This window comes from Enterobacter sp. 50793107 (assembly GCF_001463365.1).
In the GTDB taxonomy this organism is placed as follows: Bacteria; Pseudomonadota; Gammaproteobacteria; order Enterobacterales; family Enterobacteriaceae; genus Enterobacter; species Enterobacter cloacae.
On the sequence record NZ_LNII01000140.1, the window covers coordinates 1 to 55628 of the forward strand.

The 55628-nt window shown below is 57.6% G+C and carries 59 protein-coding genes, 2 tRNA genes, 2 pseudogenes and 1 riboswitch; of the genes and pseudogenes, 33 read left to right on the forward strand and 30 right to left on the reverse strand.

Annotation, left to right across the window (positions count from 1 at the left end):
- Positions 1-200 (forward strand): annotated as a pseudogene (locus APU11_RS28680) (IS4 family transposase); the annotation flags it as partial.
- Positions 201-253: 53 nt separating this feature from the next.
- On the opposite strand, the gene rutR reads toward APU11_RS28680, so the two are convergent.
- Positions 254-892, reverse strand: a complete 639-nt coding sequence (gene rutR, locus APU11_RS18060; RefSeq protein WP_013097192.1) for an HTH-type transcriptional regulator RutR — start codon at positions 890-892, stop codon at positions 254-256.
- A 242-nt stretch (positions 893-1134) separates the two neighbouring features.
- Between rutR and rutA the strand changes: the two genes are divergently transcribed.
- The 7 genes from rutA to rutG are packed head-to-tail and all read left to right on the forward strand — an operon-like array spanning position 1135 to position 6575.
- A complete protein-coding gene (gene rutA, locus APU11_RS18065) occupies positions 1135-2226 on the forward strand; it encodes a pyrimidine utilization protein A (protein ID WP_013097193.1) in 1092 nt (363 codons plus the stop codon).
- Positions 2226-2915: a pyrimidine utilization protein B gene (gene rutB, locus APU11_RS18070; RefSeq protein WP_013097194.1), complete on the forward strand. Its 690-nt coding sequence runs from the start codon at positions 2226-2228 to the stop codon at positions 2913-2915. The genes rutA and rutB overlap by 1 nt, the downstream gene beginning before the upstream one ends.
- 11 nt (positions 2916-2926) lie before the next feature.
- Positions 2927-3313, forward strand: a complete 387-nt coding sequence (rutC, locus tag APU11_RS18075) for a pyrimidine utilization protein C (RefSeq protein ID WP_013097195.1) — start codon at positions 2927-2929, stop codon at positions 3311-3313.
- Positions 3314-3320: 7 nt separating this feature from the next.
- Positions 3321-4121 (forward strand): pyrimidine utilization protein D, encoded by an 801-nt coding sequence (gene rutD / locus APU11_RS18080; protein WP_048972204.1) that lies wholly within the window; start codon positions 3321-3323, stop codon positions 4119-4121.
- A gap of 9 nt (positions 4122-4130) precedes the next feature.
- A complete protein-coding gene (locus APU11_RS18085) occupies positions 4131-4721 on the forward strand; it encodes a malonic semialdehyde reductase (protein WP_058651246.1) in 591 nt (196 codons plus the stop codon).
- A gap of 9 nt (positions 4722-4730) precedes the next feature.
- A complete protein-coding gene (rutF, locus tag APU11_RS18090; protein WP_045902804.1) occupies positions 4731-5225 on the forward strand; it encodes an NADH-dependent FMN reductase RutF in 495 nt (164 codons plus the stop codon).
- Positions 5226-5246: 21 nt separating this feature from the next.
- Positions 5247-6575, forward strand: coding sequence for a pyrimidine utilization transport protein G (gene rutG / locus APU11_RS18095; RefSeq protein ID WP_058651245.1), 1329 nt, complete (start codon positions 5247-5249; stop codon positions 6573-6575).
- Positions 6576-6610: 35 nt separating this feature from the next.
- Here the strand turns inward: rutG and APU11_RS18100 are convergent, their stop codons facing one another.
- Positions 6611-7504 (reverse strand): DMT family transporter, encoded by an 894-nt coding sequence (locus APU11_RS18100; RefSeq protein WP_029882766.1) that lies wholly within the window; start codon positions 7502-7504, stop codon positions 6611-6613.
- Between the two features lie 120 nt (positions 7505-7624).
- Entirely contained in the window at positions 7625-7795 is a 171-nt protein-coding gene (locus APU11_RS18105) for a general stress protein (RefSeq protein WP_013097201.1), read from the reverse strand.
- 391 nt (positions 7796-8186) lie between these two features.
- On the opposite strand from APU11_RS18105, the gene wrbA reads away from it, so the two are divergent.
- Together wrbA and APU11_RS18115 are read left to right on the forward strand one after the other, a co-directional pair.
- Positions 8187-8783 carry an NAD(P)H:quinone oxidoreductase gene (gene wrbA / locus APU11_RS18110; protein ID WP_013097202.1) on the forward strand — a complete coding sequence of 199 codons (597 nt, stop codon included), beginning with the start codon at positions 8187-8189 and terminating at the stop codon, positions 8781-8783.
- An 18-nt stretch (positions 8784-8801) separates the two neighbouring features.
- Positions 8802-9029 (forward strand): YccJ family protein, encoded by a 228-nt coding sequence (locus tag APU11_RS18115; protein ID WP_008499832.1) that lies wholly within the window; start codon positions 8802-8804, stop codon positions 9027-9029.
- A 32-nt stretch (positions 9030-9061) separates the two neighbouring features.
- Here the strand turns inward: APU11_RS18115 and agp are convergent, their stop codons facing one another.
- The gene (gene agp / locus APU11_RS18120; protein WP_060578685.1) at positions 9062-10303 is read right to left on the reverse strand and encodes a bifunctional glucose-1-phosphatase/inositol phosphatase; all 1242 of its coding nucleotides are present in this window, start codon (positions 10301-10303) and stop codon (positions 9062-9064) included.
- Positions 10304-10455: 152 nt separating this feature from the next.
- Here agp and APU11_RS18125 point away from each other — a divergent pair, with 152 nt between their 5' ends.
- Entirely contained in the window at positions 10456-10899 is a 444-nt protein-coding gene (locus APU11_RS18125; RefSeq protein WP_013097204.1) for a helix-turn-helix domain-containing protein, read from the forward strand.
- Positions 10900-11024: 125 nt separating this feature from the next.
- The gene (locus APU11_RS18130; RefSeq protein ID WP_058651243.1) at positions 11025-11819 is read left to right on the forward strand and encodes an SDR family oxidoreductase; all 795 of its coding nucleotides are present in this window, start codon (positions 11025-11027) and stop codon (positions 11817-11819) included.
- Position 11820: 1 nt separating this feature from the next.
- On the opposite strand, the gene APU11_RS18135 is transcribed toward APU11_RS18130, so the two are convergent.
- Positions 11821-12180 (reverse strand): helix-turn-helix domain-containing protein, encoded by a 360-nt coding sequence (locus APU11_RS18135; protein ID WP_058651242.1) that lies wholly within the window; start codon positions 12178-12180, stop codon positions 11821-11823.
- 100 nt (positions 12181-12280) lie between these two features.
- Between APU11_RS18135 and APU11_RS18140 the strand changes: the two genes are divergently transcribed.
- Positions 12281-13030 carry an SDR family oxidoreductase gene (locus APU11_RS18140; RefSeq protein WP_013097207.1) on the forward strand — a complete coding sequence of 250 codons (750 nt, stop codon included), beginning with the start codon at positions 12281-12283 and terminating at the stop codon, positions 13028-13030.
- Between the two features lies 1 nt (position 13031).
- Here APU11_RS18140 and APU11_RS18145 read toward each other — a convergent pair whose 3' ends face one another.
- Entirely contained in the window at positions 13032-13535 is a 504-nt protein-coding gene (locus APU11_RS18145; RefSeq protein ID WP_058651241.1) for a DedA family protein, read from the reverse strand.
- Between the two features lie 156 nt (positions 13536-13691).
- A riboswitch (M-box (ykoK) riboswitch) is annotated at positions 13692-13861 on the forward strand.
- Between the two features lie 59 nt (positions 13862-13920).
- On the opposite strand from APU11_RS18145, the gene APU11_RS18150 reads away from it, so the two are divergent.
- A complete protein-coding gene (locus APU11_RS18150) occupies positions 13921-14922 on the forward strand; it encodes a magnesium transporter (RefSeq protein ID WP_045295767.1) in 1002 nt (333 codons plus the stop codon).
- A 42-nt stretch (positions 14923-14964) separates the two neighbouring features.
- On the opposite strand, the gene APU11_RS18155 is transcribed toward APU11_RS18150, so the two are convergent.
- Positions 14965-16041: a LacI family DNA-binding transcriptional regulator gene (locus tag APU11_RS18155; RefSeq protein ID WP_038419069.1), complete on the reverse strand. Its 1077-nt coding sequence runs from the start codon at positions 16039-16041 to the stop codon at positions 14965-14967.
- A 269-nt stretch (positions 16042-16310) separates the two neighbouring features.
- Between APU11_RS18155 and APU11_RS18160 the strand changes: the two genes are divergently transcribed.
- Positions 16311-17576, forward strand: a complete 1266-nt coding sequence (locus APU11_RS18160; RefSeq protein ID WP_023620984.1) for a maltoporin — start codon at positions 16311-16313, stop codon at positions 17574-17576.
- 102 nt (positions 17577-17678) lie between these two features.
- On the opposite strand, the gene APU11_RS18165 is transcribed toward APU11_RS18160, so the two are convergent.
- The 6 genes from APU11_RS18165 to APU11_RS18190 all read right to left on the reverse strand — a co-directional run bounded on the left by APU11_RS18165 (position 17679) and on the right by APU11_RS18190 (position 24783).
- Positions 17679-17921 (reverse strand): PTS transporter subunit EIIB, encoded by a 243-nt coding sequence (locus APU11_RS18165; RefSeq protein ID WP_013097212.1) that lies wholly within the window; start codon positions 17919-17921, stop codon positions 17679-17681.
- A gap of 130 nt (positions 17922-18051) precedes the next feature.
- The gene (locus APU11_RS18170) at positions 18052-20109 is read right to left on the reverse strand and encodes a beta-galactosidase (RefSeq protein ID WP_058651240.1); all 2058 of its coding nucleotides are present in this window, start codon (positions 20107-20109) and stop codon (positions 18052-18054) included.
- A 29-nt stretch (positions 20110-20138) separates the two neighbouring features.
- Positions 20139-21341, reverse strand: coding sequence for an arabinogalactan endo-beta-1,4-galactanase (locus APU11_RS18175; protein ID WP_058651239.1), 1203 nt, complete (start codon positions 21339-21341; stop codon positions 20139-20141).
- Between the two features lie 2 nt (positions 21342-21343).
- On the reverse strand, positions 21344-22195 hold the full coding sequence (locus tag APU11_RS18180) for a sugar ABC transporter permease (protein ID WP_013097215.1): 852 nt from the start codon (positions 22193-22195) through the stop codon (positions 21344-21346).
- 11 nt (positions 22196-22206) lie between these two features.
- Positions 22207-23511: a sugar ABC transporter permease gene (locus tag APU11_RS18185; RefSeq protein WP_029883250.1), complete on the reverse strand. Its 1305-nt coding sequence runs from the start codon at positions 23509-23511 to the stop codon at positions 22207-22209.
- Between the two features lie 57 nt (positions 23512-23568).
- Positions 23569-24783, reverse strand: coding sequence for an extracellular solute-binding protein (locus APU11_RS18190; RefSeq protein ID WP_013097217.1), 1215 nt, complete (start codon positions 24781-24783; stop codon positions 23569-23571).
- A 321-nt stretch (positions 24784-25104) separates the two neighbouring features.
- Between APU11_RS18190 and APU11_RS18195 the strand changes: the two genes are divergently transcribed.
- Positions 25105-26220 carry an ABC transporter ATP-binding protein gene (locus APU11_RS18195; protein WP_045902790.1) on the forward strand — a complete coding sequence of 372 codons (1116 nt, stop codon included), beginning with the start codon at positions 25105-25107 and terminating at the stop codon, positions 26218-26220.
- Here the strand turns inward: APU11_RS18195 and hpxK are convergent.
- The 7 genes from hpxK to hpxU form a co-directional block, all read right to left on the reverse strand.
- The gene (gene hpxK / locus APU11_RS18200; RefSeq protein WP_058651238.1) at positions 26217-27455 is read right to left on the reverse strand and encodes an allantoate amidohydrolase; all 1239 of its coding nucleotides are present in this window, start codon (positions 27453-27455) and stop codon (positions 26217-26219) included. The two genes, APU11_RS18195 and hpxK, sit on opposite strands and share 4 nt — an antisense overlap.
- The gene (locus APU11_RS18205) at positions 27452-28693 is read right to left on the reverse strand and encodes an alanine--glyoxylate aminotransferase family protein (protein ID WP_040021582.1); all 1242 of its coding nucleotides are present in this window, start codon (positions 28691-28693) and stop codon (positions 27452-27454) included. The genes hpxK and APU11_RS18205 overlap by 4 nt, the downstream gene beginning before the upstream one ends.
- Before the next feature lie 13 nt (positions 28694-28706).
- Positions 28707-29444, reverse strand: coding sequence for an amino acid ABC transporter ATP-binding protein (locus APU11_RS18210; protein ID WP_013097221.1), 738 nt, complete (start codon positions 29442-29444; stop codon positions 28707-28709).
- Positions 29425-30081 (reverse strand): amino acid ABC transporter permease, encoded by a 657-nt coding sequence (locus tag APU11_RS18215; protein ID WP_020689664.1) that lies wholly within the window; start codon positions 30079-30081, stop codon positions 29425-29427. Before APU11_RS18215 ends, APU11_RS18210 begins: the two co-directional genes overlap by 20 nt.
- Positions 30081-30746: an amino acid ABC transporter permease gene (locus APU11_RS18220; protein ID WP_045902787.1), complete on the reverse strand. Its 666-nt coding sequence runs from the start codon at positions 30744-30746 to the stop codon at positions 30081-30083. Before APU11_RS18220 ends, APU11_RS18215 begins: the two co-directional genes overlap by 1 nt.
- Positions 30747-30750: 4 nt before the next feature.
- Positions 30751-31533, reverse strand: coding sequence for a transporter substrate-binding domain-containing protein (locus tag APU11_RS18225; RefSeq protein ID WP_040021585.1), 783 nt, complete (start codon positions 31531-31533; stop codon positions 30751-30753).
- 192 nt (positions 31534-31725) lie between these two features.
- On the reverse strand, positions 31726-32565 hold the full coding sequence (hpxU, locus tag APU11_RS18230) for a MurR/RpiR family transcriptional regulator HpxU (protein WP_060578686.1): 840 nt from the start codon (positions 32563-32565) through the stop codon (positions 31726-31728).
- Positions 32566-32710: 145 nt separating this feature from the next.
- Here hpxU and hpxW point away from each other — a divergent pair, with 145 nt between their 5' ends.
- The 4 genes from hpxW to hpxZ are packed head-to-tail and all read left to right on the forward strand — an operon-like array spanning position 32711 to position 36270.
- Positions 32711-34294 (forward strand): oxamate amidohydrolase, encoded by a 1584-nt coding sequence (hpxW, locus tag APU11_RS18235; protein WP_045902786.1) that lies wholly within the window; start codon positions 32711-32713, stop codon positions 34292-34294.
- 10 nt (positions 34295-34304) lie between these two features.
- Positions 34305-34493 carry an oxalurate catabolism protein HpxX gene (gene hpxX / locus APU11_RS18240; RefSeq protein WP_045902785.1) on the forward strand — a complete coding sequence of 63 codons (189 nt, stop codon included), beginning with the start codon at positions 34305-34307 and terminating at the stop codon, positions 34491-34493.
- Positions 34490-35887 (forward strand): AtzE family amidohydrolase, encoded by a 1398-nt coding sequence (locus tag APU11_RS18245; RefSeq protein WP_058651236.1) that lies wholly within the window; start codon positions 34490-34492, stop codon positions 35885-35887. Before hpxX ends, APU11_RS18245 begins: the two co-directional genes overlap by 4 nt.
- Positions 35884-36270, forward strand: coding sequence for an oxalurate catabolism protein HpxZ (gene hpxZ, locus APU11_RS18250; protein ID WP_047351978.1), 387 nt, complete (start codon positions 35884-35886; stop codon positions 36268-36270). The genes APU11_RS18245 and hpxZ overlap by 4 nt, the downstream gene beginning before the upstream one ends.
- A 115-nt stretch (positions 36271-36385) precedes the next feature.
- On the opposite strand, the gene puuE is transcribed toward hpxZ, so the two are convergent.
- The 3 genes and pseudogenes from puuE to APU11_RS18265 all read right to left on the reverse strand — a co-directional run bounded on the left by puuE (position 36386) and on the right by APU11_RS18265 (position 38794).
- Positions 36386-37285 (reverse strand): allantoinase PuuE, encoded by a 900-nt coding sequence (gene puuE, locus APU11_RS18255; protein ID WP_224787885.1) that lies wholly within the window; start codon positions 37283-37285, stop codon positions 36386-36388.
- Positions 37203-38078 (reverse strand): annotated as a pseudogene (gene hpxA, locus APU11_RS18260) (allantoin racemase). Before hpxA ends, puuE begins: the two are co-directional and overlap by 83 nt.
- The gene (locus tag APU11_RS18265) at positions 38078-38794 is read right to left on the reverse strand and encodes a GntR family transcriptional regulator (RefSeq protein ID WP_013097231.1); all 717 of its coding nucleotides are present in this window, start codon (positions 38792-38794) and stop codon (positions 38078-38080) included. Before APU11_RS18265 ends, hpxA begins: the two are co-directional and overlap by 1 nt.
- Positions 38795-38938: 144 nt before the next feature.
- Here APU11_RS18265 and APU11_RS18270 point away from each other — a divergent pair, with 144 nt between their 5' ends.
- Entirely contained in the window at positions 38939-40447 is a 1509-nt protein-coding gene (locus APU11_RS18270; protein WP_058651233.1) for an NCS1 family nucleobase:cation symporter-1, read from the forward strand.
- Positions 40447-41763, forward strand: coding sequence for a guanine deaminase (guaD, locus tag APU11_RS18275; protein WP_058651232.1), 1317 nt, complete (start codon positions 40447-40449; stop codon positions 41761-41763). Before APU11_RS18270 ends, guaD begins: the two co-directional genes overlap by 1 nt.
- Here the strand turns inward: guaD and uraH are convergent.
- Together uraH and uraD are read right to left on the reverse strand one after the other, a co-directional pair.
- The gene (gene uraH, locus APU11_RS18280; RefSeq protein ID WP_013097234.1) at positions 41743-42066 is read right to left on the reverse strand and encodes a hydroxyisourate hydrolase; all 324 of its coding nucleotides are present in this window, start codon (positions 42064-42066) and stop codon (positions 41743-41745) included. The two genes, guaD and uraH, sit on opposite strands and share 21 nt — an antisense overlap.
- Positions 42063-42563 carry a 2-oxo-4-hydroxy-4-carboxy-5-ureidoimidazoline decarboxylase gene (gene uraD / locus APU11_RS18285; RefSeq protein ID WP_058651231.1) on the reverse strand — a complete coding sequence of 167 codons (501 nt, stop codon included), beginning with the start codon at positions 42561-42563 and terminating at the stop codon, positions 42063-42065. Before uraD ends, uraH begins: the two co-directional genes overlap by 4 nt.
- 240 nt (positions 42564-42803) lie before the next feature.
- Here uraD and hpxO point away from each other — a divergent pair, with 240 nt between their 5' ends.
- From hpxO to APU11_RS18300, 3 genes are read left to right on the forward strand one after another with little or no spacing between them, the layout of a single operon-like run.
- Complete coding sequence (hpxO, locus tag APU11_RS18290) at positions 42804-43958, forward strand: FAD-dependent urate hydroxylase HpxO (RefSeq protein ID WP_058651230.1); 1155 nt, start codon at positions 42804-42806, stop codon at positions 43956-43958.
- A gap of 17 nt (positions 43959-43975) precedes the next feature.
- Positions 43976-45010 (forward strand): molybdenum cofactor-independent xanthine hydroxylase subunit HpxD, encoded by a 1035-nt coding sequence (gene hpxD, locus APU11_RS18295; RefSeq protein WP_013097237.1) that lies wholly within the window; start codon positions 43976-43978, stop codon positions 45008-45010.
- A 12-nt stretch (positions 45011-45022) separates the two neighbouring features.
- Positions 45023-45973, forward strand: coding sequence for a PDR/VanB family oxidoreductase (locus APU11_RS18300; RefSeq protein WP_058651229.1), 951 nt, complete (start codon positions 45023-45025; stop codon positions 45971-45973).
- A gap of 44 nt (positions 45974-46017) precedes the next feature.
- On the opposite strand, the gene APU11_RS18305 is transcribed toward APU11_RS18300, so the two are convergent.
- A tRNA-Ser gene (locus tag APU11_RS18305) sits at positions 46018-46105 on the reverse strand.
- 236 nt (positions 46106-46341) lie between these two features.
- Here APU11_RS18305 and APU11_RS18310 point away from each other — a divergent pair.
- Genes APU11_RS18310 through APU11_RS18320 form a run of 3 tightly spaced genes read left to right on the forward strand, consistent with a single transcriptional unit; the run spans position 46342 to position 49147 of the window.
- On the forward strand, positions 46342-47346 hold the full coding sequence (locus APU11_RS18310) for an ABC transporter substrate-binding protein (RefSeq protein WP_038419047.1): 1005 nt from the start codon (positions 46342-46344) through the stop codon (positions 47344-47346).
- Positions 47346-48377 carry an iron ABC transporter permease gene (locus tag APU11_RS18315; RefSeq protein ID WP_058651228.1) on the forward strand — a complete coding sequence of 344 codons (1032 nt, stop codon included), beginning with the start codon at positions 47346-47348 and terminating at the stop codon, positions 48375-48377. Before APU11_RS18310 ends, APU11_RS18315 begins: the two co-directional genes overlap by 1 nt.
- Positions 48374-49147, forward strand: coding sequence for an ABC transporter ATP-binding protein (locus APU11_RS18320; RefSeq protein WP_045295747.1), 774 nt, complete (start codon positions 48374-48376; stop codon positions 49145-49147). The genes APU11_RS18315 and APU11_RS18320 overlap by 4 nt, the downstream gene beginning before the upstream one ends.
- A 49-nt stretch (positions 49148-49196) precedes the next feature.
- Here the strand turns inward: APU11_RS18320 and APU11_RS18325 are convergent.
- Together APU11_RS18325 and APU11_RS18330 are read right to left on the reverse strand one after the other, a co-directional pair.
- Positions 49197-49284 (reverse strand) — tRNA-Ser (locus APU11_RS18325).
- A gap of 143 nt (positions 49285-49427) precedes the next feature.
- Positions 49428-51056: an ABC transporter substrate-binding protein gene (locus tag APU11_RS18330; protein ID WP_045295746.1), complete on the reverse strand. Its 1629-nt coding sequence runs from the start codon at positions 51054-51056 to the stop codon at positions 49428-49430.
- 269 nt (positions 51057-51325) lie between these two features.
- Between APU11_RS18330 and yccA the strand changes: the two genes are divergently transcribed.
- Both yccA and tusE read left to right on the forward strand, forming a co-directional pair.
- A complete protein-coding gene (gene yccA / locus APU11_RS18340) occupies positions 51326-51985 on the forward strand; it encodes an FtsH protease modulator YccA (RefSeq protein WP_013097244.1) in 660 nt (219 codons plus the stop codon).
- A gap of 87 nt (positions 51986-52072) precedes the next feature.
- Positions 52073-52402: a sulfurtransferase TusE gene (tusE, locus tag APU11_RS18345; RefSeq protein ID WP_013097245.1), complete on the forward strand. Its 330-nt coding sequence runs from the start codon at positions 52073-52075 to the stop codon at positions 52400-52402.
- Here tusE and yccX read toward each other — a convergent pair.
- Entirely contained in the window at positions 52399-52680 is a 282-nt protein-coding gene (gene yccX / locus APU11_RS18350) for an acylphosphatase (protein WP_038419045.1), read from the reverse strand. The genes tusE and yccX overlap by 4 nt on opposite strands.
- Before the next feature lie 92 nt (positions 52681-52772).
- On the opposite strand from yccX, the gene rlmI reads away from it, so the two are divergent.
- Together rlmI and hspQ are read left to right on the forward strand one after the other, a co-directional pair.
- Positions 52773-53963: a 23S rRNA (cytosine(1962)-C(5))-methyltransferase RlmI gene (rlmI, locus tag APU11_RS18355; RefSeq protein WP_013097247.1), complete on the forward strand. Its 1191-nt coding sequence runs from the start codon at positions 52773-52775 to the stop codon at positions 53961-53963.
- 60 nt (positions 53964-54023) lie between these two features.
- Complete coding sequence (hspQ, locus tag APU11_RS18360; RefSeq protein WP_013097248.1) at positions 54024-54341, forward strand: heat shock protein HspQ; 318 nt, start codon at positions 54024-54026, stop codon at positions 54339-54341.
- A gap of 33 nt (positions 54342-54374) precedes the next feature.
- On the opposite strand, the gene APU11_RS18365 is transcribed toward hspQ, so the two are convergent.
- Entirely contained in the window at positions 54375-54791 is a 417-nt protein-coding gene (locus APU11_RS18365) for a CoA-binding protein (protein ID WP_020689684.1), read from the reverse strand.
- 171 nt (positions 54792-54962) lie between these two features.
- On the opposite strand from APU11_RS18365, the gene APU11_RS18370 reads away from it, so the two are divergent.
- Positions 54963-55625 carry a DUF2057 family protein gene (locus APU11_RS18370; protein WP_023619904.1) on the forward strand — a complete coding sequence of 221 codons (663 nt, stop codon included), beginning with the start codon at positions 54963-54965 and terminating at the stop codon, positions 55623-55625.
- Positions 55626-55628: the final 3 nt, after the last annotated feature.

The following is a 55628-nucleotide window of genomic DNA, read 5'->3' on the forward strand; positions in this document are numbered from 1 at the left end:
TGGCAGGTTACAGGGCAGAAAGGCAGTGTTTACACTGGCACTATCAGGCAAGCAGTATCAGGCACAGACGGGTTCTGTCATACCTGAGTCTGGCAGAAGAAGTCATCCGGCATGAGCCCGGGAAAGTGAGACGCCTGAATATAGTTAACGAGATGAAAAAGCTGGGAAAAGAGTACAGTAATATGGTCATGGTGGCATGACCATATTACTGGGGATCCCTCAGCCCACCGGGAGAGGGTTAGGGTGAGGGAAACTAGCGCACGCGGATCCCTTCAATAATCATCCGCTGCACGTTTTCGAGAGTGCTCTGGAAAAACGCTTCGTCCTGCAGCGTCTTTCCGGTTACCGCTTCCACCTGGGCCGCAAAGTCTGCATAGTGCTGGGTGGCGGCCCAAATCATAAAGATCAGATGCTGCGGATCGACAGGTGCCAGTTTGCCGCTGGCGACCCACCCGGCGATGATCGCGGATTTATCGTCCACCAGCTGTTTTAAATCCCCCGTCAGCTCTGCCTTCAGCAGCGGCGCCCCCTGCAGCATCTCCAGACAGAACAGCCGGGATGCCTGCGGATAATCACGGGACACCTCCAGCTTCAGGCGAATGTACTCTTTGATCGCCACCAGCGGGGCGAACTCCTGACGAAAGGCCTTTAGCGGCGCCAGCCAGATATCCAGGATCTGCTGCATTACTGCCACATACAGCGCCTCTTTCGACGGGTAATAGTAGAGCAGATTGGTTTTGGACACCCCGGCCTGCTCCGCCACCTGTTCCAGGCGCGTGCCGTGAATGCCGAACTGTGAAAAGGTCTCCAGCGCCGCACTGAGGATGGCGTGCTTTTTGGCGCTCACCGCCTGCGAACGTTTACCTGCAGTTTTCACTGCGCCTTGTGTCATCCCGCTCTCCTTATTCTGCGTTGCCAACAGCATAGCAAAACCCCCGCCTCGCCACGACATTCTGCACTCCCATCGCGCATGAATGCCTGTTTTGTGTGCAATGTTTTTGACCAGTTAGTCCACTTTTGTCACGCTCAATTCACCAACCATTGATTAACACATTAATAACAAAGCCATTTTGAAAACTGGCACTCCCTTTGCAAAACCCTGTTCACCTGCAACGTAGTGAAGAGAGGTTCGTGATGAAAATTGGCGTATTTGTACCCATCGGCAACAACGGCTGGCTTATCTCGACCACTGCTCCGCAATACATGCCGACCTTTGAGCTGAACAAAGCCATCGTGCAAAAAGCGGAGCACTACCATTTCGACTTTGCACTTTCGATGATCAAGCTGCGCGGCTTTGGCGGTAAAACCGAATTCTGGGATCACAATCTGGAGTCCTTCACCCTGATGGCGGGCCTGGCGGCGGTGACGTCACGGATTCAGATCTACGCCACCGCCGCCACGCTCACCCTGCCGCCAGCCATTGTCGCGCGGATGGCCTCCACCATCGACTCCATCTCCGGGGGGCGTTTTGGCGTCAATCTGGTCACCGGCTGGCAAAAGCCGGAGTACGACCAGATGGGGCTCTGGCCGGGAGATGAGTACTTCTCGCGCCGCTATGAGTACCTTACCGAATACGTGCAGGTGCTGCGCGATCTGTGGGGTACCGGCAAGAGCGATTTCAAAGGTGACTACTTCACCATGAATGACTGTCGCGTCAGCCCGCAGCCTTCTGCACCAATGAAGGTGATCTGCGCCGGGCAGAGCGACGCGGGAATGGCGTTCTCGGCAAAATACGCCGACTTCAATTTCTGTTTCGGTAAAGGTGTCAACACCCCCGCCGCCTTCGCCCCAACCGCCGCACGCATGAAAGAGGCCGCCGACAAAACCGGCCGTGATGTGGGCTCTTACGTGCTGTTTATGGTCATTGCCGACGAAACCGATGAGGCCGCGCGCGCCAAATGGGAGCGTTATAAGGACGGGGCTGACGACGAGGCCCTGAGCTGGCTCACCGAACAGAGCCAGAAAGATACCCGTTCCGGCGCGGACACCAACGTGCGCCAGATGGCCGACCCGACCTCTGCTGTCAATATCAACATGGGCACGCTCGTCGGCTCGTATGCCAGCGTTGCCAGAATGCTCGACGAAGTGGCCGCCGTTCCCGGCGCGGAAGGCGTTCTGCTGACCTTCGACGATTTCCTCACCGGTGTGGAGACCTTCGGCGAGCGCATTCAGCCGCTGATGCAGTGCCGCGCCCACATTCCTGCCATCACCAAGGAGGTGGCGTAATGACAACCCTTAATGCCCGTCCGGAAGCCATCACCTTTTCTGCACCGCAGAGCGCGCTGATTGTGGTGGATATGCAAAACGCCTACGCCAGCCCCGGCGGTTATCTGGATCTGGCGGGGTTTGACGTCTCCGCTACCCGGCCGGTGATTGAGAACATCAAAACCGCCGTCGCCGCCGCACGCGCCGCCGGGATGCTCATCATCTGGTTTCAGAACGGCTGGGACGATCAATACGTGGAAGCCGGTGGCCCCGGCTCGCCCAATTTTCACAAATCGAACGCCCTGAAAACCATGCGCAAACGGCCCGAACTGCAGGGCAAGTTGCTGGCTAAAGGTGGCTGGGATTATCAGCTGGTGGATGAACTGGTGCCGGAGGCAGGCGATATCGTGCTGCCCAAACCGCGCTACAGCGGCTTTTTCAACACGCCGCTCGACAGCCTGCTGCGCAGCCGGGGCATTCGTCATCTGGTCTTTACCGGCATTGCCACCAATGTCTGCGTGGAGTCGACCCTGCGCGACGGCTTCTTCCTCGAGTATTTCGGCGTGGTACTGGAAGACGCCACTCATCAGGCGGGGCCGGAATTTGCCCAGAAAGCGGCGCTGTTCAATATCGAAACCTTTTTTGGCTGGGTCAGTAACGTCGCCGATTTTTGCGACGCCCTGAACCCGCCGCTCGCCCGTATCGCCTGAGGAGACATACGATGCCGAAATCCGTGATTATTCCACCGGGCACCAGCACGCCGATTGCGCCGTTTGTCCCCGGCACGCTCGCCGATGGCGTGGTGTACGTCTCTGGCACCCTGCCGTTTGATAAAGACAACAACGTGGTGTTTATCAACGACCCAAAGGCGCAAACGCGCCACGTGCTGGAGACGATCAAGACCGTGATCGAAACCGCAGGTGGCACGATGGAGGATGTGACGTTCAACAGCATCTTTATCACCGACTGGAAAAACTACGCCGCGATTAACGAGATCTACGCGGAGTTCTTCCCCGGCGATAAGCCGGCCCGCTTCTGCATTCAGTGCGGGCTGGTAAAGCCGGACGCGCTGGTTGAAATCGCCACCGTTGCGCACATTGGAAAGTGAGGCTGCCATGAAGCTCTCCGTCTCACCGCCCCCGTTTGACGGCGCGCCCGTCGTGGTGCTGATTGCCGGACTCGGCGGGGGCGGCAGCTACTGGTTACCCCAGTTAGCCGCGCTGGAACAGGAGTATCAGGTGGTCTGTTACGACCAGCGTGGCACCGGCAATAACCCTGACACCCTGCCGGAAGAGTACACCCTGGCGCAGATGGCCGGTGAGCTGGCACAGGCGCTGACCGCGGTCGGCATCACCCGCTACTGTGTGGTCGGCCATGCGCTGGGGGCGCTGATCGGCCTGCAACTGGCGCTCGACACCCCCGATGCGCTCAAAGCGCTGGTGTGCGTCAACGGCTGGCTGACGCTGAATGCCCATACCCGACGCTGCTTTCAGATCCGCGAACGGCTGCTGCATGCCGGTGGCGCGCAGGCGTGGGTAGAGGCGCAGCCGCTGTTTCTCTATCCGGCAGACTGGATGGCCGCCCGCGCACCGCGTCTGGAGGCTGAAGAGGCACTGGCGCTGGCGCACTTTCAGGGCAAAAACAATCTGCTGCGCAGGCTGAACGCGCTGAAAAAGGCCGATTTTAGTCGCCATGCCGCCCGCATCGCCTGCCCGGTACACCTTATCTGTTCCGCCGATGACCTGCTGGTGCCCTCTGTCTGCTCGTCTGAGCTGCAGGCGGCGCTCCCGCACAGCCACAGCGTGGTGATGCGCCAGGGCGGCCATGCCTGCAACGTCACCGAGCCAGAAACGTTTAATACCCTGCTGCTGAACGGGCTTGCCAGCCTGCTGCACAGCCATGAACCCGCTTTATAAGGAGTTTCGATGAGCGAAGCCATTACCTCTGCCGCGCTGGATTCACTGTTCACCGGCGCACGCACCCACAACGGCTGGCTGGACATACCGGTCAGCGACGAGACGCTGCGCGAGATCTACGACCTGATGAAATGGGGGCCTACCTCCGCTAACTGTTCCCCGGCCCGTATTGTGTTTGTGCGCAGCGCAGAGGGTAAAGAGAAGCTGCGCCCCGCACTCTCCAGCGGCAACCTGGAGAAAACCCTCACCGCACCGGTCACCGCGATTGTGGCGTGGGACACGGAATTCTATGAGCGTCTGCCTGAACTGTTCCCGCACGGGGATGCGAAGAGCTGGTTTACCACCAGCCCCGCGCACGCTGAAGAGACCGCCTTTCGCAACAGCTCCATGCAGGCCGCTTATCTCATCTTTGCCTGTCGCGCCCTGGGGCTGGACACCGGCCCGATGTCCGGCTTTGACCAGCAAAAAGTCGACGAGGCCTTTTTCACCGGCACGCTGCTGAAAAGCAATCTGCTGATCAATATCGGCTATGGCGATGTGGGCAAACTCTACGGCCGTCTGCCGCGCCTGGCCTTTGAAGACGCCTGCGGGCTGGCGTAAGGAGCCATCATGACGACACCCGATAAACAAACCTTTCGCGATGCCATGGCCTGTGTGGGCGCGGCGGTCAATATCATCACCACCGACGGCCCTGCTGGCAGAGCGGGCTTCACCGCCAGCGCCGTGTGCAGCGTCACCGACTCGCCCCCGACGTTATTGGTGTGTCTTAACCGCGGCGCGTCCGTCTGGCCGACGTTTAGCGAAAACCGCACCCTGTGCGTCAACACCCTGAGCGCCGGACAGGAGCCACTCTCCAACCTGTTTGGCGGCAAAACGCCGATGGAAGATCGCTTCGCCGCTGCCCGCTGGCAGACGGGTGAGACGGGCTGCCCGCGTCTGGAGGAGGCGCTGGCCTCGTTTGATTGCCGTATCAGCCAGGTGGTCAGCGTCGGCACCCACGACATTCTGTTTTGCGACATCCTGTCCATTATCCGCCACCCCGCCCCGCAGGGGCTGGTGTGGTTTGACCGCGGCTACCACGCGCTTATGCGACCCGCCTGTTAACCCTTCTTAAGGAAGCAGCTCATGGCAATGTTCGGATTTCCCCACTGGCAGTTGAAATCGACCTCTACAGAACCTGGCGTGGTCGCGCCGGATGAACGGCTCCCGCTCGGGCAAACCCTGGTGATGGGCGTCCAGCACGCGGTCGCCATGTTTGGCGCAACGGTGCTGATGCCGATGCTGATGGGCCTTGATCCCAATCTCTCCATTCTGATGTCGGGTATTGGCACCCTGCTGTTCTTTTTTGTCACCGGCGGGCGCGTACCCAGCTATCTGGGATCCAGCGCCGCCTTTGTCGGCGTGGTCATCGCCACCACCGGGTTTAACGGTCAGGGGATCAACCCCAACCTCAGCGTCGCCCTCGGCGGCATTATCGCCTGTGGTCTGGTCTATACCCTGATTGGCGTCGTGGTGATGAAGATCGGAACCCGGTGGATCGAGCGAATGATGCCGCCAGTGGTTACCGGCGCGGTGGTGATGGCGATTGGCCTGAACCTGGCGCCAATTGCCGTGAAGAGTGTCTCCGGCTCGCCGTTTGAGAGCTGGATGGCGGTGATCACCGTGCTGTGCATCGGTCTGGTGGCGGTATTTACCCGCGGCATGGTCCAGCGTCTGCTGATTCTGGTCGGGCTGATTGTGGCCTGTCTGATCTACGCCATGCTGGCCAATGTCTTTGGTTTCGGCAAGCCTGTCGACTTTACCCTGCTCCATCAGGCTGCCTGGTTCGGTCTGCCGCAGATCACGTCGCCAACCTTTAACACGCAGGCGATGATGCTTATCGCCCCTGTCGCGGTGATCCTGGTGGCGGAGAACTTAGGGCATCTGAAGGCCGTGGCGGGCATGACCGGGCGCAGTATGGATCCGTATATGGGGCGCGCGTTTGTCGGGGATGGCCTGGCGACGATGCTTTCCGGGTCGGTGGGCGGCAGCGGTGTCACCACCTACGCCGAGAACATCGGCGTGATGGCGGTAACGAAAGTCTACTCCACGCTGGTGTTCGTGGCGGCGGCGGTCATGGCGATGCTGCTCGGCTTCTCACCAAAATTTGGTGCGCTGATCCACACCATTCCCTCGCCGGTCATCGGCGGCGCATCAATTGTGGTGTTCGGGTTGATTGCCGTGGCGGGAGCGCGCATCTGGGTACAGCATCGCGTCGATCTCAGCCAGAACAGTAACCTGATTATGGTGGCGGTCACGCTGGTGCTGGGTGCAGGTGATTTTGCCCTGACGCTGGGCGGATTTACGGTTGGCGGGATTGGTACGGCGACCTTTGGGGCGATCCTGCTTAATGCCCTGCTGAGCCGCCGGAAAGGGGATGAAGCGCAAGGGGAAGCCATCACCCCCTCCACCTGATATAAAGGCCCCTTACTTGCCGGGTGACGCTGCGCTTACCCGGCAATCGCCTTACGTCGTTTTTTGAGCTTTAGCTCACTCACCAGCACCCCAACAACGATAAACGCCGCGCCGACCAGCGCCAGCAGCGGTAAGCGTTCTCCGGCAATGCGTCCAAAAATCCCCGCCCATACCGGTTCACCGGTGTAGATCACCGTCGCCCGCGTCGGCGACACGCTGCGCTGTGCCCAGTTCATGGTCACCTGAATAATGGCGCTGAAAATACCCAGCCCCAGTGCCACCACCACCAGCCCGGCAGACATCGGCGGAACCGACTCCCCTGCCGGAACCATCGTCGCGAACGCCACCAGCGACGCCGTGGCAAGCTGTACCACCGTGACGCGCTTAACGTCGACCTTCCCGGCCCAGGCGCTAATGAGGATAATTTCCGCGGCAATCGCAATGGCTCCCACCAGGGTAATGATCTCGCCCGGCCCCAGTGCCAGCAGGTTATTTTCCGGCCCGGCCAGCAAAATCAGGCCGATAAACGCCAGCACAATACCAATGCAGGACATCACACCCGGCAGGCGTCCCAGACACAGCCATTGCAATAACGGCACCAGCGGCACATACATGGCGGTGATAAAGGCCGATTTACTGCTGGAGATTGACTGTAACCCCCACGTCTGCAGGCTATACCCCATGGCAATCGCCACGCCAATCGCCACCCCGGCCTTGAGCTCCTGAAGGGTCAGTCCGCGCAGAGTTTTCAACGAGATCAACCCCACGGCAATCGCTGCCGTCGCAAAGCGCAGGCCGACAAAGAAGAACGGATCGCTCAGGGTGACCGCATACTGGACGGCGAGAAATGTTCCGCCCCAGAACATGGTGATCAGAATGAGGATGGCTTCCTGAGGTTTGACGGAGAAGGTAAAACGAGAAACAGACATGAGGCACCAGAACGTAGAATGAAGAGACTAGTGTGCGATGCCTTTGATTGCAGTTCAATGTTACAGAAATAAAAAAACCGCCGGGAGATCCCGGCGGCAGAGGTCTTTCAACCCGGCGACTTACTTATTGCCGCCATGGCTGTTTTTACCCCCTTTTTTGCCAGCCTCAGATGCGCGCTGAGGGTCATTTTTAAAATTACCCCCGCTATGCTGGCCACCTTTACGGCCTGCTTCTGATGCTCTTTCACGATCTTCGGCGAAATTACCTGAACCACCACGATGGTTTGCCATCTCTAACCTCCAGTATGTGAAACATTAGACATCATATTGCATTCAGTAAAAGAGGATTCTTTCACCTCGCGGCTAAAGGACAGCGCCTTTATCTGTGCCGCGTGAAACTAAGCTTAGTGGACTGAGGGTATCCGGCAAGCTGTAGTTAATATTCTGCAACAAGATCTCAGTCTTTTGGGTGAGAAAACGCGGCGGTCATTCATAAGCCTTTCTTATCATTTCAAAAATCGTCGGCGGTAAAAATGTTTCATTTTGCTACAAGCCGCGATGGTCAGCATATTGTTATAAATCAAAGAAATGCCGTTCATTTTTGCAGTCTGGCTGTGATGTCATATCTTTAAATGAACGCAGCGATTCGCTGTCAGAAAAAACAAACGAGGAGTGATGCAAAATGGCTAAAGTTCTGGTGCTCTATTATTCCATGTATGGACACATTGAAACCATGGCTCACGCGGTAGCAGAAGGTGCAAACAAAGTGGACGGCGTGGAGGTTGTGGTAAAACGCGTACCGGAAACCATGCAGGCAGAAGCGTTCGCCAAAGCCGGAGGAAAAACCCAGAATGCGCCGGTCGCCACGCCTCAGGAGCTGGCGGATTACGACGCCATTATCTTCGGCACCCCCACCCGTTTTGGCAATATGTCAGGCCAGATGCGCACCTTCCTCGATCAGACGGGCGGGCTGTGGGCCTCTGGCGCGCTGTACGGCAAACTCGCCAGCGTGTTCAGCTCCACCGGGACCGGCGGAGGCCAGGAACAGACGATTACCTCAACCTGGACTACCCTTGCTCATCATGGGATGGTGATTGTACCGATTGGCTATGGCGCGCAGGAACTGTTTGATGTCTCTCAGGTACGTGGCGGCACACCTTACGGTGCAACCACCATTGCCGGTGGCGATGGATCCCGACAGCCGAGCAATGAAGAGCTCGCTATCGCCCGCTATCAGGGTGAATACGTCGCGGGTCTGGCCAAAAAACTGAACGGCTAACTCAACAGGAGGACAAGCATGCCAACTCAAGAATCCAAAGCTCACCACGTGGGCGAATGGGCAAGTTTACGCAATACCTCTCCGGAGATCGCCGAAGCCATTTTTGAAGTCGCGAAATACGATGAAAAACTGGCAGAGCAGATTTGGGAAGAAGGCAATGATGAAGTGCTGGTACGCGCCTTCGAAAAAACGGACAAAGACTCGCTCTTCTGGGGTGAGCAAACCATCGAACGTAAAAACGTCTGAGCGTTTCCCCCCGCCTGCGCGGGGGGATTATCTTATTTCGCCGCGTCGTTCATCACCGTATTAAATTTATCGATCGGGCAAAAACCGTTCGCATCCACCGGACACCCCTTCAGTTCCAGCGTCACGCGCTGCGCCGGAGACTGCAGCGACAGCACGCTGGCGTTACGCAGCTGCTCTGAGCTCTGATACACATACTCAATTTTCATCAGCTCGCGGTTGGCGTTTTTGTCGTGCCAGCGCTGGAAGACAATTTTGCCGCCGATTGGGGTGCGCTCCTGCTGGTCATGTAGCTGGTACGGCTTGAAGTCCAGCGCCGTCAGAAGAGAGGCAATGTTGGAGTCATGCCCCACCATCAGGGTGATTTTCGGCGCTTTTGCCTGATCGGTCACCAGGGCGTTATCGATATACTTCACCAGCGGTTTGGCGACGTTTTGCGCCACCTCGGTTGAGGTAAACAGCGAGTCCTGATATCCGTTTTTCAGCTTCGACAATACGCGCCACTGCTGGTCGGTTTTAATCTCTCCCCAGGCCACCTGGTCGGCCGGGAAGCCTTCGTAATACTGCAGCGTGAACGCATCCACCAGCGAGTTGCCCACTTTCAGCGGCCCGGAAACGCCCGGTTCTTTTTCGTAGTCGGCGCTGAAGGTATCTTTCGCGTCTGTCAGTGAACAGACTTTTTTCTCTTTGCACGACGGCGAATCGGCGTAGTTCGTCATCTGCTCCAGCAGCCGGTAGCTTTCAGCAAGCTGCATTTTCTGCCGCTCGGACTCCATCGCCTTGAGCGCTTTTTCGCGGAATTCCGGCGAGTTATCGGTAATTACCGGATTGAAGGTTGGGTCCATGGTGCCCATTTTGTCCTGATGGTGCACAGGCACGTCGCAGCCCGGGAACGCGCCGGTAATGAAGAATTGCGCGGTGGCGACGGTACGCTGCAGGCTGTTGGCGTAAGCATACACGCTATCTGCTGGCGGGCACTCTCCCGTCTTCACCATCCCCTGCTGCGCCAGCCACTCGCGCATGTAATGGCCCATATAGACTTCCAGCACGCCACCCTTGGTAGTGAGCTGACCGCCCGGCACTTCCCATTCAGGCCATTGCTTTGGCGTGGACTGCTCCAGCACGCTGCCGTTATTGGCGAGCGGTGCGCGCAGGTTGTGACGGCTCATAATTAAAACTTGCTCCAGCTGATACCCTTCCGGCGTCTCTTGCGCCTGCACCCCGGAGGCTGCTGAAAAGAGACCGGCTACGGCCACCGCGAGTAGTGCTTTTCTCATCCCTAATTCCTCACTCGTTTTAAAATGTCGCGTTCAGTGTGACAGATCCGTGACAATTTTCCGGGAAGCATTTCTCAAACTGATGAATAACACGCTTACCCGGTGAGCAGATTAGTTTTATAATAAAACTACATACGCCCGGAGATTTGCCTGTGAAACGCACCCGTCTTGAAGAGAGTACCTGCCCTGTCGCCCGTTCGCTGGATATCATCGGCGACTGGTGGTCGCTGCTGATTGTTCGCGACGCATTGCGTGGGATTAAACGCTTCGGCGAGTTCCAGAAAAGCCTCGGTATCGCGAAAAACATGCTGACCGCGCGGCTAAAACTGCTGGTCGATGAAGGCATCCTCCGGCTCCAGCCCGCCTCCGACGGCAGCGCCTGGCAGGAATACGTTCTGACCGACAAGGGACGCGCACTTCAGACGGTGCTGGTTGCCCTGTCCCAGTGGGGCAATGAATTTTTGTTCGCGGAAAACGAATGCGGCACCGTTCTCGTTGATAGCGAACAGCGCAAACCGCTGCGTAAACTGCTGCTTATCGCCGATGATGGCCGCGAACTTACGCCTGAAGAGATCGTGGCCAAACTCCCCTCCTGATCGTTCCCGACGGCAAAAGCACAAAATGACCACCAATATAGTTGCATTATAAAACCAAATAGCAGACAGTGATTTAAGTTTCATATTGAAACCAAATAACCCACTTTGCTTTGAGGTAACATACGATGACTACGCAAATCACTACCGCCCTGATTACGGGTGCCTCTTCCGGGATTGGTGCCGTCTATGCCGATCGCCTTGCCGCGCGCGGCGCTAACCTGGTCCTGGTCGCCCGCCGCGAGGATCGGCTGCAAACCCTCGCCGCCGACCTGCGCGCGCGCTATGGCGTGACCGTCGATATTCTGGTGGCCGATCTCACCGATGAAACCGGGATCCGCGCGGTAGAAGACGAACTGCGTAGCAATACCGCCATTGATGCGCTGGTTAACAACGCCGGCACCGCGCAGATGGCGCCGTTCCTCGCGGGCGATGTGGCCCAGCATCAAGCCATTAACACCCTCAATACCACGGCGCTGATGCGCCTGACCTATGCGATCCTGCCGCGCCTGGCGCAGAATAACCACGGTACGCTTATCAATATCGCCTCGGTGTTGTCCCTGCACGTGCGTGCAGGCAGCGCGCTGTACAGCGCCACCAAAGCCTGGGTGCTCAGCTTTACCCGTGGGTTACAGGAGGAGTTTGCCGACAGCAATCTGCGTATTCAGGCCGTGTTACCCGCCGCAACGGCAACAGAAATCTGGCAGCATTCCGGCGTGACGGTGAACGATCTGCCGGAAGGCTCGGTGATGACCACTGACGATATGGTGGATGCTTCGCTGGCGGGTCTGGATCAGGGCGAGCTGATTACCATTCCGCCAATGCATGATGCCAGCCTGTGGGATCGCTACGAAACGGCACGTCTGGAACTGTTTAACAGCGCCCGCACCGGCATCCCGGCGCCGCGCTATATAAAACAGTAGGCTAACGCTCAAGCTGGTCGCCGTACTCACTCATCCAGGCGGCCAGCGGCGAGAGCGCCCCTTGCAGGGTCAACCCCAGCCCCGTTATCTGGTACTCCACGCGCGGTGGGATCTCCGGGTAAACCGTGCGCGACACCAGACCGCGCTGTTCGAACAGTCTGAGCTGCTTCGTGAGTTCTTTTTGCGTGATGGGGGCGGTAGCGCGCAGCAGATCGCCAAAGCGTACCGGCGCATTGAGGATAATCAGGCGATAAAGAACAGGGATCGCCCACTTCCCGGAAATCAGGTTCACAAACTGCGTCATCGGGCAGACATAAACCTCAGAATTTTTTTCACAACGTATATTGAGCAATTCCGCCATAGCACACCTCTTGCCGCATTAGTATCCAATTGGTACCTGGTTTCCTTTCGATACTAACGTTTCTATAGTGCTTTCTCCAGAGACATTTCAGGAGAAGAACATGGGTCGTTTAGCAGGTAAATATACGCTGATTACCGGCGGAACCAGCGGCATTGGCCTTGCCACTGCGCAGGTGTTTCTCGCCGAAGGGGCGCATGTCGCCGTCACCGGTCGTAACCCGGAAACGCTCGCCGAAGCAGAGCGCATTCTGGGCGATAAGGCCTGGGTGATCCCGACCGATGCGGGAGATATTGCTTCGCAAAAAGCGCTGGCGGAGACGCTTGCCGCCCGCTGGCCACGCCTTGACGCGGTGTTTCTCAATGCCGGCGACGTGACGCACGCACCGCTGGAAGCGTGGCAGGAAGAGGCCTGGGATCGTCTGATGGGCATCAACCTGAAGGGACCGTTCTTTTTAATTCAGGCGCTGCTGCCGCTGTTGAATAATCCGTCCTCGGTGATCCTGTGCGGCTCCGTAAGCGCGCGCATCGGCCTGCCCACCAGCAGCGTGTATGCCGCGAGCAAGGCCGCCCTGCTGTCGCTGGCACGCACACTGTCGGCAGAGCTGTTACCGCGCGGCATTCGCGTTAACGGTCTGAGCCCCGGCCCGGTAGAAACCCCAGCCTTTACGAAAACGGGCTTAAGCGAAGAAACGCTTAACGCGATGATGGCGGAGATCATCAAGCTTGTGCCGCTGGGCAGAATGGGCTCGACGACGGAGCTGGCAAAAGCCGCGCTCTATCTGGCCTCCGACGAATCCAGCTATACGGTAGGAACGGAACTGCTGGTGGACGGCGGAATGGGAAGTTTGTAACTCAAAAGGCGCTGATGACGGTGACAATGCCGACATACAGCGCCGCCCAGACGGCGGCAGAAAACAGGCTGACCGCGTAAACCTTCACCCGGTTGAGCCTGAGCATGCCCGCCGCCAGCGGCACGATATAGCGCAGTACCGCCAGAAAACGGGCGGTGAAGAGCACCAGCACGCCGTTTTTCTGTAGCTGATGCTGCACCCGCAAAAATGTATCGGCATGTTTTGAGGTAATGCGCGTCACCAGCCGCGTATGCCCCATCAACTGACCGATATGATAGTTCAGCAGCGAACCGAGCGTGGCCCCCATTACCACCGCCAGCCACGTCAACGCCGGATGCAGGCTCGCCTGGCTGACGGTGATCCCAGTCAGCAACATCACCGAGGCGGGCGGCAGCACGGAGGAGATCAGCACCGTGGATTTACTCAAAGCCAGCACGAAGAGCAGCGCAAAGAGATGCGTCGGATAATGCGCAAAATGATTGAGCAGATTGTCAAACCACGCCACCTTGCTCTCCTCGTGAATATTTACCCTCCCATTAAAGTCGAGCAAGTTTAAATAAAGGCTCAACGCGTCATGAATAATGAATACATAAACATTCCCTAAACATTTTTTAAATTCCAGAGCGGGAAAATAAAATAAGCGTATTATCCCGCTGGTTTACAACGATCTCGTTATGGCGAGGCTCCTGTACAAATACACGTTATCGCTCTGGCAGGTTCGAGAGAACCCGCACAGGGTAAAACAGGCACTGTCGAATCAAGGCTTTGTCAGTATAACTTCCCTTACGGGATACGGTGTACAGTGCTGAACCCAGGACGTGGGGATCTCCTCTTCGACATGCCCTGTCTTGCTCGCCCCTGAGAGATTTTTTATTCAAAGGGAATTCACTATGTCTTACGCTATTCACAACCAGAACCCGGTATTCAATGACAGCGCTATCGCTCAATATATGAATACCGATTTTATTGTCCTCGATATTTCATTATGCGTGGCGCTGGCGCGCGAGCAGTTTTTCGAAAAATTAAAAGACGATGATATTCCGTCGCATATTTTCATTGAAGATCAGGGTCGCCTGGCAGGCATGATTGCGGTACGCAAATTGCTGCAAACCACCGATACCGTACAGCCGGTAAAATCGCTGATGCTGTCGCAATTTCTGCAGGTCAAACCGGAAGATGAGCGGGCCGATGTCGCCGGACTGCTGGCTCACAGCGGTGCGGATGTAGTGCCTGTTGTCACCCACGGCAAGCTGGTTGGCTGCCTCACCGAGCGCGAAATGGCTCACCTGCTGGAAGACGATGTCACCGAAGATGCCCAGCGCCAGGGGGCCACGCTGCCGCTGGAAAAGCCCTATCTGGAGACCAGCGCCTTCAGCCTGTGGAAAAAACGCTCCGTCTGGCTGCTGCTGCTGTTTGTCGCGGAAGCCTACACCAGCTCGGTGATCCAGCACTTTGAAGAGGCGCTGGAGTCCGCCATTGCGCTGGCATTTTTTATCCCGCTGCTGATTGGCACCGGCGGGAACAGCGGAACGCAGATCACCTCCACGCTGGTGCGCGCCATGGCGCTGGGTGAAGTGCATCTGCGCGATGTCGGTCGCGTACTTTGCAAAGAGATGACCACCTCACTGATGATTGCCGTCACGCTCGGTATTGCCGGGTGCATCCGCGCATGGATGATGGGGATTGGGCTGGAAATTACCCTTATCGTCAGCCTGACGCTGGTGTGCATTACGCTGTGGAGCGCCATAGTCTCGTCCGTTATTCCCATGGTACTCAAGCGCTACGGCATTGACCCGGCCGTCGTCTCCGCGCCGTTTATCGCGACGCTTATCGACGGTACCGGGCTGATTATCTACTTCAAAATCGCCCAGTATACGCTGGGGCTGGAGTAATCTTACGAGCACCTCTTTCCTGTGATTGAGGTGCTCACTCCGCTACACATCACCCAGTTGATGCGCAATCTCGCGCAGCTGCTGGGCCAGCGCCTGGAGGTTTTTTCCCTTCTCCCCTTTCGGCCCGGTGGACTGTCGCACCACCAGACGGGCAGGTAAAATCGAGGACATGCGCAGGGCACTCTCTTCGCCGCTGTCCAGAATGCGGCGCACCGCCTCTTTGCCCTGCAGATCTAAATCCAGTGAGACCGTCGTCAGCGCCGGGTAGAAGAACGAGCTTTCGTAGGTATCATCGTAGCCAATCACCGACTTCTCGCCCGGAATGGAAATCTGCTGCTGGTGGAAGGCGCTCAGTACGCCCAGCGCCATCTGGTCGTTGGCCACCAGTACGGCGGAAAACTGCGGCGTTTCGCGCAACATCTGCAGCGCACCGGCATACCCGCTCTGCGCATCCCAGTTGCCGCGGATCACCGAAGCGGGCTCCAGCCCGTAACCCTTCAGGGTTTCGATCCAGCTTTTTAGCCTCAACTGTGCCGACACAGAGGACTCCGGCCCCGCCAGCAGGGCGATGTCGCGATGGCCCAGCTCGTAAAGGTATTTAACGCTGGCGCGGGTCCCATCCGCCGGGTTAAACGAAACGTTAAACACAGAACTGTACGGGTCGACATCCAGGAAAAGACAGACGATATCGTCGTTGTCGGTGGCGATTTTCTGCGCCTCTTCGGCCTCCAGAGGCACGTTAATGATCACCTTGCTCACCAGCTGGGACTTCAGTTCGTTGATAGAGTCCTGAATACTTTGGTTGACGTTCTCATCTATCATCGAGATCAGTACCTGGTATCCCTCCACGTTCGCATAGCGTTTTACCGCTGCCGCCACCTGAGAAGGCGCGTGCAAAGCCAGTGAAATGGTCACCAGCCCGACGGTCTGGCTCTGCTTGCCTACCAGTTGCTGGGCCAGGCGATTCGGTACATACCGCAATAACTCTATGGATTTCTCAACCTTGTGGCGCGTGGCCTCGGATACATTGGCAGATTTATTCAGTACCCTGGACACGGTCTGATAGGAGACGCCTGCATGGCGTGCGACGTCCTCTAACGTTGCGCTTTTCGACTTCATGGTCCGGTTCCTTATGTTGTTATGCGATGATTGTAACAGGGGCGCTGTAAAAAAACGCTCACTGCCCTCTCCTCGCAGACATAACACCATCAAAAAGTATTACGTTCACAATGCCATAATTTGTGGCACAGCTCATCACTCGTAACAAAATTGTCTATTTTATTTGCAGTTAATCACACATTTAGGATCGTTCAATTGCCAGCCAGAAGGTTTAGGCATTTTATGACAGCGGATTTGTGAACGTATTACAAAACAATAAGAGGGTAACAATGAACACGACGATCCGCTCTGTATCCGTTGCGCTGGCTGCCGCGTTAGCGTCTCCATCGCTGTTTGCTGCGTCTTCAGTACCGATTGATTTTCATGGCTATCTTCGCTCCGGCGTGGGCGTCTCACGGGATGGTGGGATGGAGGAGTGGCAGAAGAATAAAATAGGCCGTCTGGGTAACGAAGCCGATACCTACGGCGAGCTGGAACTGGGCTCTGAGGTCTACAAAAAGAACGACGTGAGCTTTTATCTCGACAGCATGGTGAGCATGGTGTCTGACGGCTCTAACGATAACGAAACCACCTTTGGCGACGACGCTCAGTTTGGCCTGCGCCAGCTTAACCTGCAGATCAAGGGGTTGCTCCCGGGCGATCCGAATGCGGTTATCTGGGGTGGGAAGCGCTATTACCAGCGTCATGATCTGCACATCATTGACACCAAATACTGGAACATCTCGGGATCCGGTGCAGGTATTGAGAACTATACGCTCGGCCCTGGCGCGGTCTCTGTGGCCTGGATCCGCGGCGATGCCAACGACGTGGACTACCGCGTTGACGGTGATAACGACGTGAACATCAACTATATCGATCTCCGCTATGCGGGCTGGAAACCGTGGGCAGGCGCGTGGACGGAAGTGGGTATTGACTATGCCATGCCAAACCCGACCAACAAACAGAAAGAGTATGGCGGGCTGTACGAGGCCGACAACGGCGTGATGGTAACCGGAGAGATCAGCCAGGATATGCTGGGTGGCTATAACAAGCTGGTGCTGCAGTATGCCAACAAAGGTCTGGCGCAGAACATGGTTTCCCAGGGGGGCGGCTGGTACGACATGTGGAACTATGTGAACGATGCCAGCGGCTACCGCGTGATTAATACCGGCTTAATTCCCATTACCGATAAGCTCTCCTTTAACCACGTCCTGACCTGGGGCTCGGCGGATGACACCACGCAGTATACCGATAAATCGCGCCTGATTTCGCTGGTGGGCCGCGCGCAGTATCAGTTCACCGAATATGTGCGTCTGATTGGTGAAGTGGGCGGGTTCTACCAGAAAGATACCTATACCGACGGTTCAAACTACAAGCAGAGCGGTGAGAAGTACACGATCGCCTTAGGTCTGGCGGACGGACCTGATTTTATGTCACGTCCCGAGCTACGGGTGTTTGCCTCCTACCTGAATGATTCCGAACATGGGAAATCCTTCGAAGACGGCACCGCCAGTAATACCTGGAACTTCGGCGTGCAGGTTGAAGCCTGGTGGTAATATTTATTTCTAAAATGCGTTAATCGTTATTGTATCTCCAACAACTGGCAGTTTATTCGCCTGTTTCGGGATAGCCATTATTTTGGCTATCCCTTTTTTTATTTATTGATTAAAATGTTCATCTAATAACTGACGTAAGGCATCAGACTGCCTGCCAAATATGGCATGCACCTGCTGGCCAATAATAATTACCCCCAGCGCCCCTTCATTCTGTAACGCCTCAGAGTCAACTTTATTTAAATCTTTTACCGTCACGCGCAGGCGGGTAATACAGGCTTCGACGTGTTCGATATTATCGTCGCCGCCAAACGCGGGAATTAAACGCTGGGTAATTTGACTGTCCATAATACACCTCATTATATGCAGATAAAAAAATGCCTGCTCGTGGAGCAGGCGTTCTGTGCCTTTTTGCCCGGACGGTGCGGTCTGATGCCCTCACCCCAGCCCTCTCCCACAGGGAGAGGGAGAAAATCAATTACGCTTTACGCCTGAGCACACGACAGTCCCAGGGCAGCAGAGCGGTATCGCCCGCAGCAGCGGCGTCTGTCATGCAGTCGGTATACCCCTGTGGCAGCATGATGTACTGCTGCTGTGCCGTGTAGTTCTGCACAAACACCCAGGTGGTTTCGCCATCCGTGCGTGCCGTGGCAACCACGCCCGGCGGGAGTTCACCCTCGATGGCGCGCGGTAGTGCCAGCTCGTTGATAATCCCGGCGAAGAAATCGCGCTGGAACGGCAGATCGTTACGTGAAGCGACATGCCACGCCTTGCCTTTACCGACGCGGTTGACCGTTACCGCAGGGCGACCTGCGTAGAAATCATCGCGGTAGGTCGCCAGCACCTGTGCGGACTCAGCGTGGATCAGCTCGCATAAATGCCGCACCTGATACGGCCCCTGCAGACCTGCCACGTTGCCTGCCAGCCCCTGAATCAGGTTGCGCTCCCCCTCGCCCAGGCACTCGATTTCTTCCGCCCAGATGCCCAGAAGCTTGCGCAGCGGGCCAGGGAAACCGCCCAGATGACAGAGATCGGTCTCATCCACCACGCCGGTCCAGTAGGTCGTCACCAGATGCCCGCCATTAGCCACAAAGGCTTCTGCCCGCTCGGCAAACCCTTCGCGTACCATATAAAGCATGGGGGCCACCACCAGCGCGTAGTCGCTCAGATCGCCGTCAGCGTCAATGACATCCACCGCAATGCCTTTTTCCCAGAACGGACGATAGTGCTCGTTGACGGTTTTTTCGTACTCCATTCCCATATTGCGCGGACCTTCGGCATCATCCAGCGCCCAGCGGTTTTGCTGGTCGAAGACAATCGCCACCCGGGCCTCGGTACGGCAACCTGCGACCTCCGGCAGGCGTGCCAGCATCTCGCCCAGGCGCGTCACTTCACGCCCGACGCGGGTATCCAGATGACCCACGTGGTCGATAACCGCGCCGTGGAATTTCTCCACCGACCCGCGGCTTTTACGCCACTGGAAGTACTGCACCGAATCCGCTCCGTGCGCCACCGCCTGCATCGACGAGAGAATATGCATCCCCGGCTTTTTCAGCTTGCTGGTTGGCTGCCAGTTGGTGGTGCTCGGCGTCGACTCCATCAGCACGAAGGGCTTACCGCCCTTCAGGCTACGCATCATGTCGTGATACATGGCGGTGTAGCAGGCGAGCGCCGTTTCGTCTTTCTCCTTGTGCCACATCGGATAGCTGTCCCAGGAGATAAAGTCGATCGCCTTCGCAAGCTGCCAGTAGTCGTAGTCGTAGAAATACTCCATAAAATTGGTGGTTACCGGCAGTTCCGCATTCGCTACTTTTAGCGGGGCCACTTCATGGCGGCAGAAATCGGTCACCTGTGCGGTATTGAAGCGACGCCAGTCGAGGTTGAGGCCGTGAATCGATACTTCTCCCTGCGGCGCAGGGGACTCTATCTGCGACCAGTCGGTGTAGGTGTGGCTCCAGAAGGTGCTCCACCACGCGTGGTTCAGCGCGTCCAGGGTTTTATAGCGCGCCTTCAGCCAGTCGCGAAAACGTGCCTGACACAGGTGACAGTGACATTCGCCGCCGTATTCATTAGAGATATGCCAGCCCAGCACCGCCGGATGGTGTGAATAACGCTCCGCCAGCAGGCGGTTAATGGTGAATGTCTTCTCACGGTACACTGGCGATGACATGCAGTGGTTATGCCGGCCTCCGTGCAGCGCGGGCACGCGGTTGCGCCCGACGCGCAGCACCTCAGGGTATTTTTGCGACATCCACGCCGGACGCGCGCCGCTTGGCGTAGCAAGGAAAATATGAATACCTGCCGCATACAGTTTTTCAATAATATTATCCAGCCACGCAAAATCATATTCCCCTTCACGCGGCTCCAGCTTTGCCCAGCTAAATATGCCCACCGACATCACATTACATTTTGCCTGCTGCATCATGGCAATATCTTTTTCAATAATACCGGGATAATTCTCCCATTGCTCCGGGTTATAGTCGGCGCCATGCAATAACGCCGCGACCTTTGGGCTTAAAGGCGCAAATTTATTCATATTAAAAACGTCCTGAATGAAGATAAAAATTATTTAAATACCGTTATTGATGGCAGCACTTTTCCCTGGCAATCAAATAACGCCTGATTCTCGCGGGCATTCCCCTCTTTCCATTCGTCATGGATATATTTCATGCCGGCTTTGGTCGCCCACGTGGTGCCCGGTACGGCAATCCATGTCGGCTCCCAATAAAAGATGCCTTTGCCACGGTGGTCCGGAACATCAATAACGGACTGCATTAAATCGTGAATATAATCGTACTGGCCCTGAACGGTACCCGGATAGCCGCCGTCTTTTTCTTCTTTCGCCTGGAAGCTGTTCTCAGCGTTATCGCAGTTGTCCAGCGTATAGCCGTATGCCGCTTCCACCACAATCACGTCTTTGTTATAGCGCTTGCTGATGTCATCCATATTGGCCTTCAGCGCGCTAATCGGGCCGTTCCAGTAGGTGTACATTGACAGGCCGATGATATCGAATGGCACGTCGCGCTTCGCGATTTCGTCAAACCACCAGCGGAAGGTGTCATTTTTAGTCCCTTCGGCCAGGTGCAGCATGATTTTCACCTGCTCGCCGCCGGTCAGATTCTCTTTTAGCCCGCTAATGGCGGCGTTGAGCAGTCCGGCCAGACGGTCAAATTCCCCGCCGCCCTGCCCCCAGCTTTTGCCTTCCGGCCACAGCATGCCGCCGTTGATTTCGTTACCGATCTGCACCATGTCCGGCAGGACGCCCTCTTTCTTAAAGCGGGCGATGGTGTCGCGGGTGTAGTCATGGATCGCCGTTTTAAGCTGCGGGTAGTCCATCTTCTCCCAGGCTTTCGGCTTGAACTGTTTGCCCGGATCGGTCCAGAAATCGCTGTAGTGGAAATCGAGCAGCAGCTTCAGGCCCTGCGCCTTCACGCGCTTCGCCAGCGCAATCGTGTTTTCCAGGGTGTTACTGCCACCGCCATAGGACTTGCCGCTCGCATCCTGTGGATCAACCCACAGGCGCAGGCGTACATAGTTCACGCCGTTGGCCTTCAGGATCGCAATCGCATCCTGCTGCTGGCCGTTCTGGTTATAGAATTTCGCGCCGTGTTGTTCGGCTTCCAGTAGGGTCGAAATATCCGCCCCCTTAATAAAATCTGCAGGCATGGCGTTAAACGGACGCGTTTTCACCGCGTCGGCAGTAAAAGCACTCGCGGCAAGGCCACATGAGAGGCAAACGGCGAGCAAAGCGGGTTTGAGTCTTTTCATGGTTATCCTTTGGTACTCCCGGAGGTCAGGCCGGAGACGAAGTATTTTTGTAACGCCAGGTAGAGGATCGCCACCGGCACCGCAATCAGGACCGCGCCTGCCGCGTAGGTGGTGTAGCTGGCACCCATTTTTTGCGCCACCAGGTTATAAAGCCCGATGGGTAAGGTGTATTTGTCCGGGGTGCGCAAAATGGTGCTGGAGAGGATGAAATCCCCCAGCGGCCCGGTGAAGGAGAACAGCGCCACCACCGCCACAATCGGCTTCGAAAGCGGCATGATAATTTCGATGAAAATCCGGAAATTACTGGCCCCGTCCATGCGCGCGGATTCATCCAGATCTTTCGGGATGGCATCGAGGTAGCCTTTCATCAGGTAAGTGTTCATCGGGATCATGCCGCCCACGTAGATCAGCACCAGCGCCAGATGGCTATTGATAAGGCCCAGCAACTGCGACAGCACGAAGATGGCAATCAGCGCCGAGAACTGGGGGATCATCTGCAGCAGCAGGAACAGCATCAGACCGTTCTGGCGCCCCTTAAAGCGAAAGCGCGAAAACGCGTAGGCGGTAAAGCTGACGCTGATTAAGGTCAGTACCATGGTCAGGAAGCTGATTTTCATTGAGTTCCAGTACCAGGTCATGTAGTTCACCTGGCCGTTGAACAGGTCGGCATAGTGCTGCACCGAGAAGTTCTCTGGAATAATCGACGAGCTCAGCAGGCTATTACCCGCGTTAAACGACGCACCGACCGTCCACACCAGCGGGTAAATAATGATTATCGAGACCAGCACGATAACCAGCCAGGAGAGCGAGAGGCGAACCCACTTCTCACGTTTAATACTTTGTGATTGAGCCATTGTTCCGTTCCTTACGCCATGTCGTCATTTTTGAACGATTTCGTGGCGCGGAACTGCCACAGCGCCAGCCCGACGACAAAGATCGACAGCAGGATAGTGATGGTCGCCGCAATCGCATATTGCGAAGAGGACATCGTCAGTTTGTAGATCCACGACACCAGGATATCCGTCCCACCCGCATTCGACCCTACCACCGCCGGTCCACCGTTATTAAACAGGTAGATGATGTTGAAATTATTGAAGTTGAAGGTGTATTGAGTGATCAGAATCGGCGCAATCGAGTAAAGCACCAGCGGCAGCGTGATGGTACGCAACTTAGTCGCGCTGCTGGCGCCGTCCATGGTCGCCGCTTCGTACAGATCGTCCGGAATGGCCTGCAGCACGCCGGTGGTCATGGCGAAAACAAACGGGAAGCCGAGCCAGGTCTGCATCATAATCAGCGCCGTTTTGGTCCAGAACGGATCGGTCATCCACGCTTTTGGCGCGATGCCGAAGAAGGCCAGAATGGCGTTGTTGATCACCCCAAAGGAGTCGTTAAACATTCCGGCAAACACCAGGATGGTGACAAAGCCCGGCACCGCCCAGGGCAGAATGAAGATGGTGCGGATCAGCGGTTTAAAGCGCAGATCTTTCTGGTTTACCAGAATGGCCAGCAGCACGCCTACCGAACATTGCAGCGTGGTAGCGAGCAGGGTCCAGACCACCGTCCACTGCAGCACGTCGAAGAAGGTCGAACGCCAGATGGAGAGCGTGAAGATATTGATGAAGTTCTTAAACCCAACCCAGTCCACCAGCTTAGCCGGCGGCGTGTGGTAGAGGTTGTAGTTGGTAAAGGCAATGGCAAAGCCGAACAGGATCGGGAAAACCACTACAAACACCAGCAGGATAAAGCCGGGCGTGATCATCAGATACGGGAAGCCGTCGCTCAGCAGCATCTGGTACTGCTTGCGCACGCTGTTAAGCGCAAGTCCCGCATCGCGTTTTCTGCCATTCACCCACGCATCACGCATCGACAGGTACCAGACCATCACGCCAAACGCGGCGATCAGCACGCTGATGATCCCCTCAGCCAGCAGGAAGATAGAGTTGTCCCGCGGCACCTCCTCGCCCAGCGTCACCAGCCCCCACAGCCCTTCGCGCAGAAAATCGGCAAATACGCCGAGAAAACTGACCAGCAGTACCAGGAAGATGATCCCTTTCAGCCACTGACGATGGTAGAACTGGCCGAAGCCGGGGATGAACGCCAGCAGCAGGCCGGTCCAGGCATGGCGCCCGGCCCCGTGCGGTCTGGCAAAATTTTCCGGGATGATACTCACAGACAACTCCTTTCAAAAAAACGGGAGAGAGTCCTCCCGTTTTGCGACGGCAGAAAATTACTGGTTGCTGGCCTGCATGGCTTCGATTTGCATCTGGACCTGTTTTTCTGCGCTATCCAGCGCGGCTTTAGGATCCTGTTTGCCGGTCAGGCTCAACTCCAGCGCGGCGTTGGCTGGCCCCCAGACTTCACCCATTTCAGGGATGCCCGGCATGGCAGTTGCGCGCGCCGACTGTACCGCGACGGCACTCGCTTTTTCGTCGTTTTTGATAATCGGATCGTCGATCATCGCGGTAAGCGGCGGGATTTCACGCGTGGCGATGTAGCGCGTTTTCACATACTGCGGCTGGTTGATGAATTCGATAAATTTCTGCGCCAGGGCTTTGTCTTTGCTCCACGTGGAGACAACGTAGCCTTTCACGCCAAGGAAAGAACTCATAGGCTTGCCGTCGGGCAGCGTTGGCAGCGGCGCAACGCCGTAGTTGATCCCTGCTGCTTCATACGGCTGGAATGCCCACGGCCCATTGATCACGGCTGCCGCTTTCTTCTCGGTGAACAGGGAGTCAATGGCGTTCAGACCGTTGTCACCGACTATCCCGGCCGGGAAGATCCCGTCGGCGTAGAATTTTTTAAGGTACGTCACGGCCTCTACCGCGCCCGGCTTGTTCAGGCCAACGTCGCTGGCGTTATAGCCGCCCTTGTCGTTATGACCGAAGATGTAGCCGCCCATCGGGGAAATTGCCCCCCAGCTGTAGTAAATCTGGTCGAACTTGGCGAGCAGGCCGTACTGGTTTTTCGCGCGCTGCTGTTTCGAAAAGTCATACCAGTCCTGCAGCGAATTGAGGGGCTTGTCGATGAGGTCTTTGTTGTAGATCAGCACCAGCGTCTCGACCGCTTTCGGTACGCCGTAGAGGGCATTATCCATTTTGAAGGCATTGATTGAGGCCGGGGTGTACTGTTCGGTCTGCTTAGCCTCCAGATTCAGGGGGGTCAGCAACCCTTGCACTACGGCGCCGCCCAGCTGATCGTTAGGGATCACCAGCACGTCCGGGCCAATGCCCGCCGGGCCATCCAGACGCAGTTTTTCCAGCTGCTGGGCGTAAGGGGTTTCCTGGACGTTGACCTTAACGTCGTACTGTTTTTCAAAGTCAGCCACCGCCTCTTTTATACCGGATGACTTCTTGATGTCTTCCCAGACGTTAAGCTGCGTGGTGGCATGTACCTGCACCGAGAGCGTAGAGAGGATCAGAGCGGCAAGTAGGTTCTTTTTCATTACAAACCTCATGTGAAGGTATAACAATTTTATGGTTGTTATGACATTTAACGCCTTATTTGCCTCATCTAAAATTCAGCAAAATCAGATGCTGCACGTATGACGTCAAATATCTTTGGTTTGGTATACGCTACCCTTCACATCATGATAACTCTACAAAAAACTGTAAGTTGTGTGATCGTCATAACATTAATGGAAAATCTGTATAGGGCGCATGAATACTGGAAGTTATAGTCAATACAGACAAATTGCACCGTCCAGCTATGTTAAACCTGATTGTTATACGTAAAACATAGACGGCGGTTTACTCGGGGAACACTGATGTCAAACATACAATTAAGGAATGTCACCAAGCGCTTTGGCGACACCGTCACCTTGCACAACGTGAATCTTGAAATTGAAGACGGGGAATTCGCCGTCTTTGTTGGCCCTTCCGGCTGCGGTAAATCAACCATGCTGCGCATGATTGCCGGTCTGGAGGAGATTAGCGAAGGTGAAGTCTTAATCGGTAATGAGGTCATGAATGACGTCGCGCCTTCCCACCGCGGCGTGGCCATGGTGTTTCAGTCCTACGCGCTCTATCCGCACATGACGGTCGCCGAAAACATGGGCTACGGGCTGAAAGTGAATAAGGTCCCAAAAGAACAGATCCGTCACCAGGTGGAGATGGTGGCAAAAACGCTGCAACTCTCCCATCTGCTGGACCGCAAACCTAAACAGCTTTCGGGCGGGCAGCGCCAGCGCGTGGCAATAGGCCGCGCCATCGTGCGTAACCCGCGCGTCTTTATGTTTGATGAACCGCTCTCTAACCTGGACGCCGAATTGCGCGTCGAGATGCGTCTGCACCTTGCCCGCCTGCATCAGGAGCTGAAAACCACCATGGTGTATGTCACGCACGACCAGATCGAAGCGATGACCCTGGCCGACAAGATCGTGGTCATGAACTATGGCAAGGTTGAGCAGATGGGCGCCCCGATGGATCTCTATTACAAACCGGCAAATAAGTTTGTCGCCGGGTTTATCGGTTCTCCGAAGATGAACTTTCTGCCGGCGACCGTTGAAGCCTGGCAGCCAGGTAAGCTTACCGTCAGGCTATCGCAACAGAAGTCGCTCACGCTCGCGATAACCACCACACCACTGCAGCCGGGAAGTCAGGTCACGCTGGGCATCCGCCCGGAACATTTAACCACCGACCTTTACCGCGGCACGCGGCTGGAATTTAACTGTGAAGTGGTGGAGCGACTGGGAAACAATACTTACCTGTTTGGGCAATGCTATGGCCACGACAACGTGAAGATCTTGCTGCCGGGCGACGTGAAGTTCGCGCCCTGGCAGAAGATAGACGTGGCGTTTGACGACCATCACTGCATGGTTTTTGACGACCAGGATGTACGGGTGAGCGCTGATATCGAAGATGCGGTGCGTTCGGTGGCTTAACGCGCGCCACCGTCAGCCAGCGCTCTCACCGCCCGCCCAAACGCCTCAATCGCCAGCGCGACATCATCAGCCATCACCGACTCCGCCGGATGGTGGCTGATGCCCCCCTTGCAGCGCACAAACAACATCCCCACCGGCCAGCGTTCTGCCAGCGCAATGGTGTCGTGCCCGGCACCGCTCGGCAGCGATAGCGTACGGCCCTGAACCGATGTCACAGCCTCCCCTAACAGCGATTGCAGTCTGGCATCGCAGGGCGTGGCGGCTATCCGGTAAAACTCCTCGGCGCTGAAACGGAGCCCACGCCGGGCTGCGATCTCTTCCGCCTGAATGAGCAGTTCAGTGAGCAGTGCGTCCAGCGGGGCATCCTGCGGGCCGCGAATATCCAGCGAGAACGCCACCTCGCCGGGAATCACATTGACCGCGCCGGGCAGGCAGCGTAACGCCCCCACCGTGGCAACCAGATTGCCGCCGCGCTGTCGGGTGGTGTTTTCAACCTGCACCATCCATTCGGCAGCCGCGGCCAGGGCATCTTTACGGTGAGCCATCGGCACGGTTCCGGCATGCCCGGCTTCGCCGGTAAAGAGACAGTTCAGACGCCGCGCACCGTTAATGGCTTCCACCACCCCCAGCGCCATCCCCTCCTGCTCCAGACACGGCCCCTGTTCAATATGCAGCTCCAGACAGGCGCTGAAATCGTCCTGATGCCGCGCAGCAAGCGCTACCCGTGCGGGATCCAGCCCCGCCTGCACCATCGCCTGCGCCACGCTTATGCCACTGGCATCACAGGTATCAAGCCAATTCTCCGGCCAGGTGCCCGTCAGGCCGCGACTGCCTAACAGCGTGATGCCGAAGCGGGTACCTTCTTCGTCGCAGAAGCCAACAATCTCGATGGCCTGCGCCAGGCGCACGCCCTGCTGATGCAGGCTGTCCACCACTTCAATGGCGGTGAGCACGCCGAGCATGCCGTCGTAGCGCCCGGCATTGCGCACGGTATCCAGATGCGAGCCAAGCAGTATCGCCGGTGCGCCCTCCAGCTGCGCCTCATAGCGCCCGCAAATATTCCCGACGCTGTCCTGCCAGACGGTCATGCCCGCCTGGCTCATCCACTGCCCGACCAGCTGGTTGGCCTGCAGATGCTGCGTGGAAAGATAAACCCGCGTCAGGCCGTCCGGGGTTTCGCTGATGGCGGCCAGCGCATCGGCACGGGCCAACACCCGCTCTGCCGCCGGGCTCATTGTGACGTCTCGCGGCGATAATGATCCCAGGCGGCCTGCATCGCCGCCCCCTGGGGGGTGGTGAATTTCAGGTATTTCAGCACCGACTCCAGCGCGCTCAGGGTGGTCATTACGCAGTCTTTACGGGCGTTATAACCCATGGTGCCAATGCGCCATACCTTGCCGTGCAGCGGGCCAAACGAGGTGCCAATTTCGATACCGAAATCCTCCAGCATCAGCTTACGCACCTGATCGCCGTTAACGCCCTGCGGGATCACCACGCCCAGCACGTTGTTCATCTTGTGCTTAAGATCGCCAAAGGTCTCCAGCCCCATCGCCTGAATGCCTTTCAGCAGCGCATCGCCGTGCAGCTTGTGCCGGGCGATGCCGTTGTCCAGCCCTTCCTGGAGGATCAGCCGCGCGCATTCGCGGGCGCCAAACAGCGCGGTGGTGGCTTCAGTGTGATGGTTCAGCCGCTCCGGCCCCCAGTAATCCATCACCATGCCGAGATCGAAATAGTTGGAGTAGATCATCTCCTCGTCGCCGTCGCGATGGGCGTCGGTGCGGATCCCTTCCTCGACGCATTTGCGGCGGCGGATCGCCTCTTCCATGCGTGGGCTCAGGGTGATCGGTGACGTGCCGGACGGGCCGCCGAGACATTTCTGCATGCCAGCGGAGACGGCATCCAGCCCCCAGGCATCGGTTTCCAGCGCGTTCCCCCCCAGCGACGCGGTGGCGTCGGTGTAAAACAGCACGTCATAACGGCGGCAAATCGCGCCGAGCTCGGCCAGCGGCTGCAGCATGGTGGTGGAGGTGTCCCCCTGCACGGTCAGCAGCAGACGGGGACGAATACGTTTGATGGCATCCTCCACCTGATCCGGGGTAAACACCTCGCCCCACGGCACCTCGATGGTATGCACTTCCGCCCGGCAGCGGCGGGCGATTTCGCACAGCAGATGGCCGAAGCGGCCAAACACCGGCACCAGCACTTTATCGCCCGGGCGAATGGCCGACACCAGAATCGCCTCAATGCCCGCGCGGGAGGTGCCGTCCACCAGCATCGTCCAGCGGTTTTCGGTGCGGAACACCCCGCGATAGAGCGCCATTACTTCGTTCATATAGTGGGTCATCGCCGGGTCGTACTGACCAATCAGCTGGCTCGACATGGCGCGCAGCACGCGCGGATCGGCATTGATCGGCCCCGGGCCCATCAGCAGACGCTGCGGCGGATTAAGTTGCGGAAATTGAGCGATATCCATTGTTAAGTCCTTATCAGTTGAGGCCGCGCACGGAGGAGATGAACTGCTTCAGTTCGGTGGTCTGCGGGTTGGCGAAAAGCGTTTTGCTGTCGCCCTGCTCCCAGACTTTCCCCTGGTGCATAAACACCACGCGGTCGCCCACTTCGCGGGCAAAATTCATTTCATGGGTCACGAGAATCAGGGTCATCCCTTCTGCTGCCAGCTGCTCCAGCACCTTAAGCACTTCGCCCACCAGTTCCGGGTCGAGCGCGGAGGTGATCTCGTCACAAAGTAAGACTTTTGGCGACATCGCCAGCGCACGGGCAATTGCCACGCGCTGCTGCTGGCCGCCGGAGAGACTCGACGGGTAGTAATCCAGACGATCGCCGAGGCCCACTTTCTCCAGCATCTGCTGCGCCAGCGCCCGGCATTCGGCGGCGCTTTTCTTCAGCACCCGACGCGGGGCGAGCATCACGTTTTCCAGAGCCGTCATGTGCGGGAACAGGTTAAAGTTCTGGAACACCATCCCGACCGAGCGGCTGATTTCACGCGCCTGGGAATCCCGGTCGGTAATGGTCATGCCGCCAAGCTTGATGCTGCCGTCCTGATACCCTTCCAGACCGTTGATGCAGCGCAGCAGGGTGCTTTTGCCGGATCCGCTGCGCCCGATAATCGAAATCACCTGGCCCATGTCGATATCGAGATCGACCCCCTTCAGGACATGGTTATCGCCGTAGTACTTCTGCACCTGATTAATGGTGATGAGAGGCATTGAATTTAGTCTCCAGATAACGGCTGTAACGCGACAGCGGATAACACAGAATGAAGTAGCCCAGCGCCACCAGCGCAAAGACCTTAAACGGTTGATAAGTGACATTGGTGAGCATCGTCCCGGCTTTGGTCAGCTCGATAAAGCCGATGATTGACGCCAGCGCCGTGCCCTTAATCACCTGGACGGCAAAACCGACCGTCGGCGCAATCGCAATCCGCAACGCCTGCGGCGCGACCACCCGATAAAGCGTCTGGCCAAAGGTCAGCCCCAGACAGCGCGACGCTTCCCACTGCCCTTTGGGCAGCGCGCGAATGCTGCCAAACCAGATATCAAGCAAAAACGCGCTGGTGTAGAACGTGAGGGCCAGCGATGCGGCGGTCCATGGCGAGACATCGATGCCGAACAGCGCCACGCCGAAGAACGCCAGAAATAGCTGCATCAGCAGCGGTGTACCCTGAAACAGTTCGATATAGCCGCGGATCAGGCGCATGATCATTCGCCCGCCAGTGAGACGCAGCAGCAGCAGCGGCAGGGTCACCACCGCGCCGCCGACAAACGCCACCAGCGACAGCAGTATCGTCCAGCGCCCGGCCAGCAGCAGGTTGCGAATAATGTCCCAGTCGGTAAAGGTGGTCATCATGCCTGTACCCCCAGCCATTTGCGTCCTGCCGCCATCATCAGCTGACGCAGGGTAATCGACAGCGCTAAGTAAATCCCGGTTGTCACCAGATAAACCTCAAAGCTCAGAAACGTTCTGGACTGGATCAGGTTGGCGGCAAAGGTCAGCTCTTCATACGAGACCTGCGACACCACCGACGAGCCGAGCATCACGATAATGCACTGGCTCACCAGCGCCGGATAAATACGCTGTAGCGCAGGCGGTAACACCACGCGAATGAAGGTCTGGATGCGGGTCAGCCCCAGCACGCGTCCGGCCTCCCACTGCCCTTTGGGTGTCACCTGAATGCCCGCCCGGACAATCTCCGTGCTGTACGCGCCCAGATTGATCACCATCGCCAGCAGTGCCGCCTCACCCGCCGTCATCTTCAGCCCCATATTGGGCAGGCCAAAGACGATAAAAAACAGCTGCACCACAAACGGCGTGTTACGGATAATCTCCACGTAACCGCCCCAGATCCGGCTAAACCATGTCGCCCGCCCGCTGCGAATGGCCGCCCCGAAAATACCAATCGTCAGACCGCCCAGGGTCGCCATCACCGTCAACTGGATGGTGACCCACAGCCCGGCCAGCAGCGCCGGCCAGTGCGGCCAGAGCTCAGAGAAATGGAGTTGCTCTGTCATTGCCTTACACGCCAAGGCTTGCCGGCAGCGGCGCCTTGAGCCACTGCTCAGAGAAGCCGTTCAGGGTGCCGTCTTTAATACCCTGTTCAATCAGCGCATCCACTTTCGCCTTCAGCGCCGGTTCATTTTTCTTCAGCCCGATAAAGCACGGAGAATCTTTCAGCATAAAGCTCGGCACCGGGGCTTTCTCCGCGTTCTGGCGTGAGATGGCCGCCACCACGAGGTTGCCGGTGGCCACATACTGCACCTGTCCGGAAAGATACGCCGACAGCGTGGTGTTGTTGTCCTCATAGCGTTTTACATCTGCGTCTTTCGGCGCCAGGCTGGTCAGCACCATGTCCTCGACCGCGCCACGCGTCACGCCGATGGTTTTACCGCTCAGGGCGGCGGCATCTTTCAGCTCTGCGCCTTTCGGGCCAAACACCCCGAGGAAGAACGGCGCATAGGCGCGGCTGAAATCGATCACCTTTTCACGTTCCGCATTCTTACCGAGGCTTGAAATGACAAGGTCAACTTTGTCGGTTTGCAGATACGGCACGCGGTTGGCGCTGGTCACCGGGACCAGCTGCAGCTTGACCTTCATCTGTTTGGCCAGATAACGCGCCATATCGATGTCATAGCCCTGCGGCTGCAGATCGGTTCCGACCGAGCCAAACGGCGGGAAATCCTGCGGCACGGCAATGCGAATGGTGCCGCGTTTTTCGATATCCTGAAGCTGGTCCGCCTTTGCCGACAGGTTAGTGAACAGACAAACGGCCCCGGCCAGTGCAATCAACAATTTTTTCATGGTGCTTCCCCGTAACGTTAACATGAAACAAAAGATTCTTTGAATTGGATTTTGCAACTAATGTGCCAGATAAAGCGAAACGCGGGATTTTGTTGTAAAGCCTGATAAAACAAAGGCGGGGCGAAAAAGCTCTCTCTTTTTCGCCCCGCCTCACTGCACCATTTCAATGCAAAGCACCACACCGATGCCCCATTATCGTTGTTCGAGCTCGTCCAGGTGCTGATACAGGGTGGCGATCTCATGAATGCGCGGACGACCTTTATCGAGGATTTCATGCAGAAAGGCGTTTGCCAGCAAGTTGATCAGGCTATTGACCGAGGCGTAGCTGTCATAGGCTGAGACGCTGTCCAGCGGAGCACAGAGCTGCCAGCTCGCCAGCGGAAACAGGCTGTGCGCCTGCGGCTCGCACATCAGCAGCACCGGGATACCCCCGGCCTGAAGCTGCTGCAGCAGCGGGCGGATGATGCGCGGGCGGCGGCGAAACGCCATCATCACCACCAGATCGTCGGGGGTGAGATCCACCAGCTCTTCGCTCAGGCTCTGCCCGGGCTGCGGCAACACCAGCACCTGTCCGCGTGCCTGCAACAGCTGCTGACGCAGGTGCAGCGCCGCGGGATAGGCGTTACGCATCCCGATAATGACGATGCGCCTCGCCTTAACCATGCACGCCATCGCGTCGGCAAACTGCCGGGCATCCAGGGCATTCACCCACTGGGTCAGATTAGCCATCTCCTGCTTATAGTGACGCGCCAGCAGCGTATTGCCCTGCACCGCGTCGCGGTTGTCCGTCAGCGGCATACCGCTCTGGCGCAGGGTACGCAACTCATCGCGCATGTCTTTATACTTATCATAGCCCAGACGCTTAAACAGGCGGCTCACCGTGGCTTTCGACACTCCGCTCAGCTGTGCCAGCTCGGCGCTGTTGTAGCTGATCAGGTCGTCGAAGTGATCGAAAATAAAATCCACCACCCGCTGCTCCTGCGGCGACAGTGACGCGTATTGTGCTTTCAGTCGTTCATCAAGCTGTTCCATAACGCCTCTGTAACGTTTGTTTCATCTCTTGCTCTCTATTCATTAAGCATGCCAGCTTATCAGCCGGGATGACATGAAACTTTTCTTTCATACCTGGAACAGCTTTTGCAGCGCCTTGTGACTTTCAGGGTTATGAGGACTGTTCATGCAAAGTAATGTCTCCGTACACGGAATGGCGGTTGCCCCCCATCATCTTGCCAGCCAGAGCGCGCTGTCTGTGCTGCGCGATGGCGGTAGCGCGATTGAAGCGATGGTCGCGGCAGCGGCCACCATTGCCGTGGTCTATCCCCATATGAATGGCCTGGGCGGCGATGGCTTCTGGCTTATCGTGCCCCCCGGCGGCGAACCGATTGCCATCGATGCCAGCGGCGCGGCGGGATCGCTGGCGACGCTTGCCGCCTATGGCGATCTGACGCACATCCCCCACCGCGGCCCCCGTGCGGCGCTGACCGTGGCGGGTACCGTCAGTGGCTGGGCGGAGGCACTTAAGGTCTCACACGCGCTGACGGGCAACGCCCTGCCGCTGACGCGCCTGCTGGCAGATGCCATTGGCTATGCCCGCAATGGCACGCCGGTCACGGCCTCGCAGGCCACTGCCACCGCCAGTAAATTCGACGAACTGAAAGACCTGCCCGGCTTCGCAGAAACCTGGCTGGTAGACGGCAAACCACCGGAGGTCGGCAGCCGGTTTTATCAACCGGCGCTGGCCTCCACGCTGACGCAACTTGCCGAAGAGGGTCTGGAGAGTTTTTATCGTGGTCCGCTGGCGGCGCGTCTGGCCCGTGGGATGGAGACGCTCGGCCTGCCCATTACGCTGGCGGATTTGAACGCGCATGTCGCCCGGCGCACCACGCCGCTGAAATTAGCACATCAGCAGGGTGAGGTCTGGAACCTCGCCCCACCGACGCAGGGGCTGGTCTCGCTGGCGATCCTCGGCATCACCGACCGTCTGGCGATGGCCGATGCCGACGACGCCGGGACAGTGCACCGCATTGTGGAAGCCACCAAACTGGCCTTTGGCCTGCGCGATGCCCACATCACCGACCCGCGCGAGCTGAAAACCGATATCCAGAGCCTGCTGGATCCTGCGGCGCTTCAGGCGCTCGCCGACCGGGTTGACGATAACCATGCCGCGCCGTGGGGCACCGGCAAAGGCCCTGGCGATACGGTGTGGATGGGGGTGATGGATAACAGCGGCCTGGCCGTGTCGTTTATCCAGAGCATTTATCACGAGTTCGGCAGCGGGGTGGTGCTCCCGGATACGGGTATCGTCTGGCAGAACCGGGGGGCGTCGTTCAGCCTCGATCCCGCACATCTTCTGGCTCTCGCGCCGGGCAAACAGCCGTTCCATACCCTGAACCCGGCCGCGGCGCGTCTGAACGACGGACGGGTGATGGTCTACGGCTCCATGGGCGGTGACGGCCAGCCGCAAACTCAGGCCACGCTCTTTACCCGCTATGTGGTGCAGGGTCTGCCGCTGCAGGAGAGCATCTCCCGTCCGCGCTGGCTGCTGGGGCGCACCTGGGGACAAAGCTCAGACACCTTAAAGGTGGAAGGCCGGTTTTCCCCTGAAACGATCGCACGCCTGCAGGCGCTGGGTCACGAGGTGGAGATCTTCCCGGACTTTAGCGAAGCCATGGGCCACGCGGGCGCGATTGTCCGCCACCCGAACGGGCTGTTTGAAGGCGCATTCGACCCGCGCAGCAACGGCGCCGCCGCCGGATACTGAGGAGAAAACCATGACAACACAACAACCTGACTGGCATGCCTACCTGGCGCAGATGGAGGCCGTGCTGGGCGTTGAGCTGGATGACGCCCGCCGCGCGGAGCTTCAGCAGCAGTTTAGCCGCATTGCCGCCATGGCCGCCCCGCTGATGGCGCTGCCGCTTGATGACCGTCTGGAGATCGCAGGAGTATACAAAGCATGAGGCTACACAAGATGGGTATCAGCGCGATCCAGCAGGCGCTGAGTGCAGGCGAGTTAAGCGCCCGCGAGATCGCCCGTCAGACGCTGGAAGATATTGCGCGCATCAACCCGCAGATCAACGCCTGGACGGCGGTTACCGAAGCGCGGATGCTGGCCGAGGCAGAAAATATCGACACCCTGCGCCGGGAAAAGCGCCCCCTGCCGCCGCTGGCGGGCGTGCCTTACGCGGTAAAAAACCTGTTTGATGTGGCCGGGCACACCACCCTCGCCGGAGCCGAGCTGTTCAGCCAGCGTTCCGCTGCCAGCGCAGACAGCTTTGCGGTTCGCCAGCTACGCAGCGCAGGAGGACTGTTGTCCGGGATGGTCAATATGGATGCCTATGCCTACGGCTTTACCACGGAAAACAGCCACTACGGCGCCACGCGTAATCCGCACGATCTGACGCGCATTGCAGGCGGCTCCTCCGGTGGCTCTGCCGCCGCCGTCGCCGCCGGGCTGGTCCATTTTTCACTGGGTACCGACACCAACGGGTCGATTCGCGTCCCGGCGTCCCTGTGCGGAATTTACGGCTTAAAACCGACCTTTGGCCGCCTGTCACGCTCCGGCAGCCACCCGTTTGTCGCCAGTCTCGATCATATCGGGCCGTTTGCCCGCCGGGTGTGCGATCTGGCGTCCGTATACGATGCGCTACAGGGACGAGACACCAGCGACCCTTTTCAGGCAGAGTCCTCCCGCGAGCAGACCCGGCCTTTGCTCGATCGCGGTCTGGATGGTTTGCGCTGTGCCGTCCTCGGGGGCTATTTCAGCACGTGGTGTAACGACGACGCCCGGGAAGCCGTCGCGCGCGCGGCACGTGCTCTTGACGTCCAGGAGGAGCTGCAGTTCCCTGAAGCCGCGCTGTCCCGCTCTGCCGCGTTTATCATCAGCGCCTCCGAAGGGGGGAACCAGTACCTGCCGTCACTTCGCCGTGAACCGGAGCGTTTTGAACCACACTCCCGCGAACGCCTGCTGGCTGGGGCAATGATCCCTTCCGCCTGGTATATTCAGGCCCAGCGTTTTCGCGCCCACGCCCGACAGGCCTGTAAAGCGCTGTTTGAGCAGGCCGACGTGCTGATCGCCCCGGCAACCCCGCGCAGCGCCACGACGATTGGCGAGCAGACCATGGAGATTAACGGCGAGCCACTGCCGGTGCGCGCCAGCATGGGGATGCTGACGCAGCCGATTTCATTTCTGGGTTTGCCCGTCACCACCGTTCCGCTACGCACCGCCCAGGGGGCACCGATTGGTCTGCAACTCATCGCAGCACCGTTTAATGAACAAGCCTGCCTGCGCGTGGCGCGGGTCCTGGAAGCGAGCGGGATAACCGATGCCCGTCCTGCGGAGATGGCACAATGATGAATCACGACGACATTAACCTTCCCTGGGTGATGGCGGACGTCACGGCCGCGTTTTATCGCTATGAAGATGCGCTGGTGAGCAACAACATTGCGGTGCTGGATGAGTTGTTCTGGCACGACAAAAACACGGTGCGACTGGGCGCGGGGGAAAACCTCTACGGCATTGATGAAATCCGCGCCTTTCGGGCGGCGCGCCCCTCCGCCGGGCTGCAGCGGACGTTGCGCAATACCGTGATCACCACCTTCGGAGAAGATTACGCGGTGTGCAGCACCGAATTTACCCGCGAGGGGACGGAACGCATTGGCCGCCAGCAGCAGACGTGGGTGCGGTTTGCTTACGGGTGGCGCATTGTTGCGGCACAGGTGAGTGTGATGGTGTAACGCTGAAAAACCTGCCCGGTGGCGCTGCGCTTACCGGGCCTGCAATGTCCCGTATACCCTGCGGGTGCTGTAGGCCGGGTAAGGCGCAGCCGACACCCGGCACAATACGACACCGCTATTTCTGAAACGGATGCACGTCCCGCCAGTGGTCAGCAATCTGCTGGCGGGTACAAACCCACACCCGCTCGTGCTCCTGCACATAATCAAGGAACCGCTGTAGCGCGCGAAAACGGCCCGGACGCCCCAGCAGGCGGCAGTGCATGCCGATGGACATCATCTTCGGCGCGCTTTCACCCTCTTCATACAGCACGTCAAAGCTGTCTTTCAGATAAGTATAAAACTGCTCGGCGGTATTAAACCCCTGGGCGGTGGCGAAGCGCATGTCGTTCGCGTCCAGCGTGTAGGGCACGATCAGGTGCGGTTTATGGCTGCCATCGCTGCAGGCCACTTCCGTCCAGAAGGGCAAGTCGTCGCCATAGTAGTCGCTGTCGTAGTCAAAACCGCCGTGCTCGACCACCAGCTGGCGCGTGTTGGGGCTGTCGCGCCCGGTGTACCAGCCCGTAGGCGGCTTGCCAAACAGATCGGTCAGCACGTGCACCGCTTTGTGCAGATGTTCCCGCTCCTGGTTGATATCCATGTTCTGATAGTGGATCCAGCGCCAGCCGTGGCTGACCACGTCGTAATCCGCCGCCTTAATCGCCGCGACAATCTCCGGGTGACGCGCCAGCGCCATCGCCACGCCAAAGACCGTCAGCGGCAGGCCACGTTTCTGAAATTCATGATGAATTCGCCAGAACCCGGCGCGGCTGCCGTATTCGTACAGGGAGTCCATGGACATGTGTTTGTCGGGATAGCTGGCCGCTCCAATGATGTCCGAGAGAAACTGTTCCGACCCGGCATCGCCGTGCAGGACGTGGTTTTCTGCCCCCTCTTCATAATTGAGCACAAACTGCACGGCGATGCGTGCCTGATTCGGCCACTGCGCATGCGGCGGGTTGCCTGCGTAGCCACGCAGATCCCGCGGATAACCCTCTTCAAAAAGCCCCATTGCCACCCCCCAAAAATTAAAATGGATTCAATGCCTGAAAATGTCCGCTTAAGGGTTTGTTCTCCGGGAAGGCCAGATCCCCGTGCTTGCTGGTTGACAGCCCCAGCGCCACCAGCGATTCCACCATCTTCACCGCCGCACTGACGCCGTCGATCACCGGCACGTGCAGCTCGCGCGTCAGCTCCTGGGCGAGCGTTGCCATCCCGCCACAGCCCAGCACGATGGCGCCGCAGCCATCCTCTTTCAGGGCCTGTATACAGCGCGCGCGCACCTTCTCCTGCGCCAGGCCGCTGCCGTCTTCCAGCGCCAGCACCGGGAGATCAATCGCGTGCAGGGCCGCGCAATGATCCTGAAAGCCATACTGCTGCAGCAGATGACGGGCGATAATCAGCGTGCGCGGCAGCGTGGTGACGATGGAAAAGCGCGTCGCCACCAGCGTGGCCATGTGCATCGCGGCTTCGGCAATGCCGACAACCGGCCCTTGCGCCAGCTCGCGCGCGGCCAGCAGCCCTGGGTCGCCAAAGCAGGCAATCACGTGCCCTTCCACCCCCTGCTCTCTGCCTTTTTTGACTTGCTCAAGGACACCCACGGCGGCAATGGCTTCATCAAAATGGCCTTCGATTGAGGGCACACCCGCACTGGGGCAGACCGCGAGGATTTCCGTGCCCGGTGCAGCCACCGCGCGGGCGGCCGCGCCGATGGTTTCCGTCATTGCGAGGCTGGTATTGGGATTAATGACTTGTATACGGACAGACGACATTACGACTCCTTGTGGCTGGCGAACAGGCGGGCAAAATCGGGCAGGCATTCACCTGCCCGTTCGAAACAGAGGCTGGCGACGATGTGTTCAAAATGGTGCATTAAGGCATCACTGAGGGGTTGCAGCGCTTTCTGACGCAGCAGCTCCACAAGCTGTTCGTGGTCATTGCAGCGACACCCCTGACGCCACGGCGCACCCCAGGTGGCAATCACCAACGAGGAGCGCTGACTCAGGCGGGTCACCATCTCCGTCAGGACCTGATTGCCGGAGATGGCCTGCAGCTGAATATGGAAATTTGCGGAGTGGCGGATCGCCGCCGGGCCGTCGTAAGCCTCATGCGCCTGCTGCTCCTGACGGATGATTGACGCCAGCGCGGCCAGATGCGGCGGCTGACAGTGCGCCAGCACGTCCGGTAGATTGGCGACCTCCAGTAGCGCGCGGGTGCGGAAGATCTGCCGGGCCTCTTCGACCGTCGGGCTGGCAACGTGTGCACCACGTTTGGGCGTTAAGGTGACCATTTGCACAGCGGCGAGTCGCTGCAGCACCTTACGGATGCCCGTACGACTCACGCCAAAGACCTCCGCCAGCGCCTCTTCCGGCAATTTGCTTCCCGGCAGCAGTTGATGTTCGACAATCGCGGTCATCAGCGCCTGAAAGATGGATTCGTCTTTGTCTTGCAGGTCTGGCGCGGCGTGCAGACTGTTCACGTTGTTCATTAACCACTCCACTTTTTACTTTTCGCTATCGAATCGTATACATAAAAATAAAATATTGCATACAAGATTTATTATTTTGGCCTGGATCCTGCAACACCGTCTGCACTCCCACTCAACGGGTTTTCATTCACAGGAGCAGGTTTCATGCCAAACAGACAAAATATGCAACACGGTACGGCCACTGATTCCGGTGCGGTATACAGCCCACGGCTTTGCAATGAGGATTTGGCACCGACGCGTGACCAGAACTGGAGCTGGTACAACATCTTTTCTTTCTGGATGTCCGACGTCCACAGCATGGGGGGATACGTGGTCGCCGCGAGCTTCTTTACGCTCGGGCTGGCAAGCTGGCAGGTGTTGCTCTGCCTGCTGGTGGGAATTTGCATTGTGCAGTTGTGTGCCAACCTGGTGGCGAAACCGAGCCAGATGGCGGGCGTGCCGTATGCGGTGATCAGCCGTCAGGCCTTTGGTGTGTTCGGGGCGAACATTCCGGCGGTGATCCGCGGGCTTATCGCCTTTGCGTGGTACGGCATTCAGACCTATCTGGCCGCTAACGCCCTGATGCTGGTGGCGCTGAAGTTCTGGCCGTCGCTCTCGTCGCTCACCACCGGCGCGTTCCTCGGACTGTCGCACCTGGGCTGGGTCTGCTTTGCCATTATGTGGGTATTGCAGGCAATGGTCTTCTGGCACGGCATGAATGCCATCAAGCGCTTTATCGACATCGCCGGCCCGGCGGTGTATGTGGTGATGCTGGCGCTGGCAGGATGGATTGTATACAAGACCGGATTCGACGGGATCTCCTTTACCCTCGCCAGCAAATCCCTGAGCGCAGGCGAGCAGACCTGGCAGATGATCACCGCCACGGCGCTGGTGGTCTCCTACTTCTCAGGCCCGTTGCTCAACTTTGGTGATTTCTCCCGCTACGGCAAAAGCATGGGGGAAATCCGCCGCGGCAACCGCTGGGGCCTGCCGTTTAACTTCCTGCTGTTCTCCATCGTGACCGTGGTGATTGTCTCCGGTACCCAGTCGCTGTTTGGCCGCATGATCACCGACCCGATTGAAACCGTCAGCCGCGTGGGCAACGATCTGGCGGTGGCGATTGGTCTGTTGACCATGATCACCGCCACCATCGGGATTAACATCGTGGCCAACTTCGTCTCCCCGGCGTTTGATTTCTCTAACTGTTCCCCGCAGAAAATCAGCTTCCGCACCGGGGGAATGATTGCCGCCGTCGGCTCGATCCTGTTAACCCCGTGGAACCTGTTTAACTCCCCGGAGCTTATTCATTACACCCTGGATGTGCTGGGGGCGTTTATCGGTCCGCTGTTCGGTATCCTGATTGCCGATTTCTACCTGATTAAGCGTGGCAAGGTATCCGTGGACGACCTGTTCGATGACACGCCAGAAGGGAAATACTGGTACCGCAACGGCTTTAACCCGAAAGCCATCGGCGCGCTGATCCCCTCGGTTGCCGTCGGGCTGGTGATAAGCTTCATCCCGGCGCTGCATGAGGTGGCAAACTTTAGCTGGTTCATTGGCGTGTTCCTTGGCGGGGTAACCTACCGCTGGCTGGCGCGCGAAGAGCGCGAAGGGGCGTCCGCCGCTCACTTCACGGCACGCGAGGCCACGCAAACAATCAGACAGGAGCCGTGATGGATTACCAGACTGCGATACGCGGTGCATTTTTCGATATCGCCCGGGTCTGCGACAGCGCAGACCTGATTGCCGAACATGCGCGCTACCAGGAGGACGGCCTGCTGTTTATTTACCACGGGAAAATCGTGGCGCTCATGGCCTGGCAGGATGGAGAGCAATATCTTGACCCGCACAAGGGTTACACCGACCTGCGCGGCAAACTGCTGCTGCCCGGCTTTATCGATACCCACGTTCATTACCCGCAGACCGAGATGATCGGCGCCTTCGGCGAGCAACTGCTGGAGTGGCTGACCACCTATACGTTTCCGGTGGAGAGCCAGTTTGCCGACGAGAGCTACGCAAAAGAGATTGCAGAATTTTTCATAAATCAACTGGTGAGCCACGGCACTACCACCGCACTGGTGTTTTGCACACTGCATCCGCAATCGGTGGATGCGCTGTTTACCGAAGCATCGCGCCTGAATATGCGCCTGATCGCCGGGAAGGTGATGATGGACCGGCACACCCCGGACTACCTGACCGAAACGGCACAACAGAGCTACCAGCAGACGCGGGATCTAATCCAGCGCTGGCACCACCATGGACGGCTGGGGTATGCCATTACGCCACGCTTTGCGCCCACCTCATCACCGGAACTGCTGGCGGCGGTGCATTTACTCAGAGAGGAGTTTCCGGACACCTGGCTGCAGACCCATCTGAGCGAAAACCCGAACGAAGTGGCCTGGGTTAATGACCTGTGGCCGGAGCATGAACGTTATCTGGATGTCTATCACCACTACGGCCTCACCGGCGAGCGCAGCGTGTTTGCTCACGGGATCCATCTGCACCACAGCGAGTGGCAGTGCCTGCACGACACCGGATCGGCGGTGGCGTTTTGTCCTACTTCCAATCTGTTTCTTGGCAGCGGGCTGTTTCGGTTACCCGCCTGCTGGCAGCACAAGGTGCGGATGGGTATCGGCACCGACGTCGGCGCGGGTACCACCTTCAGTATGCTGCGCACGCTGGGGGAAGCTTACAAGGTGGGTCAGTTGCAGAGCTATCGCCTGCGCGCCAGCGAGGCCTTTTATCATGCCACGCTGGGTGGCGCGCATGCCCTGCGTCTGGATGACAAAATTGGCAATTTCGCTCCAGGCAAAGAGGCCGATTTTATCGTGATCGACCCGGCCGTCACCCCGCTGCAGCGCCTGCGTAGCGGGCGCTGCAAGGATATCTACGAGCAACTGTTTGTGCTGATGACCCTGGGCGACGAGCGTAATATCAGCCAAACCTGGGTCAACGGCGAGCCAGTGTGGTCAGCTGCCGCGGTAGGTTGACCAGCCGCCAGGGGCAATCACAAACGGCAGATGGAAGTGCTCATCTGCCGTTTCGCCGATAAGAAAATCAATCTGCGCGCAGGGATAGAGCGTGTCGCGCCCCGTTTCGCTAAACCAGGCGCCAGTCTCGGCCACCAGCCGATAGCGGCCCGCAGGCAGGACGGGAACAAATTCGGTGATGCGGCCCTGCGCGTTGGTCACGCCAGTTGCGATGATCTCCGCGTCCTGTTCAAGACGTACCGTCACCCCCTGCGCGGGTTTGCCCGTCGAGATATCCAGAATATGTGTACTGAGCGTGCTCATGCGCCAATGACTCCTTCCAGTCGTAATAAGGTAATTTCCCGCAGCTGATCCAGTGCGGCCTGCACCTCCTGCGCATCGCTGTTTTCCAGCCGCGCGTTCAGGGCCTGCAGGATCTCCTCCCCGCTGCGGCCTTTGGCGCGGATCAGAAAGACGCGCCCGAAACGGCTTTCGTAGCGGGCATTGCCTGCCCGTAACGCCTCAGCAAGCCGGGCATCATCATGATTCACCGCTCCCTGCTCCCGACGCGACAGCGCCGCCTCCGCCTGCGTGCCCATGGGCTTCTCACCGATGCGCGGATGCGCGCTCAGGGCCTGCGTGAGCGCGTGTTCATCCCAGCTTTTCGTCAGCGCCTGGGCCGCGTTAAACAAAACCTCCCGGCTCGGATAAGGCCGCCCGGCGACCAGCGCCTCGGCCCAGCCGGGAATGGCCACGCAAGGGTGTAATAGCGTAAGCACCTCTTCGTGACTCCGGTAATTAAAATCGTCCAGCGTTATCATGGTTCCTCCCGTGTCATCATCGTCCCTGAACATTGCACAAAACACGCCACTCTTGCCTGAGGCCTGAAACAGTTGATTCCTGATCCCTAAACCGGAAATTATTGATTCATAAAAAGGCATTCCCACCGCGATAACGCACCTTAGCAGTGCAAACATCCCTCCCACAACGCCCTTTACCGCACTCTGCAGCCTGGTACGCAAATTGCTGATGTTAATGACACCCGGCAAAAGGAGAGAAGCATGAAAGCAATCGTCATTGGTGCGGGCATTGGTGGCCTGAGCGCCGCTGTCGCGCTGGAAAAGGCGGGCATCGACTGTACCGTGTTTGAAGCAGTAAAAGAGATCAAACCCGTTGGCGCGGCCATCTCCATCTGGCCCAACGGGGTGAAATGCATGCAGCACCTCGGCATGGGCGACATCATTGAGACATACGGCGGGCCAATGCGCTTTATGGCCTACAAGGATCACCGGCGCGGCGACACGTTGACCCGCTTTAGCCTGGCCCCGCTGGTGGAGCGCACCGGGGGACGCCCCTGCCCCGTCTCGCGCGCTGAACTGCAGCGCGAGATGCTGGACTTCTGGGGTCGCGAGCGGGTGCAGTTCGGCAAGCGCGTCGAACACGTCCGGGAAGATGATGCTGGCGTCAGCGTAACATTTACCGACGGCAGCACGGCGACGGGCGATTTTCTGATTGCCGCCGACGGCAGCCATTCGGCGGTGCGCCCGTACGTGCTGGGGTATACCCCCGAGCGCCGCTACGCCGGTTACGTTAACTGGAACGGACTGGTGAAGATTGATGAAGAGATTGCCCCCGCCCACCAGTGGACCACGTTCGTGGGAGAAGGCAAGCGTGTGTCGCTGATGCCCGTCTCCGGTGGCCGCTTCTATTTCTTTTTTGATGTCCCGCTTCCCCTCGGTCTGGCGGAAGATCGCACCACCCTCAGAGCCGATCTCACGGGTTACTTCCGCGGCTGGGCGCCGCCGGTGCAGAAGCTGATCGCCGCGCTGGATCCGAATACCACCAACCGCATAGAAATCCACGACATTGAGCCCTTCGACAGCCTGGTACGCGGCCACGTGGCGCTGCTCGGCGATGCGGCGCACAGCACCACGCCGGATATCGGCCAGGGCGGCTGCGCGGCGCTGGAGGATGCGGTGGTGCTGGGTGATTGTCTGCGCGAAAACCACAACATTACTCTGGCGCTGCGGCAGTACGAAGCCCTGCGCTGTGACCGGGTACGCGACCTGGTGCTGAAGGCTCGCAAGCGCTGTGACGTCACGCACGGTAAAGATATGGCGTTAACCAGAGCCTGGTATCAGGAGCTGAGAGAGGAGACCGGGGAGCGCATTATCAACGGTTTGTGCGACACCATTCAGGGCGGACCATTAGGCTGAACGTAAGAGGAATACACATGAATAAAGCACCTGTACCACCCGCCCATTGCACGTTTGAGCCAGAGGACTGGCTGCGTCTGGCAAAGTGCTGGCATCCGGTTGCGCGCGCCTGCGACATTGGCGCGGCGCCGGTTAAGGCGACCCTGCTGGACGAAGCGCTGGTTATCTACCGCGTGAAAGGCCAGGTCGTGGTCGCCCGCGATGTTTGTCCACATCGCGGCGTGCCGTTGACGCTGGGCTTTCATGATGAGCACGGGATTATCTGCCCCTACCATGGCCTGCGCTTCGGGGAAGATGGCCGCTGCAACCGTATTCCCTCCAGCCCCGACCAGCCGGTACCGGCGAAGCTGAACCTGATTAACTACGCCGTGGAGGAGCGCTTTGGCTTGATCTGGACGTGTCTGGCGTTTGACCCGGATAACCCGATGCCGCTGCCCACCATGCCGCACTGGGATGACGACGGCTTTCAGCAGATCAACTGTCCGGCGTTTGAGGTGAATGGCTTCGCTGGCCGCCAGGTGGAAGGATTTTTGGATGTGGCGCATTTTGCGTGGATCCACACCAGCACCTTTGCGGACCCGGATAACCAGCTCGTCCCGACCTATCAGCCACAGGAAACACCGTTTGGTTTTGTAGCGGACTACTGGAGTTCGGTGAGCAATTATCCCGCCAGCGCTGACGTGCAGGCGCCCGAAGGCTTCCAGTGGCTGCGCCATTTTGAAATGCATTTGCCGTTTACCGCCACCCTGACGATCCATTTTCCGGGCGAATCCCGGCTGGTGATCATGAACGCCGCGTCGCCGGTCTCGTCACGCGTCACCCGCATGTTTGCCCCGATTGCGCGTAACTTTGATCTGCATATTCCGGTGGAAGAGGTGCATGCCTTTAACCTGCGGATTTTTGAGGAAGACCGCCTGATGGTCGAGACCCAGCGCCCGGAAAGTTTGCCGTTGGATCTGACCCTTGAAGCCCATATTCCCGCGGATAAAAGCTCGATTGCCTATCGCCGGGGGCTGAAAAAGATGGGTTTTGGCGCGTTTTTCCTGGTCTGATGGAGGGCTGTCATGAGTGATATCTTAAGCGTTATCGTCGACGGGCTGTGGCGTCAGGGGAACAAAAGCCTCGCCGTCAGGCTGGTGGCGGAAAACGGTGAAGCGCTGCCTGAGTGGCAGCCCGGTGCGCATATCGACGTGCATTTACCCTGCGGGGTTATACGTCAGTATTCCCTGACCGGCCCATGCGGGAGTGAAGGCTATCTGATCTGCGTGGGCCGGGAAACCGCATCGCGCGGCGGGTCGCGCTATATTCATGAGACGCTGCGTCCCGGTCAGACGCTGCTGATCTCCGCGCCGCGCAATCTGTTTGCCCTGCAGGAGGCCGAACGGGTGTTGCTGCTGGCTGCGGGGATCGGGATTACGCCACTGTATGCCATGGCCCTGCAGCTGGAAGCAGCCGGAACCCCGTTCACTCTGCACTATTATGTCAAACACGCTGACAGCGCGGCTTTCGCCCGCGAGCTGGCGCAGTTTGAGCATGGTAAGTGCGTTATCCATACCACCAGCCCACGCACGTTGCTGGCAGAGCATATCCCGATGGCCGCGGCGGGTCTTCACGCCTGGGTCTGTGGCCCGGCCGGGTTTATGGAAAAAGTACGTGAGGTGGCGACGGCGAAAGGCTGGGATGGCGCCACGATCCACAGCGAGGCGTTTCAACCCGCTGCGCCTGATACCGGCGCTGAAAGCGGCGAGATCTTCACGATTAAACTGGCCTCCACCGGAAAGCGCTGGCCTGTGCCCGCAGATAAAACCATTGCTCAGGTGCTGCAGGAAAACGGTGTGGCCGTACCGCTCTCCTGCGAGATGGGGATCTGCGGTGCGTGTCTGACACCGGTGATTGACGGCGTGGTGGATCACCGGGACAGCGTACAGTCAGAGGCAGAGAAAAACGCCCCGAACCCGCATGTGGCGCTGTGTTGCTCAAGAAGTCATTCCGCTGAGCTGGTGATTGGGCTGTAAAACGAAAAAACCCTGCGATAGTGCTATCGCAGGGTTTTCGAATTTGGCGGAAGCGTAGAGATTCGAACTCTAGAACCCTTTCGGGTCGCCGGTTTTCAAGACCGGTGCCTTCAACCGCTCGGCCACGCTTCCAAAGTGAGGCGCACTATAAACATCTCTGAGCATGATGTAAAGCGTGAAATTGCATAAAGTTACACTTGCTCACCATCACCCCGCCCTCTGGCGTCATGACTCACTTCGGCGACGTTAATCTGGATGTGAAGTTTCCCTCTCATTACAGGCACCGGCAAATGTCCGGCAGGCAGCGTGTTGCGCTCAATCACAATATATGTATTATGTTATAACATAACAATTTAGGATTGATTTTTATGCTTCTGAAAAAAGGGTTATTACTGACAGTACTGCTGGCCATGGCACCAGCCACGTTTGCAGCAACAACTTACCCGCTGACGATTGAAAATTGCGGCGTCAGGCAGACCTTTACGCAAGCGCCACAGCGCGTCGTTACCGTGGGTCAGCATGAAACGGAATTGCTGCTCGCGCTGGGGCTGGAAAAATCTGTCGCCGCAACCTCAGTCTGGTTCGGCAAACTCCCGGATTCGCTGGCTGATGCCGGAAAAAAACTCCCCCGGCTTGCGGATAACTCCCCCTCTTTTGAAGCCGTGGTGGGACAAAAACCGGAACTCGTCCTCGCTCAGTATCACTGGCATATTGGCCCGCAGGGCGAGGTGGGAACACGCGAGCAGTTTGCATCACTGGGGATTAAGACGTGGATCTCCCCTGCCGACTGCACGGACAAAACGGTGACGGCAACCTCAAACGCTGACGGAGCACGGAGCACGCCGTTTTCACTGGCAGAAATAAAACACGAAGTCACAGACCTGGCCGCCATCTTTGATGTTCCCGCGCGTGGCGAGCAGCTCAATCGTGAGCTGACAGAACGGATTCAGAAAGCGCAGGCGCGCATCTCAGCAAAACCCCTGAAGGTTGTCTTTTGGTTTTCAAGCAGCCGCCTGAATGGCGATCCCTGGGTGGCAGGGAATTACGGCGCGCCTGGCTGGATAAGCCGCACGCTGGGGTTAAAGAACGTTATTGACTCGCATGATGAATGGCCCGCTGTCACCTGGGAACATATTGCCCAAATGCAGCCAGACGTTATCGTCATCGCTCAGATGTCACGCAGGCTCTACCCTGCCGATGACGCCGCGATAAAAGAGGCCTTTTTACGACGCGATCCGGTGACAAGAAACATTCCGGCGGTCAGGAATAATCAGATTATTGTGGTGCCCGCAATGTCGTTAAACCCTTCTTTGCGTAACGTCGACGCGGTTGAGCTTATCAGCGATCGGCTGGCTTCATTCCAGGGCGAATAATGAGTCATGTATCTTCTCCCCGCCGCCAGCAGGGGTTAATGGCGTCAGGCGCCGTGGCATTGCCGCTGATGCTGGTCTTTGCCGCAAGTATCGGCGATATGCCGGTATCGTATGCCGTTACCGGAAAAGCGATCCTCAATGGTCTTGGGCTGACTGCATACGTTCTGCCGCAACCCGAGGAAGGCATCGTCTGGCAGTACCGCATGAGCCGCGCATTAATGGCAGCATGCAGCGGCGGCGGCCTGGCGCTGTGCGGGCTGGTGCTCCAGTCAATACTGCGCAACCCCCTGGCGGAGCCCTATCTGCTGGGCATCTCCGCAGGCGCTTCGCTGGGGGCCGTCTGCGTGATGCTGCTCGGTATCGGGGGGAGCGTGATTGGCGTGAGCAGCGGTGCGTTTGTTGGCGCCTGCGCCGCTTTTGCGCTCATCATGTTGATTACAAACGGCATGAGCGCAAGCCCGTCGCGCATTTTGCTGGCAGGCATTGCGGGCACACAGCTCTTCAACGCCATGACCGCGTATATCGTCAGCACCTCCGCCAATGCCGAGCAGTCGCGTAGCGTTATGTTCTGGTTAATGGGCAGCCTGAGCGGTGTGCGCTGGCCAGACGCGCTGCTGGCGCTGGCCGTTACGTTGACGGGCCTGCTGATGGTATGCCTCTTTTCGCAGGCGCTGGACACCTTTACCTTTGGAGACGAGGTCTCTACCACCCTCGGGATTCCGGTGACCGCCGTACGAATTATCCTGTTGCTGACCTGCGCGTTCGTCACCGCAACCCTGGTCAGTGCCATAGGCGCAGTGGGATTTGTGGGTCTGGTCATTCCTCATGTGACGCGCATGCTCAGCGGTCCGGGCCATCGCCGCACGATCCCGCTGACGTTTCTTATCGGCGCGCACTTTATGATCCTGGCCGATGTCGTGTCACGCACGCTGATTGTGCACCAGGTGCTTCCCATCGGCGTGGTGACGGCACTGGTGGGCGCACCTGTCTTTGTGGCGCTGCTTTATCAAAACCGGAAGGAGCATCCATGAATATTTCCGTCTCCGGGTTAAGTGTGACCCGACAAGCACAGACAGTGCTTGAGGATATCGATCTCGACCTGTCATCCGGGCAGATTGTCGGCCTGTTAGGGCCAAACGGCTCGGGCAAATCAACGCTGTTACGCTGTCTTGCCGGGCTGTTTCCACACCACAGTGAACGCGTCGCGCTTAATGGCACGTCGCTTAGCGTGATGCCGTTAAAAACGCGCGCGCGGCAGTTAGCTTTCGTCCCACAACATGCCGACGTTGAGGGAGAACTGACCGTCGAGGAAATCGTGCGGCTGGGACGTACGCCTTACCGGAAGGCGTTTCAGAGAAGCACTCGCGATGATGATGTGGCGGTGGAAGAGGCGATTAGCCTCATGCGGCTATGCGGATTACGCCAGCGGCGGTGGCAGCAACTGTCTGGTGGGGAGCGTCAGCGAACCCAGATAGCGCGAGCGCTGGCACAGCAGCCCCGGGTGTTGCTGCTTGATGAGCCGACAAACCACCTGGACATTCAGCACCAGCTGGAGCTGATGCGACTTATATCGCAACTGCCTCTTACGGTGGTGGTGGCGCTGCACGATCTCAATCTGGCGGCTAACTACTGCCAGCGGCTGATCCTTCTGAAGGCCGGGCGTATCGCGGCCACGGGCGCGCCTGCGGAAGTGCTCACCCCTGAAAATATCGAGCAAACCTGGTGTGTCAAAGCGAGCGTCTACAGGGCAGACGCCGGGATGACGATCGGCTACAACATGGGTGGCATGGCGGAGGTGTAGAGCCAAAGCAAAAAACCCTGCGATATTGCTATCGCAGGGTTTTCGAATTTGGCGGAAGCGTAGAGATTCGAACTCTAGAACCCTTTCGGGTCGCCGGTTTTCAAGACCGGTGCCTTCAACCGCTCGGCCACGCTTCCTAATTGAGGCGAACTATAAACACCTCACCGCAGGCTGTAAAGAGCACGCGCATTCGTTCGCTTTAAAAATAGCCAAATTACGTTTAATCGGTTGAATAGACAACATATTGGCCATTTTGCCAGCATAATATCCAGCGATTGCCTTAGTGTTTTTTGATGTACATATCTTTCGTGTAGTAGTACCCGAGCTTATCCGGCGTGAATCCCCCCACCCACGGCTTCACCAGGTGCGTACGAACGTAGTGATAGACAGGGATCGCCGGCACATCACGCCCCAGCAAATCCTCTGCCTGTTGATAAAACTTACCGCGCTCTTGTGCCGTTTTCGACTTCGCGGCATTCACCAGCGCTTGATCGTACTCAGGATTGCTGTACTGCGTGGTGTTTTGGCTATCCCCGGTACGGAAGTTATTCAGGAACGTGGAGGCATCATCATAATCGGCAATCCAGGCGTAGCGCACCGCGTCAAAGTTATGGGTGTGCATGGTATCGAGCATGGTTTTCCACTCCTGGTTCTGCAGCTTCGCCTCGACGCCGAGATTTTTCTTCCACATTGAGCTGGCAGCAATCGCGATACGCTGGTGCGTTTCAGAGGTGTTATACAGCAGATTAAAACTCAGTGGATGGCTGGCGTTATACCCGGCCTCTTCGAGCAGTTTTTTCGCCTCGGCAATTCGTTTGTCCCGCGGCCAGCTGGCGTAATCCGGGTTCTGTAACTTAACGCCACCAATGTCCGGCTGGCTGATAAGCCACGCCGGACGCTGCCCCTGCCCCATCACTTTATCTGCGATGATGTCTTTATCGAGCGCCATATTGAGCGCCTTACGCACGCGCGCATCGTTGAACGGCGGACGGGCGGTGTTGAATTCGTAATAGTAGGTGGCAAGCTGCGGAGAGACATCCAACTGACTGCCCAGCGTTTTCTTAAGCTGGGCGAACTGGTTGACTGGCACCGTGTAGACAATATCGATTTCTCCCGCTTTATAGCGGTTCACATCAGCCGCCTCGGAGGTGATAGGCAGATATGTCACCTTGTTGATCACGGTATGGGCATTATCCCAGTAGCGCGGGTTACGCTCCGCCACAATGCGTTCGTTAACTACCCATGAGGACAGCTTATAGGCGCCGCTGCTGACGATGTGCTCGGGCTTGGTCCACTTATCGCCGAAACGCCCCACCAGGACTTTATCTATCGGCACCAGAGACGGGTGTGCCAGCATCGCCAGGAAAGCAGCATTAGGCTGCGAAAGCGTGACTTCCAGCGTGGTGTCATTGATGGCTTTCACGCCCAGCGTATCGGGCGCTTTTTTGCCTTCGGCAATTTCATTACCGTTGACAATAAGCATGCTTCCGGGATAGCTGGCATACGGTGAGGCGGTTTTTGGATCGACCAGTCGCTGCCAGCTCCAGACGATATCTTCCGCGGTGATGGCGGTACCGTCGCTCCAGGTGATGCCCGGACGCAGATGGAACGTCCAGACGGTGTTGTCCTTGTTCTCCCATTTTTCCGCCAGCCGTGGCTGGATTTCACCCGCCGGGGAGACACTGACCAGCCCGTCGAATAAATCGCTGATAATATTGAATTCGACATCGCTTTCGACTTTATGCGGGTCGAGCGAAGCGGGTTCACTTCCGTTATTCCTGACCAGTTCCTGCTTATCGGCCAGCTGCGTTCCTGCCGGCACGTTAGCCGCCCAGGTTGCCGTGCTGGCGCACAGGATCCCGGCCGCCAGTAAAGAGAGTGTAAAGTGAATGCGTGTTTGTGGTTTCATTTCCTTCGCCTTATTGTCTGTTTTGTGACGATCCGGAAATAACTCTTAGCGGCCTTATGGTAATAAGGCAATATTTTTCAGTAACCTATAAGAGCTTGATCTGATTAATTGTGCCAAACCGCTGTTCATACTGATGAAACGTCTTTTTGCAGAAGAAATAACCAGCTCCGGCGCTAACCTGCTGAGTAAAGATGGGTAAAACCACTTTGAGACTGGCGCGCCGTTTCCTATTCTTTCCGTTAATTACATCTGTCATAAGAGAGTGACTCATGGATCGTATAATTACTTCCTCACGCGACCGCACATCGCTACTCAGCACCCACAAGGTGCTGCGCAATACGTACTTTATGCTCAGCCTGACGCTGGCGTTTTCGGCGATCACCGCCACCGCCAGCACCGTGCTGATGCTGCCGTCTCCGGGGCTGATCCTGACGCTGGTGGGGATGTACGGTCTGATGTTCCTGACCTACAAAACCGCTGACAAACCGGTCGGTATTCTTTCCGCGTTCGCCTTTACCGGCTTCCTGGGTTATATCCTGGGGCCAATCCTGAACGCATACCTGTCTGCCGGCATGGGTGATGTGATCGGTATGGCGCTGGGCGGCACCGCGCTGGTCTTCTTCTGCTGCTCCGCCTACGTGCTAACCACCCGAAAGGACATGTCCTTCCTCGGCGGTATGCTGATGGCAGGTATCGTGGTGGTGCTGATTGGTATGGTGGCTAACATCTTCCTGCAGCTCCCTGCCCTGCACCTGGCGATTAGCGCGGTGTTTATCCTGCTGTCATCCGGCGCGATCCTGTATGAAACCAGCAACATCATTCACGGCGGTGAGACCAACTACATCCGCGCCACCGTGAGCCTGTATGTGTCGCTGTACAACATCTTCGTCAGCCTGCTGAGCATCCTGGGCTTCGCCAGCCGGGATTAAGCCAGAGTGTTGTGTACCGAGCCCCGCTTATGCGGGGCTTTGTTTTTTGGTACACTGCGGCGGTTTTTGACTGATGCGTGAATAACTATGTTGAGCTTTGAAGGTAAAGAGATCGAAACCGATAACGACGGTTATCTGAAAGACAGCCACCAGTGGAGCGAGGCGCTGGCGGAAGTGATTGCAGAAAAAGAGGCGATCGCGCTCTCCCCTGAGCACTGGGAAGTGGTGCGCTTTGTGCGCGAGTTCTATCTCGAATTCAATACCTCTCCGGCTATCCGGATGCTGGTTAAAGCCATGGCCAATAAATTCGGTGAAGAGAAAGGCAACAGCCGCTATCTGTATCGTCTGTTCCCGAAAGGCCCGGCCAAACAGGCCACCAAAATTGCCGGCCTGCCTAAACCGGTGAAATGCATTTAGTAGCGAATACCGAAGTTCATGTATTCCCGGCCGGGTTGATGCGGTTCGGTTAAGACCTTATCAACCCGGGCACTGCGCGGCCCACCCGCTTTCAGCCACGCCAGCAGTTTTTCAACCTGCTCTGCCTCGCCACAGGCGACCACCTCAACGCTGCCATCATCCATGTTTCGCGCATATCCCGTTAGCCCAAGCTGAACGGCCTCGCGCTGCGTGCTGTAGCGAAAGCCCACGCTCTGAACGACGCCGTGAACCCAGGCGATAGTGCAGACTTTTGACATCTTCCTTCTCCTTATCCGTCTGGCGCGTTGCATTTCCCCGGCGAACTCGGGAAAATGGCGGCCATTTTCTTGAATCGACAGAATAGCAAATTATGAGTGTACGTTTAGTGTTGGCCAAAGGGCGCGAGAAGTCATTACTGCGCCGTCATCCCTGGGTCTTTTCCGGCGCGGTTGCCCGTATGGAAGGTAAAGCCAGCCTCGGTGAAACCATTGATATTGTTGACCATCAGGGGAAATGGTTAGCACGAGGCGCCTACTCGCCAGCCTCCCAGATCCGCGCGCGCGTCTGGACCTTCGACAAAGATGAAACCATCGATATCGACTTCTTCGTGCGTCGTTTGCAGCAGGCGCAGCAGTGGCGCGACTGGCTGGCCAAACGCGATGGTCTGGACAGCTACCGCCTGATTGCCGGAGAGTCCGACGGTCTGCCGGGCGTGACCATTGACCGCTTCGGTAACTTCCTGGTTCTGCAGTTACTGAGCGCTGGGGCGGAATACCAGCGCGCCGCGCTGATAAGCGCCCTGCAGTCTCTGTTCCCGGAGTGCGCCATCTATGACCGCAGCGATGTGGCTGTGCGTAAAAAAGAGGGAATGGAACTGACCCAGGGTCCGGTGACCGGCGAACTGCCGCCTGCCCTGCTGCCTATCGAAGAACACGGCATGAAGCTGCTGGTGGATATTCAGGGTGGTCATAAAACGGGCTATTACCTCGACCAGCGTGACAGCCGTCTGGCCACGCGTCAGTACGTTGCCGACAAACGCGTGCTCAACTGCTTCTCTTACACCGGCGGCTTTGCGGTATCGGCTTTAATGGGCGGCTGCGCGCAGGTGGTGAGCGTGGATACGTCTCAGGAAGCGCTGGATGTGGCAAAACAGAACGTCGAGCTGAACAAGCTGGATCTGAGCAAAGCCGAATTCATTCGCGACGACGTCTTCAAACTGCTGCGTAAATATCGCGATCAGGGTGAGAAGTTTGACGTTATCGTGATGGATCCGCCTAAGTTTGTGGAGAACAAAAGCCAGCTGATGGGTGCCTGCCGCGGCTATAAAGATATCAACATGCTGGCCATTCAGCTGTTGAACCCAGGCGGCGTGCTGCTCACCTTCTCCTGCTCTGGACTGATGACCACAGATTTATTTCAGAAAATCATCGCCGATGCCGCAATAGATGCTGGTCGTGATGTACAATTTATAGAGCAGTTCCGTCAGGCAGCCGATCACCCGGTGATCGCTACCTACCCGGAAGGGCTGTATCTGAAAGGGTTTGCCTGTCGCGTCATGTAACTTGAAAAGAGAAATATTGCCCGCACATAGAGTGTAAGTAGTGTTTCCCGGGAGGTGACTATGATTGCCAGCAAATTCGGTATCGGCCAGCAGGTCCGCCACACTTTGCTCGGGTATTTGGGTGTGGTCGTGGATATCGACCCGGAGTATTCCCTTGATGAACCGTCGGCGGATGAGCTGGCGGTGAACGCAGAGCTTCGCGCCGCACCCTGGTACCATGTGGTGATGGAAGGTGATGATGGACAACCCGTCCATACTTATCTTGCTGAGGCGCAGCTAAGCAGTGAATTGCAGGATGAGCATCCGGAGCAACCCACGATGGATGAACTGGCTCAGACTATCCGCAAACAGTTACAGGCTCCGCGCCTGCGGAACTAAGCGTGTAAAAAAAGCCCGATAACGGGCTTTTTTTTATGACTTTGTCAGCCCCAGCCGGGGGATTTCAATCGCCGGACAGCGGTCCATCACTACCTTCAGCCCCGCCTCGCGCGCCAGCACCGCAGCCTGTTCGTTAATAACGCCTAACTGCATCCACAGCGTTTTCGCACCGATGGCAATGGCCTCCTGCGCCACGCCCCATGCAGCCTCGGAATTACGGAACACATCCACCATATCCACCTTTTCCGGTACGTCGTTTAGCGTGGCGTATCCTGGCTGGCCCAGCAAGGTCTTACCGGCCACTTTTGGTGACACAGGGATAACATGGTAGCCCTGATCGAGAAGGTACTTCATTACCCGATAGCTTGGACGATCCGGTTTATCGCTCGCCCCCACCAGCGCAATGGTGCGTGTGGACGTCAAAATCTCGGCAATATCATTCTCTTTCATGCTTTTCCTCCTGGCTTTTTAACAAGTGTATGTCAAAGCGCACATCTCAACCATCCATCCCATACAGATGTATGAGAGCAAAAGGCCAGAATATGTCTATATGTTAGTAAACATGATTATCGACAAATTTAGATACATTATCGCGGTAAGCGAACGTAAACAGGAGCCCCTATGAAAGCCGGCCTTGCCACTGCTGTGATTGCGTTAGTGATGCCGGTTTGCGTTTTTGCAACCACGCTGCGGCTTTCTTCTGACATTGACCTGCTGGTGCTGGACGGGAAAAAAGTCTCCAGTTCGTTATTACGCGGTGCCGACAGCATCGAACTGGATAACGGCCCTCATCAGGTGGTGTTCCGGGTGGAAAAAACCATCCGCCTTGCTAATCATGAACAACGAACGTACCTCTCTCCTCCGCTGATTATGAGCTTTAACACCCAGCAGGTAAGCCAGGTGAACTTTACGTTGCCGCGTCTGGAAACAGAAAAAGAGTCGGCGACGTTTGACGCCTCGCCGCGTGTGGAACTGGTGGATGGCGATGCCACCCCGATCCCGGTGAAGCTGGATATTCTGGCGCTGACGTCGTCATCGACGGGCACAGATTATGAGGCCGCAACGCAAGCCTATAACAAAGCGGGTAAGCGCGCCTCGCTGCCCCGGTTTGCCTCCATGATGGCTGACGACAGTACACTGCTGTCCGGCGTCTCAGAGCTGGATGTGATCCCCCCTCAATCCCAGACGCTGACAGAACAACGCCTGAAATTTTGGTTTCAGCAGGCCGATCCCGACACGCGAGCCCGCTTTTTACAGTGGGTGAAGCAACAACCTTCGTCGTAAGCC

Coding starts and splice junctions, on each gene's coding strand:
- rutR (WP_013097192.1), bottom strand. CDS start 892: ATGACACAAGGCGCAGTGAAAACTGCAGGTAAACGTTCGCAGGCGGTG.
- rutA (WP_013097193.1), top strand. CDS start 1,135: ATGAAAATTGGCGTATTTGTACCCATCGGCAACAACGGCTGGCTTATC.
- rutB (WP_013097194.1), top strand. CDS start 2,226: ATGACAACCCTTAATGCCCGTCCGGAAGCCATCACCTTTTCTGCACCG.
- rutC (WP_013097195.1), top strand. CDS start 2,927: ATGCCGAAATCCGTGATTATTCCACCGGGCACCAGCACGCCGATTGCG.
- rutD (WP_048972204.1), top strand. CDS start 3,321: ATGAAGCTCTCCGTCTCACCGCCCCCGTTTGACGGCGCGCCCGTCGTG.
- APU11_RS18085 (WP_058651246.1), top strand. CDS start 4,131: ATGAGCGAAGCCATTACCTCTGCCGCGCTGGATTCACTGTTCACCGGC.
- rutF (WP_045902804.1), top strand. CDS start 4,731: ATGACGACACCCGATAAACAAACCTTTCGCGATGCCATGGCCTGTGTG.
- rutG (WP_058651245.1), top strand. CDS start 5,247: ATGGCAATGTTCGGATTTCCCCACTGGCAGTTGAAATCGACCTCTACA.
- APU11_RS18100 (WP_029882766.1), bottom strand. CDS start 7,504: ATGTCTGTTTCTCGTTTTACCTTCTCCGTCAAACCTCAGGAAGCCATC.
- APU11_RS18105 (WP_013097201.1), bottom strand. CDS start 7,795: ATGGCAAACCATCGTGGTGGTTCAGGTAATTTCGCCGAAGATCGTGAA.
- wrbA (WP_013097202.1), top strand. CDS start 8,187: ATGGCTAAAGTTCTGGTGCTCTATTATTCCATGTATGGACACATTGAA.
- APU11_RS18115 (WP_008499832.1), top strand. CDS start 8,802: ATGCCAACTCAAGAATCCAAAGCTCACCACGTGGGCGAATGGGCAAGT.
- agp (WP_060578685.1), bottom strand. CDS start 10,303: ATGAGAAAAGCACTACTCGCGGTGGCCGTAGCCGGTCTCTTTTCAGCA.
- APU11_RS18130 (WP_058651243.1), top strand. CDS start 11,025: ATGACTACGCAAATCACTACCGCCCTGATTACGGGTGCCTCTTCCGGG.
- APU11_RS18135 (WP_058651242.1), bottom strand. CDS start 12,180: ATGGCGGAATTGCTCAATATACGTTGTGAAAAAAATTCTGAGGTTTAT.
- APU11_RS18140 (WP_013097207.1), top strand. CDS start 12,281: ATGGGTCGTTTAGCAGGTAAATATACGCTGATTACCGGCGGAACCAGC.
- APU11_RS18150 (WP_045295767.1), top strand. CDS start 13,921: ATGTCTTACGCTATTCACAACCAGAACCCGGTATTCAATGACAGCGCT.
- APU11_RS18155 (WP_038419069.1), bottom strand. CDS start 16,041: ATGAAGTCGAAAAGCGCAACGTTAGAGGACGTCGCACGCCATGCAGGC.
- APU11_RS18160 (WP_023620984.1), top strand. CDS start 16,311: ATGAACACGACGATCCGCTCTGTATCCGTTGCGCTGGCTGCCGCGTTA.
- APU11_RS18165 (WP_013097212.1), bottom strand. CDS start 17,921: ATGGACAGTCAAATTACCCAGCGTTTAATTCCCGCGTTTGGCGGCGAC.
- APU11_RS18170 (WP_058651240.1), bottom strand. CDS start 20,109: ATGAATAAATTTGCGCCTTTAAGCCCAAAGGTCGCGGCGTTATTGCAT.
- APU11_RS18175 (WP_058651239.1), bottom strand. CDS start 21,341: ATGAAAAGACTCAAACCCGCTTTGCTCGCCGTTTGCCTCTCATGTGGC.
- APU11_RS18180 (WP_013097215.1), bottom strand. CDS start 22,195: ATGGCTCAATCACAAAGTATTAAACGTGAGAAGTGGGTTCGCCTCTCG.
- APU11_RS18190 (WP_013097217.1), bottom strand. CDS start 24,783: ATGAAAAAGAACCTACTTGCCGCTCTGATCCTCTCTACGCTCTCGGTG.
- APU11_RS18195 (WP_045902790.1), top strand. CDS start 25,105: ATGTCAAACATACAATTAAGGAATGTCACCAAGCGCTTTGGCGACACC.
- hpxK (WP_058651238.1), bottom strand. CDS start 27,455: ATGAGCCCGGCGGCAGAGCGGGTGTTGGCCCGTGCCGATGCGCTGGCC.
- APU11_RS18205 (WP_040021582.1), bottom strand. CDS start 28,693: ATGGATATCGCTCAATTTCCGCAACTTAATCCGCCGCAGCGTCTGCTG.
- APU11_RS18210 (WP_013097221.1), bottom strand. CDS start 29,444: ATGCCTCTCATCACCATTAATCAGGTGCAGAAGTACTACGGCGATAAC.
- APU11_RS18215 (WP_020689664.1), bottom strand. CDS start 30,081: ATGACCACCTTTACCGACTGGGACATTATTCGCAACCTGCTGCTGGCC.
- APU11_RS18220 (WP_045902787.1), bottom strand. CDS start 30,746: ATGACAGAGCAACTCCATTTCTCTGAGCTCTGGCCGCACTGGCCGGCG.
- APU11_RS18225 (WP_040021585.1), bottom strand. CDS start 31,533: ATGAAAAAATTGTTGATTGCACTGGCCGGGGCCGTTTGTCTGTTCACT.
- hpxU (WP_060578686.1), bottom strand. CDS start 32,565: ATGGAACAGCTTGATGAACGACTGAAAGCACAATACGCGTCACTGTCG.
- hpxW (WP_045902786.1), top strand. CDS start 32,711: ATGCAAAGTAATGTCTCCGTACACGGAATGGCGGTTGCCCCCCATCAT.
- hpxX (WP_045902785.1), top strand. CDS start 34,305: ATGACAACACAACAACCTGACTGGCATGCCTACCTGGCGCAGATGGAG.
- APU11_RS18245 (WP_058651236.1), top strand. CDS start 34,490: ATGAGGCTACACAAGATGGGTATCAGCGCGATCCAGCAGGCGCTGAGT.
- hpxZ (WP_047351978.1), top strand. CDS start 35,884: ATGATGAATCACGACGACATTAACCTTCCCTGGGTGATGGCGGACGTC.
- APU11_RS18265 (WP_013097231.1), bottom strand. CDS start 38,794: ATGAACAACGTGAACAGTCTGCACGCCGCGCCAGACCTGCAAGACAAA.
- APU11_RS18270 (WP_058651233.1), top strand. CDS start 38,939: ATGCCAAACAGACAAAATATGCAACACGGTACGGCCACTGATTCCGGT.
- guaD (WP_058651232.1), top strand. CDS start 40,447: ATGGATTACCAGACTGCGATACGCGGTGCATTTTTCGATATCGCCCGG.
- uraH (WP_013097234.1), bottom strand. CDS start 42,066: ATGAGCACGCTCAGTACACATATTCTGGATATCTCGACGGGCAAACCC.
- uraD (WP_058651231.1), bottom strand. CDS start 42,563: ATGATAACGCTGGACGATTTTAATTACCGGAGTCACGAAGAGGTGCTT.
- hpxO (WP_058651230.1), top strand. CDS start 42,804: ATGAAAGCAATCGTCATTGGTGCGGGCATTGGTGGCCTGAGCGCCGCT.
- hpxD (WP_013097237.1), top strand. CDS start 43,976: ATGAATAAAGCACCTGTACCACCCGCCCATTGCACGTTTGAGCCAGAG.
- APU11_RS18300 (WP_058651229.1), top strand. CDS start 45,023: ATGAGTGATATCTTAAGCGTTATCGTCGACGGGCTGTGGCGTCAGGGG.
- APU11_RS18310 (WP_038419047.1), top strand. CDS start 46,342: ATGCTTCTGAAAAAAGGGTTATTACTGACAGTACTGCTGGCCATGGCA.
- APU11_RS18315 (WP_058651228.1), top strand. CDS start 47,346: ATGAGTCATGTATCTTCTCCCCGCCGCCAGCAGGGGTTAATGGCGTCA.
- APU11_RS18320 (WP_045295747.1), top strand. CDS start 48,374: ATGAATATTTCCGTCTCCGGGTTAAGTGTGACCCGACAAGCACAGACA.
- APU11_RS18330 (WP_045295746.1), bottom strand. CDS start 51,056: ATGAAACCACAAACACGCATTCACTTTACACTCTCTTTACTGGCGGCC.
- yccA (WP_013097244.1), top strand. CDS start 51,326: ATGGATCGTATAATTACTTCCTCACGCGACCGCACATCGCTACTCAGC.
- tusE (WP_013097245.1), top strand. CDS start 52,073: ATGTTGAGCTTTGAAGGTAAAGAGATCGAAACCGATAACGACGGTTAT.
- yccX (WP_038419045.1), bottom strand. CDS start 52,680: ATGTCAAAAGTCTGCACTATCGCCTGGGTTCACGGCGTCGTTCAGAGC.
- rlmI (WP_013097247.1), top strand. CDS start 52,773: ATGAGTGTACGTTTAGTGTTGGCCAAAGGGCGCGAGAAGTCATTACTG.
- hspQ (WP_013097248.1), top strand. CDS start 54,024: ATGATTGCCAGCAAATTCGGTATCGGCCAGCAGGTCCGCCACACTTTG.
- APU11_RS18365 (WP_020689684.1), bottom strand. CDS start 54,791: ATGAAAGAGAATGATATTGCCGAGATTTTGACGTCCACACGCACCATT.
- APU11_RS18370 (WP_023619904.1), top strand. CDS start 54,963: ATGAAAGCCGGCCTTGCCACTGCTGTGATTGCGTTAGTGATGCCGGTT.